General features: G+C 70.0%; 46 protein-coding genes, 8 tRNA genes, 1 other RNA gene and 1 pseudogene (1 of these 56 only partly in view). 28 read left to right on the top strand and 28 right to left on the bottom strand.

Annotated features, from left to right (window positions below):
• A protein-coding gene (locus tag ACZ5U5_RS26680) for a helix-turn-helix domain-containing protein (protein ID WP_469026287.1) crosses the window boundary here: on the bottom strand, positions 1 to 1,907 show its 5' portion. It extends 802 nt beyond the left edge of the window; 1,907 of the gene's 2,709 nt are visible here — the first part of the coding sequence; it begins with the start codon at positions 1,905 to 1,907; its stop codon lies off the left edge, out of view.
• 132 nt (positions 1,908 to 2,039) lie between these two features.
• On the opposite strand from ACZ5U5_RS26680, the gene ACZ5U5_RS26675 reads away from it, so the two are divergent.
• Together ACZ5U5_RS26675 and ACZ5U5_RS26670 are read left to right on the top strand one after the other, a co-directional pair.
• The gene (locus ACZ5U5_RS26675) at positions 2,040 to 2,438 is read left to right on the top strand and encodes a hypothetical protein (protein WP_469026284.1); all 399 of its coding nucleotides are present in this window, start codon (positions 2,040 to 2,042) and stop codon (positions 2,436 to 2,438) included.
• A gap of 73 nt (positions 2,439 to 2,511) precedes the next feature.
• Positions 2,512 to 2,916, top strand: coding sequence for a hypothetical protein (locus ACZ5U5_RS26670; RefSeq protein WP_469026282.1), 405 nt, complete (start codon positions 2,512 to 2,514; stop codon positions 2,914 to 2,916).
• 59 nt (positions 2,917 to 2,975) lie between these two features.
• Here ACZ5U5_RS26670 and ACZ5U5_RS26665 read toward each other — a convergent pair whose 3' ends face one another.
• From ACZ5U5_RS26665 to ACZ5U5_RS26650, 4 genes are all read right to left on the bottom strand, one after another.
• Positions 2,976 to 4,703 (bottom strand): relaxase/mobilization nuclease domain-containing protein, encoded by a 1,728-nt coding sequence (locus tag ACZ5U5_RS26665; protein WP_469026279.1) that lies wholly within the window; start codon positions 4,701 to 4,703, stop codon positions 2,976 to 2,978.
• Positions 4,700 to 5,041, bottom strand: a complete 342-nt coding sequence (locus tag ACZ5U5_RS26660) for a plasmid mobilization relaxosome protein MobC (RefSeq protein ID WP_469026276.1) — start codon at positions 5,039 to 5,041, stop codon at positions 4,700 to 4,702. The genes ACZ5U5_RS26665 and ACZ5U5_RS26660 overlap by 4 nt, the downstream gene beginning before the upstream one ends.
• A 309-nt stretch (positions 5,042 to 5,350) precedes the next feature.
• Positions 5,351 to 6,640, bottom strand: coding sequence for a hypothetical protein (locus ACZ5U5_RS26655; RefSeq protein WP_469027082.1), 1,290 nt, complete (start codon positions 6,638 to 6,640; stop codon positions 5,351 to 5,353).
• Positions 6,641 to 6,934: 294 nt separating this feature from the next.
• On the bottom strand, positions 6,935 to 8,449 hold the full coding sequence (locus ACZ5U5_RS26650) for a DnaB-like helicase N-terminal domain-containing protein (protein WP_469026274.1): 1,515 nt from the start codon (positions 8,447 to 8,449) through the stop codon (positions 6,935 to 6,937).
• 290 nt (positions 8,450 to 8,739) lie between these two features.
• On the opposite strand from ACZ5U5_RS26650, the gene ACZ5U5_RS26645 reads away from it, so the two are divergent.
• From ACZ5U5_RS26645 to ACZ5U5_RS26635, 3 genes are all read left to right on the top strand, one after another.
• Positions 8,740 to 9,306: a helix-turn-helix domain-containing protein gene (locus tag ACZ5U5_RS26645; RefSeq protein ID WP_469026271.1), complete on the top strand. Its 567-nt coding sequence runs from the start codon at positions 8,740 to 8,742 to the stop codon at positions 9,304 to 9,306.
• 153 nt (positions 9,307 to 9,459) lie between these two features.
• On the top strand, positions 9,460 to 9,759 hold the full coding sequence (locus ACZ5U5_RS26640; protein ID WP_469026269.1) for a helix-turn-helix domain-containing protein: 300 nt from the start codon (positions 9,460 to 9,462) through the stop codon (positions 9,757 to 9,759).
• Between the two features lie 11 nt (positions 9,760 to 9,770).
• Positions 9,771 to 11,528 (top strand): tyrosine-type recombinase/integrase, encoded by a 1,758-nt coding sequence (locus ACZ5U5_RS26635; RefSeq protein WP_469026267.1) that lies wholly within the window; start codon positions 9,771 to 9,773, stop codon positions 11,526 to 11,528.
• Between the two features lie 355 nt (positions 11,529 to 11,883).
• On the opposite strand, the gene ACZ5U5_RS26630 is transcribed toward ACZ5U5_RS26635, so the two are convergent.
• The 3 genes and pseudogenes from ACZ5U5_RS26630 to ACZ5U5_RS26620 all read right to left on the bottom strand — a co-directional run bounded on the left by ACZ5U5_RS26630 (position 11,884) and on the right by ACZ5U5_RS26620 (position 13,542).
• Positions 11,884 to 12,486: a hypothetical protein gene (locus ACZ5U5_RS26630; RefSeq protein WP_469027138.1), complete on the bottom strand. Its 603-nt coding sequence runs from the start codon at positions 12,484 to 12,486 to the stop codon at positions 11,884 to 11,886.
• 409 nt (positions 12,487 to 12,895) lie between these two features.
• A pseudogene (locus ACZ5U5_RS26625) lies at positions 12,896 to 13,267 on the bottom strand (AlbA family DNA-binding domain-containing protein); the annotation flags it as partial.
• Positions 13,268 to 13,454: 187 nt separating this feature from the next.
• Positions 13,455 to 13,542 (bottom strand) — tRNA-Ser (locus tag ACZ5U5_RS26620).
• A gap of 141 nt (positions 13,543 to 13,683) precedes the next feature.
• Between ACZ5U5_RS26620 and ffs the strand changes: the two genes are divergently transcribed.
• The 6 genes from ffs to ACZ5U5_RS26590 all read left to right on the top strand — a co-directional run bounded on the left by ffs (position 13,684) and on the right by ACZ5U5_RS26590 (position 22,852).
• Positions 13,684 to 13,782: signal recognition particle sRNA small type (gene ffs, locus ACZ5U5_RS26615), an RNA gene on the top strand.
• 44 nt (positions 13,783 to 13,826) lie between these two features.
• Positions 13,827 to 16,163, top strand: a complete 2,337-nt coding sequence (locus ACZ5U5_RS26610) for a DNA polymerase III subunit gamma and tau (RefSeq protein WP_469026264.1) — start codon at positions 13,827 to 13,829, stop codon at positions 16,161 to 16,163.
• A 122-nt stretch (positions 16,164 to 16,285) separates the two neighbouring features.
• Entirely contained in the window at positions 16,286 to 17,584 is a 1,299-nt protein-coding gene (gene purD / locus ACZ5U5_RS26605; protein WP_469026262.1) for a phosphoribosylamine--glycine ligase, read from the top strand.
• A 326-nt stretch (positions 17,585 to 17,910) separates the two neighbouring features.
• Positions 17,911 to 19,710, top strand: a complete 1,800-nt coding sequence (locus ACZ5U5_RS26600) for a hypothetical protein (RefSeq protein WP_469026259.1) — start codon at positions 17,911 to 17,913, stop codon at positions 19,708 to 19,710.
• A gap of 667 nt (positions 19,711 to 20,377) precedes the next feature.
• On the top strand, positions 20,378 to 21,871 hold the full coding sequence (locus tag ACZ5U5_RS26595) for a N,N-dimethylformamidase beta subunit family domain-containing protein (protein WP_469026257.1): 1,494 nt from the start codon (positions 20,378 to 20,380) through the stop codon (positions 21,869 to 21,871).
• A gap of 84 nt (positions 21,872 to 21,955) precedes the next feature.
• On the top strand, positions 21,956 to 22,852 hold the full coding sequence (locus ACZ5U5_RS26590) for a phosphoribosylaminoimidazolesuccinocarboxamide synthase (protein WP_469026254.1): 897 nt from the start codon (positions 21,956 to 21,958) through the stop codon (positions 22,850 to 22,852).
• 88 nt (positions 22,853 to 22,940) lie between these two features.
• Here ACZ5U5_RS26590 and ACZ5U5_RS26585 read toward each other — a convergent pair.
• From ACZ5U5_RS26585 to ACZ5U5_RS26550, 8 genes are all read right to left on the bottom strand, one after another.
• A tRNA-Gly gene (locus ACZ5U5_RS26585) sits at positions 22,941 to 23,016 on the bottom strand.
• A gap of 23 nt (positions 23,017 to 23,039) precedes the next feature.
• Positions 23,040 to 23,648 (bottom strand): response regulator transcription factor, encoded by a 609-nt coding sequence (locus tag ACZ5U5_RS26580; protein ID WP_160505955.1) that lies wholly within the window; start codon positions 23,646 to 23,648, stop codon positions 23,040 to 23,042.
• On the bottom strand, positions 23,645 to 24,922 hold the full coding sequence (locus ACZ5U5_RS26575) for a sensor histidine kinase (protein ID WP_469026252.1): 1,278 nt from the start codon (positions 24,920 to 24,922) through the stop codon (positions 23,645 to 23,647). The genes ACZ5U5_RS26580 and ACZ5U5_RS26575 overlap by 4 nt, the downstream gene beginning before the upstream one ends.
• A gap of 14 nt (positions 24,923 to 24,936) precedes the next feature.
• A complete protein-coding gene (locus ACZ5U5_RS26570) occupies positions 24,937 to 25,731 on the bottom strand; it encodes an ABC transporter permease (protein WP_469026250.1) in 795 nt (264 codons plus the stop codon).
• Positions 25,728 to 26,681: an ABC transporter ATP-binding protein gene (locus ACZ5U5_RS26565; protein WP_469026247.1), complete on the bottom strand. Its 954-nt coding sequence runs from the start codon at positions 26,679 to 26,681 to the stop codon at positions 25,728 to 25,730. The genes ACZ5U5_RS26570 and ACZ5U5_RS26565 overlap by 4 nt, the downstream gene beginning before the upstream one ends.
• A 143-nt stretch (positions 26,682 to 26,824) precedes the next feature.
• A tRNA-Gly gene (locus ACZ5U5_RS26560) sits at positions 26,825 to 26,900 on the bottom strand.
• A 79-nt stretch (positions 26,901 to 26,979) separates the two neighbouring features.
• Positions 26,980 to 27,051 (bottom strand) — tRNA-Gly (locus tag ACZ5U5_RS26555).
• 166 nt (positions 27,052 to 27,217) lie between these two features.
• The gene (locus ACZ5U5_RS26550) at positions 27,218 to 27,535 is read right to left on the bottom strand and encodes an Lsr2 dimerization domain-containing protein (protein WP_160505952.1); all 318 of its coding nucleotides are present in this window, start codon (positions 27,533 to 27,535) and stop codon (positions 27,218 to 27,220) included.
• A gap of 345 nt (positions 27,536 to 27,880) precedes the next feature.
• Between ACZ5U5_RS26550 and purS the strand changes: the two genes are divergently transcribed.
• The 6 genes from purS to ACZ5U5_RS26520 all read left to right on the top strand — a co-directional run bounded on the left by purS (position 27,881) and on the right by ACZ5U5_RS26520 (position 33,489).
• A complete protein-coding gene (purS, locus tag ACZ5U5_RS26545; protein WP_135332092.1) occupies positions 27,881 to 28,132 on the top strand; it encodes a phosphoribosylformylglycinamidine synthase subunit PurS in 252 nt (83 codons plus the stop codon).
• Positions 28,129 to 28,809 (top strand): phosphoribosylformylglycinamidine synthase subunit PurQ, encoded by a 681-nt coding sequence (gene purQ / locus ACZ5U5_RS26540; protein ID WP_367043567.1) that lies wholly within the window; start codon positions 28,129 to 28,131, stop codon positions 28,807 to 28,809. Before purS ends, purQ begins: the two co-directional genes overlap by 4 nt.
• A complete protein-coding gene (gene purL / locus ACZ5U5_RS26535) occupies positions 28,806 to 31,070 on the top strand; it encodes a phosphoribosylformylglycinamidine synthase subunit PurL (RefSeq protein WP_469026244.1) in 2,265 nt (754 codons plus the stop codon). Before purQ ends, purL begins: the two co-directional genes overlap by 4 nt.
• Before the next feature lie 107 nt (positions 31,071 to 31,177).
• Positions 31,178 to 31,816 (top strand): TetR/AcrR family transcriptional regulator, encoded by a 639-nt coding sequence (locus ACZ5U5_RS26530; RefSeq protein ID WP_469026242.1) that lies wholly within the window; start codon positions 31,178 to 31,180, stop codon positions 31,814 to 31,816.
• 9 nt (positions 31,817 to 31,825) lie between these two features.
• Positions 31,826 to 32,620: a maleylpyruvate isomerase family mycothiol-dependent enzyme gene (locus ACZ5U5_RS26525; RefSeq protein ID WP_469026239.1), complete on the top strand. Its 795-nt coding sequence runs from the start codon at positions 31,826 to 31,828 to the stop codon at positions 32,618 to 32,620.
• 56 nt (positions 32,621 to 32,676) lie between these two features.
• Positions 32,677 to 33,489, top strand: a complete 813-nt coding sequence (locus ACZ5U5_RS26520; RefSeq protein WP_469026237.1) for an META domain-containing protein — start codon at positions 32,677 to 32,679, stop codon at positions 33,487 to 33,489.
• Here the strand turns inward: ACZ5U5_RS26520 and ACZ5U5_RS26515 are convergent.
• The 3 genes from ACZ5U5_RS26515 to ACZ5U5_RS26505 all read right to left on the bottom strand — a co-directional run bounded on the left by ACZ5U5_RS26515 (position 33,455) and on the right by ACZ5U5_RS26505 (position 36,495).
• Complete coding sequence (locus tag ACZ5U5_RS26515; RefSeq protein ID WP_469026234.1) at positions 33,455 to 34,795, bottom strand: metallopeptidase domain-containing protein; 1,341 nt, start codon at positions 34,793 to 34,795, stop codon at positions 33,455 to 33,457. The two genes, ACZ5U5_RS26520 and ACZ5U5_RS26515, sit on opposite strands and share 35 nt — an antisense overlap.
• Before the next feature lie 157 nt (positions 34,796 to 34,952).
• Positions 34,953 to 36,353, bottom strand: coding sequence for a sulfatase family protein (locus tag ACZ5U5_RS26510; RefSeq protein ID WP_469026231.1), 1,401 nt, complete (start codon positions 36,351 to 36,353; stop codon positions 34,953 to 34,955).
• Positions 36,354 to 36,393: 40 nt separating this feature from the next.
• Positions 36,394 to 36,495, bottom strand: a complete 102-nt coding sequence (locus tag ACZ5U5_RS26505) for a putative leader peptide (protein WP_469026228.1) — start codon at positions 36,493 to 36,495, stop codon at positions 36,394 to 36,396.
• 174 nt (positions 36,496 to 36,669) lie between these two features.
• Between ACZ5U5_RS26505 and purF the strand changes: the two genes are divergently transcribed.
• Positions 36,670 to 38,196, top strand: a complete 1,527-nt coding sequence (gene purF / locus ACZ5U5_RS26500) for an amidophosphoribosyltransferase (protein WP_469026226.1) — start codon at positions 36,670 to 36,672, stop codon at positions 38,194 to 38,196.
• Positions 38,197 to 38,233: 37 nt separating this feature from the next.
• Positions 38,234 to 39,301, top strand: a complete 1,068-nt coding sequence (purM, locus tag ACZ5U5_RS26495; RefSeq protein WP_469026223.1) for a phosphoribosylformylglycinamidine cyclo-ligase — start codon at positions 38,234 to 38,236, stop codon at positions 39,299 to 39,301.
• A gap of 114 nt (positions 39,302 to 39,415) precedes the next feature.
• Here purM and ACZ5U5_RS26490 read toward each other — a convergent pair whose 3' ends face one another.
• A complete protein-coding gene (locus ACZ5U5_RS26490; RefSeq protein WP_469026221.1) occupies positions 39,416 to 39,673 on the bottom strand; it encodes a DUF3073 domain-containing protein in 258 nt (85 codons plus the stop codon).
• A gap of 290 nt (positions 39,674 to 39,963) precedes the next feature.
• On the bottom strand, positions 39,964 to 41,046 hold the full coding sequence (locus ACZ5U5_RS26485; RefSeq protein ID WP_469026219.1) for a Leu/Phe/Val dehydrogenase: 1,083 nt from the start codon (positions 41,044 to 41,046) through the stop codon (positions 39,964 to 39,966).
• A gap of 208 nt (positions 41,047 to 41,254) precedes the next feature.
• On the opposite strand from ACZ5U5_RS26485, the gene ACZ5U5_RS26480 reads away from it, so the two are divergent.
• Positions 41,255 to 42,097: a DUF8083 family protein gene (locus tag ACZ5U5_RS26480; protein ID WP_469026217.1), complete on the top strand. Its 843-nt coding sequence runs from the start codon at positions 41,255 to 41,257 to the stop codon at positions 42,095 to 42,097.
• Positions 42,098 to 42,585: 488 nt separating this feature from the next.
• Complete coding sequence (gene bldC / locus ACZ5U5_RS26475; RefSeq protein WP_003949541.1) at positions 42,586 to 42,792, top strand: developmental transcriptional regulator BldC; 207 nt, start codon at positions 42,586 to 42,588, stop codon at positions 42,790 to 42,792.
• Between the two features lie 512 nt (positions 42,793 to 43,304).
• Here bldC and ACZ5U5_RS26470 read toward each other — a convergent pair.
• From ACZ5U5_RS26470 to hrpA, 3 genes are all read right to left on the bottom strand, one after another.
• On the bottom strand, positions 43,305 to 43,526 hold the full coding sequence (locus ACZ5U5_RS26470; protein WP_469026214.1) for a DUF6274 family protein: 222 nt from the start codon (positions 43,524 to 43,526) through the stop codon (positions 43,305 to 43,307).
• A gap of 630 nt (positions 43,527 to 44,156) precedes the next feature.
• Positions 44,157 to 44,231 (bottom strand) — tRNA-Asp (locus tag ACZ5U5_RS26465).
• Positions 44,232 to 44,326: 95 nt separating this feature from the next.
• On the bottom strand, positions 44,327 to 48,319 hold the full coding sequence (gene hrpA / locus ACZ5U5_RS26460) for an ATP-dependent RNA helicase HrpA (protein ID WP_469026212.1): 3,993 nt from the start codon (positions 48,317 to 48,319) through the stop codon (positions 44,327 to 44,329).
• An 83-nt stretch (positions 48,320 to 48,402) separates the two neighbouring features.
• Between hrpA and ACZ5U5_RS26455 the strand changes: the two genes are divergently transcribed.
• From ACZ5U5_RS26455 to ACZ5U5_RS26440, 4 genes are all read left to right on the top strand, one after another.
• A complete protein-coding gene (locus tag ACZ5U5_RS26455) occupies positions 48,403 to 48,765 on the top strand; it encodes a hypothetical protein (RefSeq protein WP_469026210.1) in 363 nt (120 codons plus the stop codon).
• 62 nt (positions 48,766 to 48,827) lie between these two features.
• Positions 48,828 to 49,616 carry a DsbA family protein gene (locus ACZ5U5_RS26450; protein WP_469026207.1) on the top strand — a complete coding sequence of 263 codons (789 nt, stop codon included), beginning with the start codon at positions 48,828 to 48,830 and terminating at the stop codon, positions 49,614 to 49,616.
• A complete protein-coding gene (locus ACZ5U5_RS26445) occupies positions 49,613 to 50,485 on the top strand; it encodes a cytochrome c biogenesis CcdA family protein (protein WP_469026205.1) in 873 nt (290 codons plus the stop codon). The genes ACZ5U5_RS26450 and ACZ5U5_RS26445 overlap by 4 nt, the downstream gene beginning before the upstream one ends.
• A gap of 30 nt (positions 50,486 to 50,515) precedes the next feature.
• A complete protein-coding gene (locus ACZ5U5_RS26440; protein WP_469026203.1) occupies positions 50,516 to 51,631 on the top strand; it encodes an ABC-2 transporter permease in 1,116 nt (371 codons plus the stop codon).
• 59 nt (positions 51,632 to 51,690) lie between these two features.
• Here the strand turns inward: ACZ5U5_RS26440 and ACZ5U5_RS26435 are convergent.
• From ACZ5U5_RS26435 to ACZ5U5_RS26420, 4 genes are all read right to left on the bottom strand, one after another.
• Positions 51,691 to 51,764, bottom strand: a tRNA-Phe gene (locus ACZ5U5_RS26435).
• Between the two features lie 24 nt (positions 51,765 to 51,788).
• Positions 51,789 to 51,863, bottom strand: a tRNA-Asp gene (locus tag ACZ5U5_RS26430).
• Between the two features lie 39 nt (positions 51,864 to 51,902).
• A tRNA-Glu gene (locus ACZ5U5_RS26425) sits at positions 51,903 to 51,975 on the bottom strand.
• Positions 51,976 to 52,054: 79 nt separating this feature from the next.
• Positions 52,055 to 53,611 (bottom strand): metallophosphoesterase family protein, encoded by a 1,557-nt coding sequence (locus tag ACZ5U5_RS26420; protein WP_469026200.1) that lies wholly within the window; start codon positions 53,609 to 53,611, stop codon positions 52,055 to 52,057.
• A 59-nt stretch (positions 53,612 to 53,670) separates the two neighbouring features.
• Between ACZ5U5_RS26420 and ACZ5U5_RS26415 the strand changes: the two genes are divergently transcribed.
• From ACZ5U5_RS26415 to ACZ5U5_RS26405, 3 genes are all read left to right on the top strand, one after another.
• The gene (locus ACZ5U5_RS26415; protein ID WP_190082831.1) at positions 53,671 to 54,021 is read left to right on the top strand and encodes a metallopeptidase family protein; all 351 of its coding nucleotides are present in this window, start codon (positions 53,671 to 53,673) and stop codon (positions 54,019 to 54,021) included.
• Positions 54,022 to 54,120: 99 nt separating this feature from the next.
• On the top strand, positions 54,121 to 54,687 hold the full coding sequence (locus ACZ5U5_RS26410; RefSeq protein WP_469026197.1) for a hypothetical protein: 567 nt from the start codon (positions 54,121 to 54,123) through the stop codon (positions 54,685 to 54,687).
• A gap of 301 nt (positions 54,688 to 54,988) precedes the next feature.
• Positions 54,989 to 57,061: DEAD/DEAH box helicase (locus ACZ5U5_RS26405; protein WP_469026194.1), on the top strand; the 2,073-nt coding region annotated here is incomplete at its 3' end.

Here is a 57,061-nt window from a genome sequence, read left to right as displayed (position 1 = left end):
CGGTCCTCGGCTGCGTCAGCGAGACTTTCGAGGTCCTCCAGAGCCGTGAGGTGGGTATAGCCGGCGTGCCAGAAGGAAGCGGGCGGGCACAGGAACTGACGGGTTGTACGGCCGTATTCCTCTAGATAGTCCGCAAGCCGAAACGTGGCACCCGCTGACCGGACCGGTGCAGCCTTCAGCGTGGGAGCAGCGGGTGGCGGGCCTACCGGGCGTGGCCGCATACGTCGTAGGGGCCTCGAATCGCCGGCAACGGGCTGGGCCAGTTCAGCGAAAGCCTGCTCCGCCCAGTCATCTTTGAGTAGGTCGAACGCTGTGGCGCCGAGATAGTCGACAGCAGCGTCAGTGAGGAAAGACTGGGGGATGGGACCGCTAACGCCGAGGCGACAGGCGTCCATCGCTGCATGCACCAAAGCCCTGGCAGCTGGTGTCGCGATGGTGTAGCGGCTCACTAGCTGTGGGGCGCTGGCGAGATACTGAGTGAGCCGGCAGTCGGCACCGGACTGGGCGGCAGCTTCCACCAGGCGCGGATCGCCGAGAGCAGCCACGGCCTCGGCCGAGCGCAGCGTGTCCGGGGCGAAAGAGTCCGGGATAAAGATCGTCCGTCCGTTCAGTAGGTTTCTGGCCTTTACGTGCAGATCGGGCGTGCCGGGCGCTGGTTCGGCCGTCAATTGGTCGAGGTATGTCGGCCAGATGGTGCCCAGGACCAGGATCGGCCCGCGTTCGGGCCTGCTGAGCAAACGCTGCACGGCGTACGCGACTTGCTCGCCGAGGTCGGACGGAAGCAGGTAGTGCTGAGCCTCGTTAAGCCACACCACAGTGCGCGGCTCAACTCGGTCGATCCCCTCCAGCACCGCGTCGGCCCGACTGGGATTGAACGGGTGCCACAGTCGCCACCCTTGTTCCGAGAGCTGCTGGACTGCCTCCCAGCAGGCCCGCGTCTTGCCAGTGGCGGACCCGCCCACGATGAACACCATCTGGCTCTGGCCTGTAGCGGCGTTCTGTACTGCTTCGGCTAGCAGCGCGTCATGCGCTCGTGGAATGTAGGCAGGCAGTTCCGCCTCCGCGCTGGAGTCCGCCCCGATTTGCTGGGCTGCGGGGTGTACCTCCAGCTCCAAGGGGCTCCACTCGCTGATCGGTCTGCCAGGGATCCGGCTTCGCCCGGCGGCGGTCTCACGGAGAGCCGTCAGTTCGGAAAGCGGAAGGTCCAGCTTGCGCGCGAGGACGGCTACCGCCTCTTCGGACGGCGTAGGTCCGGCGGACCGAAGTGCCGACAGCAGTTCTGACTTGCCCGATCCGGTAGGGGCCGTCACGAGGTTGTAGCCCCGTGGCAGGGCCTCGGCGGCGCCGAGGGCGGAGCGGAACATCAGTGCAGCTGCCGGGCCGCGCTCGTTCTCGGGGAGAGCCTCGATGAGGATTATGGCCACCTGCAGCGCCAACAGAGGCGAGTGATCAGGGACGTTAAGGGTGCGCTCGACGGTGGACTTGGCAACAGGCGAGCCCGCCAGGGCAAGGCGGTGGGAGATCTCGCGCAGACTCAGGCCAGCGTCCTGACGGAGCTCGGCCAGTCGGTCGGCCAGATCTGAAGTGGTGCTCTCACGCTCATCCGGTTGTACCCCATGTGCTTCGCTCGTGGCCTGCTGGTGGAGGAAGACGAGGGTCGCCCGCTCACTGTCGTTCAGCTCGAGCGCCCGGACGAGGGCATCCACCTGACTCCGCAAGGGGCGGCGTTCGCCGTTCAGAATGCGCGAGATGGTGGGCAAACTCATGCCTCCCCGGACGGCCAGCTCGCGCTGTGTGTACAGGGATTCGTCGGCTAGCCGGCGCAGTTCGAGGATGAACCGTTTGAAAGCCGGGGGAAGGCCAGCGGGAAGAACCTTGCGAGGTCGCCCCGGGCGCTTCTCAGTCATGTCTCCTCACCTCCTCTGACGTGCATTGTTTCCATTGTCTCAGAAAGTCTGGGACAGTACGTGTGGGGAACGCCACTGGCCGCCCCGTTCACTCGCCGTGCCCACAATGCATCTCGCCCCAAGGGGGTCGCCGTGTCTATCGTCGTTGCCGTGCTCCTAGCGTGCACCGCACTGACCGCCGCGGTCGCGGCACGCATCTCCTTCCGCCTCGCCGTCAACGGCGGCGCCACCCACGCCCTGGCGTGGGGCGGAGCCGGAGCCGCCACGCTCGCCACGGTCGTGGACGTGTGCACCGTCGCCAACACCCTCGATCTTGCCCGCGGCACTCCCACTGGCCCGCGCGTGGCACTCTGCATCCTCACGGTCGCCGTCGCGCTCGGCCTCGCGTACGCGGCATACGACGTCACCGGTTCACGCACGGGCAGCACCCCCACAGCCGGCTTCAGTACGGCGAAGCGACTGGCCTGCGCCGCTGGCGCCTTCACCGGCACCTTCGTCGTCCTCGGGCAGATCCTGCCCCTGCTGGGCTGACACCTTCCACCCCTCAATCCTCGCCCAGAGAACCTGCTGCGACCGAAGGCCCTCACAGGGTCTTTCTCCAGGCATGGATCTCCAGGTAAACGATCTCGGCTTTGGGGTGTATACGGCCTGTGTCGGCGAGCCATCCTTTCACCGCGGCGGTGGCGTCGCTGCCGACCGCGTCGATCATCTGCTTGAACTCGTCGGCGTCCAAACCTTGTTCACCGGACTCGGGCCCACTCACGTTCGTGCCTTACGCGCGTTCCTCGGTCCCGTCGCGGCGCTGGACGACGTTGCGGCGCACCTCGGTCAGGATCTGCTGCCCCTGGGGCAGGGGCAGCTGCTCACCTACTTGATCCGCGGGCAGCGCAGCGTCGTCAAGCAGACGGCGATCCGTATCGCCAACGTCCTAGTGATCGTCTTCGGCTCGCTGGGTCTCGTGGACGCCAGCCTGGAGAAGGCACTCGCCAAGGCGCAGGCTGCCTCCTGACCACCCGCTTTGCCGGTGACCCTCTGCCAAGGAAGAGGGTCACCGGCCTATACCCCGGATTAGCGGGCGTTGCGCGGCCAGTCGTGTCGGCTCGGCGAGGGCCGGGCAGTACTTCCGCGCTTCGCCGCAGCGGTGGTGTGGTTGGGCATCAGGGTGGCGTCGGCGGGCAGGTCGGCCACGCGTCGCAGCCGCCACACGAGCACGTCGCTGATCGACCCGGCGGTGCCCAGCTCCCGCCGCCCGGCGGCCTCGGTCAGCAGCGCCGCCGGGTCGTGGCCGGCGCTCTCGGCGTCGGCGAGCGTGGCGGCCAGGGCGTGCCAGCCCGGTTCGGCGAGAACCTGATCCGCCAACTCCGGCACCGCCTGACGCAGGTGGACGGTCTGCCTATGACGCAGGGACTGCGACAGGCGCTGACCCCGCTGGTGCAGCACGCCCAGTGGGACGGTGGCAGCGGCCTGATAGGCGACGTGCAGGTGCTCGGTGGCCTCCCGGGCAGCGACTGCCTGCTGAGCGTGCCCCTTCTTCGCATGCCAGTGAGCGGCGGCGGTCACGAGAAAGAACGCCATGTCGATCACCATCGCCGTGGTCGCCCCGTCTTCCCCGCGGCCGAGCGCCGGCCCGCTGTAGACGAGATCGCGGGCGGCCTGGCGCAGGGCGCGGTCGTGCCCGCGCTCGGCCTTGACGTGGGAGCGGGTGGCCCGCTCGAACACGAAGGCCGCCTCGCGCAGTTCGGTGCGGGTGTGGGCGGCGGATGTTTTGGCGAGCGCACCCAGGACCTCCCCGGCCGCCGCGATGTGCGCGGCCACCGCCGCGTCCTCACCGTCGTCGACGACCAGCACCGCCTGCCACACCGCCGTGGCTGCCCGGCGCCGCGCAGTGGCCGGACTGCTTGGCGTGGGATCGGAGGCTCGGCCGGACGGTGCCCTGTCGCTTCGGTTGGCAGCGTCGCTGTCGCCGGAGAAGCGTTTGCGAATGCGGGGCAGGGACAGGTCGGGCGAGAGGGTGGAGCCCGCGTAGAACACCGGCTCCTTCTCGCCGTTGCGGTTGTCCGGGAGGGCGACCTTGTAGCCGAGCAGGTCGCCGGAGGGCGCGACGCGCTTGCGGATCAGCAGGCCGGCAGCAGCCAGTCGGTCGAAGAACTCCTCCTCGCTCGCCGCGCCCGCCACTGCCCGCCGTACGGTCTCCCGCAGTTCCTCGCGCGCCGGTTGTTCCCTGCCCTCGCGTTCGGCCTTGTGGAGTTCGGCGCTGGTGGGGCGTTTGGCGGCGGTGCCGTCCCCGGGCGGGACGCGGCGCAGCCCGTAGTCGGCTTCGACGCGACGGGCTTCGGCCTGGGCGCGACGGGCCTCGTTGTGCAGGCGGGGCCGGCGGCCGTCGTCGCGGACGAGGGTGGCGATGATGTGGATGTGGTCGTCGGCATGGCGGACGGCGGCCCACCGGCAGGCTTGCTCGTCGCCGTCGGGGGCTATGCCAGTGGCGGCGACCATGCGGCGGGCGATGGCCGCCCAGTCCTCGTCGGACAGGATCGGATCCTCCGGGGCAGCCCGCACAGACAGGTGCCACACGTGCTTCTCGGGGCGCTTGCTGGCGGGCAGGGCGTTGACGGGCTGGTCGAGCAGGTGCTCAAGCTGCTCGTAGGTGGTCTTCGGGTCGCGGCCGGGGTCGGGGGTGAGCGGGTCGAAGGCGGCCACCAGGTGGGGGTCGATGTGCTCCTCTTCGGTGCCGGGGCCGTAGAGGTAGCGGATCAGCCCGATGGTCTCGCTGCCGCGCTTGTGGATGCTGGGGATCACGCAGGGGCACTACCGTCGCGGTGGGCGAGCAGGGCATCAGCGGCGTCCTCCATGCGGCGGGCGGCGTTGCGCACGGCCTCAGCCGCGGCGTCCAGGTGGGGTGCGGCAGCGCCGGAGTTGAGGGCCTTGGCGACCTGGTTGAACAGGCCGTGGATGCGGCCCAGGTGCCGGCGGGCGGCGAACAACTCGTCGATGACCTCTCGTTCGGTGGCGATCTCGGCGGCGGTGCGGGTCAGGTCCCGGGCGGCTTTGTTGACGGCGTAGGCGAGGAAAGCGGCGTTGGACATCTGGCAGTGGGCGGCGGCGTCAGTGAAGCGCTTGAACTCGGCATCGTTCATGCGGCAGCTGGGCTGGTGCAGGCGCTTGTGCGACTTTGGCTGACGCGGGCGCTGACGTCTCTTCGCAAGGAACTCGGCCTGCCGTTCCCTTCCCTGCTGCGGTCCGCCCTCGGTCGCAGCCTGACGCTCCGGTGCCCCCTGGCGCCGGGCTGTTCCCGCCACCCCAGGGGAGGGAATCCCGGGAGCATTGCTCCCGGTACAACTTGCTGGGCTTGTGGTTGGGGTGGTCATCTCCTTTTGGCTGGTGGGCAGTTCGTGGTGCGAGTCGTGCATTCGACGGTCTTCCTTGGGTGTTGTGGGGGAGCGGGTTCAGCGGGGGTGACCGGCGCGAGCGGCCTTCAGCTCGGCCTTGATGGTGCGGACGACCTCTCCGGCGGTGTCGCTGGCGACGCTGTAGCCGTCCTCGCGCACGGTGTCCTCCAGCAGATCGCGGGAGAGACGTCCGGTCTCCCCGTGGATGCGGTGGGCGTAGGACGTGAGAACTTCCCGTGTCGCGCGCGGTTTGGGGCCCGGGCGATTCGGCCTCGCCCGGGCGGCCTTGCCCGGATCGGCATCCGACGGTTCCTCGCCCGGATTCGGCTCCGGGCTCGTGGTGGTGCGGGCGGGCCGGTGCGGGCGTTTTTCGGGCTCCGGGCGGGCAGCCCGGTGGGCCATGTCATCTCCCGCATCGCTCTCGGACGGGCGGCCCCGATTGTCTGCCCGCCTCGTCGCTGTGGCGCGCGGGCGGGCAGGCGTGGAGCCGCTCGGCGTGCCCGCGGTAAGGGCGGGCCAGCGCCGAGGCAGGGGAATCGAGGCCAGAGCGAGGGCCTGTTGCCGGGTGGCGAGCTTGCGCAGCAGCAGCTCGTCTTGGCGCTTGTCGCGGTCGACGTCGGCCTGCTCCAGGGCCTGGTGCAGGCGGCGGGTGAGGCGCCGGCCTCGCCCCTTGGCACGCCGTTCGGGCGTCATGGCCTCTGCCCGGAGGATCAGGGTGACGGCCCGGTCGAGGGCGCGCTCGCGGATGATCCGGGTGGCGTCCGCGTCCCGGTCGGCGATCCCCAGGCGGGCCAGCAACCGTTCCCGTATCTGCCGGGCGAGGACGGCGGTCAGGCTGTGGGAGTCGGCGTGCGGGCTGCGGTTGCGCAGTTCGATGCCCATCGCCAGGTGCCACAGCATCGCCGCCAGGACAGGGCCGACGAAGGCCCGCACGGTGCCGCCCACTGGGCCGGACTCGGCGTAGGCGGGCACGATCTGCACGGCGGTGATCACCCAGGTGAGGGTGCCGGGCAGGCCGGGCGCCTGCTTCGGGCCGTTGAGGTTCTGCCGGGCCATCAGCGCGGTGGCGAACAGGGCGAGCTCGGCGGCGGCGAACATCGCGGCGCGCTCGATGGCGCTGCCCATGTCGAGGTAATCGGCGGCGAAGCGCCAGCTGGTGTCCGCGCTGTAGGCGGTGCAGCCGATGGCGGCGACGGCGGCGACCGGGATGGCAGCGGCGCCACGGCGCTCCCCGACACCGGGCGTCCGGTTGCGTCGGCGCAGCAGCCATCCAGCGAGCAGGGCCACGACGAGGGGCAGGACTGCGCCGGCCGCCGACGAGGTGGTCCAGTGAGGCAGGAGCGACATAGTGCCGCTGTCGGCGCTTACGTGTGCGGTGTTGCCGAGGGTCATGCAGACGGTCTCCAAGGGGAGGAAAGCGAGGGAATGAGGGGCGTTCACGGAGGGGGCGTACACGCGGGCCCCCTTCTAAAGGGGGCCCCGCGCGTGATCGCTTGGGCGCGTGTACGGCGTGGACGCCCGCGTGATCGCTTGACCTGCGGTTTTGTGATTCGCGTGCGCGCTGTGAGCGCTTCACGGCGGCATCGGAGCGAGTGGGCCGCGTGAACGGTCGCGTGATCGCTTCGCGCGGGCCGGTGGGGCTCAGCCGACGGCGGTGAGGTGGCGTGCGGAGGCGTAGTAGCGGGTCTGCTGCCCGCCTCCGGCTCCTCCGGCGATCCCGTCGGCCTTGGTGGCCAGGCCGCTGTCGACGAGGCGGCCGAGGTGGCGTCGTGCCTTCTCCACGTCGGCGCGGTCGGGGTCGCCCCCGCCGAGCAGGGCGACTGCCAGGTCTCGGGCGGTCATTCCGTTCGGGGCGTTGCGGATCAGGACGGCGGGGTCCTTGGTGGGGTCGACCGTGGTGGTGCCGCGCACGTGATCGTGGGTGACGTCCAGCGGGCCGACCTCCCCGGTGGGGGTCTTGAGGTGGTGCAGGGTGACGGCGGGGTCGCCGGCCTTGCCGGTGACGAACAGGACGCTGCCTGCGCCGGAGACGTACCAGGTGGAACCGTAGACCTGGTCCAGGCTGGGGCGTTGACCGCGCGGGGCATCGGCGGTGGCCTTGCGCTGGTGGTGCAGCTCCAGGATCTCCATGCCGCCTCGCAGGGCGCGATTGCGGGCATTGTGGAAGGCGACCGCGAGGCTGTCGTCGACCATCGTGCTCACCGCGTCCTTGAGGCTGTCGATCACGATGGTGTCGGCCCGGTGGGCGGCGGCGAGATCGGCGAGGAGGTCGGGCTCCTTGTCGAGGGTGGCGGGCAGCGGTCCCTCCCAGACCACGAGCCGCTCGCGCAGGATCTTCTCGTCGGTGTCGAAGACCCGGCGGGCCATGGCCTTGGCGATCTGCTTCGGGCGGTCCATAGCCAGGTAGAGCACCCGCCTGCTGGGCGCGACCGGCATCTCCAGGACCGTCTCCTGCAGGCCGAGGCGGGCGAAGACCACCTGGTGGGCCAGGGTGGTCTTGCCGACCCCGGGTGCGCCGACGATCATCAGGCTCTCGCCCGGTGCCCAGACCGTCTTATCGCGCGTTCCCCACAGAGGTTCGGCGTGCGCGCCGGTCTCCTTGAGGAAGGTCCATCCGTCTTTGGCGAAGCGGGACAGGCGGCCGTGGCCCGAGGCGAGCGCGCGCTCGCGTTCGGCGCGTACCTCCGCTTCGATCTCGCTGCGGATCTCGTCAGGGTCGGCCCCCGGCTCCTGGGCGCGCTGGACGGTCCGTATGGCCGAGGCGTGCAGGCGGCGCAGGTCGGCTTTCTTGCGGATGATTTCCGCGTGGTGCTCCGCGTTGCCGGTGCCGTAGAGCGCACCGGCGAGCTGGTGCAGGTAGACGGCTCCGCCGACACGCTTCAAGTCCCCCTGCTCCTGGAGCAGCTCGCTGAGGACGATCGGGTCGGTCGGCCTGCCCTCGCGATGCAGGGCGAGCAGCGCACGCCAGACCGTCTCGTGCGCGGGCCGATAGAAGGCGTCGTCGCCCAGGATCGGCCGGACCGCGTCGATGACGTCGCAGTCGTGCATACAGGCGCCGAGCACCGCGCTCTCGGCCTCCAGGTTGAAAGGAGCCTGCGCAGACTCGTCCGGAGACGGCGTGGGGCCGTATCCGAAGTGGGATGGCGTCTCGTGCATGTGACCCGTACTCTGGGTCAATAGGACTCCTCTCCCGGTAGGCCACATGGAGCGCCAACTCCGGCCACCGGTCCAGATCGTCATGGTTGGGCGGTTGTCAGGGTTTCCGCTTCGCCCCCGGTGTTCCAGCACCGGGGGTTTTTGCTTGTCCAGCCGCGTTCACCGCCGGGCGCCATAAGTCTACCCTGAGCATTCGGGAGACGTCTAGTTGCATTCTGTTTCCAAATGATGTTAACTGGTTCACCCTAGGCCGCAGCTGTACGGCAGGCCCGCACGACGAGGAGGTGAAGATGGCCAGCGGCAAGGGCGAAGACGACGCGAGCGTCACGAACGCGCGGCCACCGGTCGAGGACAACATCGCCGAGCGCGTGAAGCTGGAGCGCGAGGCACGCGGCTGGAGCACGGTCACCCTGGCCGACAAGATGGCCGAGCTGGGCCACCCCATCGGCCAGTCCGCGATCTGGCGCATCGAAAGCGGCAAGCCGCGCCGCCGGGTCAACACCGACGAGGCCCTCGGCTTCTGCAAGGTCTTCGACATGACCCTCGACGAACTGGCCAGCCCACCAGGACAGATGGCCAACCCGATCATCCGTCGGCTGGTCGGCGAGTACGTCGAGCTGTGGAAGGAATGGCGTTCCCTCGGCAAGTCCATGGACGCGATCCAGGACCAACTCCGGGAGTACAGCAAGGCCAACCCAGACCAGGACACCATGGTCCGCAACCTGCTCGCCCACGAACTGGACGCGGCCTCCAACGGCGACTTCCACCGCCACAAGGGAGCCCGCTCCCGCCTGATCCGCTGGCTCGGCGACGCCTTCAACCCGCAGGCCCCCGCCGACGCTGACGTCGACGAGTAACCCACCCGCCGCCAGGCCCTCGGTGCTGGAACACCCAGGGCTTTTCTCTGCGGCACCTTCGCGCGTCTGCGCAACCGCCCAACCATCACCCACATCACCACGACCGGTCCGACCGGAGTTGGCGCTCCGTACGTGACCAGGTGAGGAGCCCTCTTGCCCGAGATCCCCCTGCCCGTAACCCAGATCGCCCAGCTGCTCGGCATCCCCGAGGGCGCCCTGCGCGCCCTGATGCCCGAGAGGGACGACGTACCCGGCGACCCCACCCTCGTCGGCCTCACCGTCGAGGAGGCCGCCCGCCGCCTCGGCATCGGCCGGACGAAGATGTACGAGTACGTCACGTCCGGCGAGATCCTCTCCGTCAAGATCGGCAGCCTGCGCCGCATACCCGCCGAGGCGGTCGGAGAATTCCTAGCCCGCCGCTACCGGACCACGGACTTCGGAACCGCGGCCTGAGCGGGGCGCACATGGCACAGCCGAAGAAGCCCCGTACGTCCCGCCAGCCCAACGGCGCCTCCACCATCTACCTCGGCAAAGACGGCCGTTGGCACGGCCGCGTCACCGTCGGCGTCAAGGACGACGGCAGCCCGGACCGCCGCCACGCCAGCCGCAAGACACGCGCCGAGATCACCAAGGTCGTACGCGAGCTGGAACGCCAGCGCGACGCCGGAAGCGTCCGCAAGGCCGGCCAGCACTGGACGGTGGAAACCTGGCTCACGCACTGGGTGGAGAACATCGCCGCGCCGAGCGTCGGCGAGTACACGATCGACGGCTACCGAGTCGCCGTCTACCGCCACCTCATCCCCGGCCTGGGCGCCCATCGTCTGGAGAAACTCGAACCCGAGCACATCGAGCGGCTCTACAAGAAGATGCAGGAGGCCGGCAGTGCCGCCGGCACCGCGCACCAGGCTCACCGCACCCTGAACACCTCCCTCAACGAGGCTGTGCGGCGGCGGCACATCACCCTTAACCCCGTCTCGATCGCCAAGGCGCCGAAGCTGGAGGAAGAGGAGGTCGAGCCGTACACGATCGAGGAGGTCCAGCGCCTCCTGTTGGAAGCCCAGAAGCACCGCAACACCGCCCGGTGGGTCATCGCCCTCGCGCTCGGCCTGCGTCAGGGCGAGGTCCTCGGCCTGGCGTGGGAGGACGTCCACTTCGATGCCGGTGTGATCCGTGTACGGCAGAGCCGCCTGCGCCCCCGCTACAAGCACGGCTGCGGCAACCGGTGCGGCCGTAAGCCCGGTTACTGCCCGCAGAAGATCAACACCCGCAAGGAGACCAAGGGAACGAAGTCCAAGGCGGGCAAGCGTCCGATCGGTGTCCCCGAGGAACTCCTGAAGCTGCTCCAGCAACACAAGGAGGAGCAGGCCCGCGAGCGCGCCCTCGCTCGCGACCTGTGGGTGGAGAAGGGGTACGTGTTCACCTCGCCGACCGGCGAGCCGCTCAATCCCAACACCGATTACCACCGGTGGAAGGATTTGCTGAAGGCCGCCGGCGTACGCGACGGCCGCCTTCACGACGCCCGGCACACCGCGGCGACCGTGCTGCTCATCCTCGGCGTCCCCGATGCCGTGGTCGACAGGATCATGGGCTGGGAGCCCGGCAACTCGGCCCGGATGCGCCGTCGTTACCAGCACCTGACCGGCCGCGTTCTGAGGGATACGGCTGCCAAGATCGGCGGACTGCTGTGGCCCATGGCCGCTGACGGAGGAGAGGAGGCCACCGGTACGGCGCAGGCTCCCGCCGGGGTGTTGATGTACGTCGCTCGCATCGGCGAGTACCTCGTCCCTTTCCGCGATCATGGGCACGCCGACTTCCTCGTGGAGCGCTGGCGCTCCGAACGGCCCGGGCAGATCGCCGAGGTTGAGGAGTGGGACCGGTTGAAGTGGGAGAGGGAAGGGCTTGGTGGCCCGAGTGCCGTCCGCGATCGCCTTCCCGATCGCCGCGTCGTCCACCACGCCCACGCAGCGTTCCTGCCCGGCGGGGTGCGTGAGCTGGCTACTCGTCTCGATCCCTGGTCGGTGGATGCCTGGGAGTTCGAGACGGATCTCCACACCGACCAAGTGGTGCGCTGGAGCACCCTTCGCCGGGTGGGAGGAGTGATCGACGTTCGGGCGAGCGGCACGGACGAAGGAGCCGTGACGGCGGCCTTTGCGGCGGCTTGCGCACAGGCTGCGGATCGCGCGAAGGATCCGGGGAAGTACGGCGACAGCGACGAGCGGTAGCCGTAGACGAAGTGGGTGGGCTGTACCGGGAACGGTGCAGCCCACCGCCCGTTACAGACTCGTAGGCGCCTTCTGTTGTGTTGTCGTGCATGGCAGTTCCCTTCGGCAGCGAAGGGGGCTTCTGTGGCGGAGTTCAGCGCGAGTACGGCGAACGGGCGTGCGTCGTGCTGCTGGCCGCCCACCGAGCGACCGTTCTCCGCCGAGGAGGTCGAGACGGCCGCGCGGATGCTCAAGCCCTGGGCGATCCGGTCAGACTGCGCCTTCTCGCTGCGGCGAGAAGGCGGCCTGTCCAGGCGACGCCAGATCGGTCCGCCCTCGACCTCACAGACCGATCGCCGCCACACCGGTCGACTTTCTAGTCGGTCACCACGATGGACTGTTGGTCTGCCCAGGTACTGATACCGGTACGCCGCGTCAACTGCCATGCGGCAGCACGGATTTCCCCAGCCGCCGTGATGCAGTGCGCCTCCGGGATGCCGAAAGTGTGGAAGAGATGGTCAGCAAGCAGGGACGCGGCCTGCACTAGGCCGGTGCTGCCGTCCGCCAGATCGTCGACCAACGCTGTGACCTCGGCCTGTGCCGCAGTGGTGCAAAACGTTCCCGATGGGAAGGGCGGCACTTGGTCGACCGCCAGAGGGTATGGCTCTCTACGCGCGGGCCGCCCGGGGAGAGACGTCGGCAGCGGCGGGGCATAGGGGTGGGCGTACATGCCGTCGACGAGGTCGACTTCGACGGCCACTGTTCCGGCGACTCCGCACCGGTCCCGTGCATGGCTGGCAAGGAAGATCAACGCTGACATCAGCCTGTGGGCCAGGAAGTCTCCTGCGAGGGAGCGGACCCGGTCCGTCGGATCCTCGTCGTTGTCCACTGAGGTTTGGAGGGACTGCGCCCAGATGCCGGATCCGTCGTCGTAGAGGTGCGCCAGGTCGCTGTCGGCGCGATCGGAACGCTGCTCCACGATCAGTCTGTGGGAACCCACGCTGACATGGCGGAACAGCCGTGTCTCCGTAGCGATCAGCGGCTGTGAGGCCAGGAGCTGCTCCTTGTAATCGATGAAGGAGCGCTGGTTTCAGTCGCATCTCGCCAGGTACGTCGGGAACCAGCGTGACCAGCAAGTGGGTTCGAGCGCGCGCCAGTTCACTCGTCACGAGCCGGGTCTCGATGTCGCGCATACGCTCGGCCCGGTCTGCGGCGGACCTAAAGCGTTGCTGGTAGGCGCTGGCCACGTATGTCTCCGTCAGCCAGTCCGTCTTGCTGCCGGCGCGACGCGGGTAGCGCAGAGCCGCAGAGGTCGGTTTCGTCGGCGGCGCGATGATGGCGTGCGGCGCCTCCGGGCTGCGGGGAACGGTGAGAAGGAGTAACCCATGCCCAGGATTGGCGGGGTTCTCCTTGAGAAGCGGTTCCCATCGCACGGACGGAGCCGTGGATGCGGCGATCCGCTGCTGCAGGTCCCGGACGTGTCGATCGTCAAGGTCCACGTCGAATGCGCGAGAGGGAACGCCTCGGCTTTCCGCCATCCCGATGACGAGGATTCCACCGATGTGGTTGGCGAGAGCGGCGACATCTTTGGCCAGCTCTTCTCTGCTCTTGGCGTCACTGCCGTAGTGCTGCTGCTTGTAGTCGAGGTCCTCGGCTTCTACCGCCTCCTGTCGCCCGATGAGGGCAGCGATGTCGCCGTACCCGACCTTGTCGAGGCGACCGCCGAGGAGATCCTCCAGGCGACGGGAGCGAAAAACCATGGTTCTACGGTAAGCCGCGTACCGGGCCAGCCGTGGCGCTGTTCAGGTCCTGGGGGGAAGGGATTCGGTGTCCACCGAGGTCCGCCCCAGTCCAGGCAGGGCAACTGAGACCAAAACTGAGACCACGCACGACGAAGGGCCCTACCGCGAACGGTGGGGCCCTTCGACATCGTGCCCGGTGAGGCACTGGCGGAGGATACGAGATTCGAACTCGTGAGGGGTTGCCCCCAACACGCTTTCCAAGCGTGCGCCCTAGGCCACTAGGCGAATCCTCCGCGGCAAACAATACAAGACGTTGAGGAGTGCTCGCGAACCAGATCCTCCCCGGTCCCAAGATCGCTCCCGAGATCGTCCTGAGGGGGATACCGGAGTGGGTCCGGCGTCGCTTCCGGCCCCCGGGATCCGCTAGGGTGGGTGTCAGCCCCTCACGTGGCGCTATCTGACTGAACTCCCCCAGGGCCGGAAGGCAGCAAGGGTAGGTTGGCTCTGGCGGGTGCGTGGGGGGCGCTTTGCGTTGGGGCGGTCCTGGTTGTCAGTGGTCGCCATTAACCTCGTGTGTGTGTCGTCTCTCGCGTTGTACCGCCGTTATCGCCCGGAGTCGTTCGCCGAGGTCATCGGGCAGGAGCATGTAACCGACCCGCTGCAGCAGGCGCTGCGCAACAACCGGGTCAACCACGCCTACCTGTTCAGTGGCCCGCGCGGCTGCGGCAAGACGACGAGCGCGCGCATCCTGGCCCGCTGTCTCAACTGTGAGCAAGGTCCCACCCCGACGCCCTGCGGCGAGTGCCAGTCCTGCCGTGACCTGGCGAGGAACGGCCCGGGATCGATCGACGTCATCGAGATCGACGCCGCCTCGCACGGAGGCGTGGACGACGCCCGTGATCTGCGCGAGAAGGCCTTCTTCGGCCCGGCGAGCAGCCGGTACAAGATCTACATCATCGACGAGGCGCACATGGTCACCTCGGCGGGCTTCAACGCCCTGCTGAAGGTGGTCGAGGAGCCGCCGGAGCACCTTAAGTTCATCTTCGCGACGACGGAGCCCGAGAAGGTCATCGGGACGATCCGGTCGCGTACGCATCACTATCCGTTCCGTCTCGTGCCGCCGGGGACCCTCCGTGAGTACTTGGCCGAGGTGTGCGGCCGGGAGCAGATGGCCGTGGAGGAGGGTGTGTTCCCGCTGGTCGTGCGGGCCGGTGCCGGGTCCGTGCGTGACTCGATGTCCGTCATGGACCAGCTCCTCGCGTCCGCGGCGGACGACGGCGTGACGTATGCCATGGCCACGTCCCTTCTCGGTTATACGGACGGGTCGTTGCTCGACTCCGTGGTGGAGGCCTTCGCCTCGGGGGACGGCGCCGCCGCCTTCGAGATCGTCGACACCGTCATCGAGGGCGGCAACGACCCGCGGCGCTTCGTCGCCGACCTCCTTGAGCGGCTGCGGGACCTGGTGATCCTCGCCGCGGTTCCGGACGCGGCGGAGAAGGGGCTCATCGACGCCCCGTCGGACGTCGTGGAGCGGATGCAGGCGCAGGCGGGCGTCTTCGGCGGCGCGGAGCTCAGCCGCGCGGCCGACCTCGTGAACGAAGGCCTCACCGAGATGCGGGGGGCGACTTCGCCCCGGCTGCAGCTCGAGCTGATCTGCGCCCGCGTGCTGCTTCCGGCCGCGTACGACGACGAGCGCTCGCTCATGGCCCGCCTCGACCGGCTGGAGCGTGGCGGCAACTTCATGGCGGGGGCGCAGGGCGGGGGGCCCGGACCGGCCATGGGGTACGCGCCGGGGCCCGAGGCTCATGCGGGCGGGCAGCAGGGGGCGGCCATGCAGCCGGGTCCTGCCGCGCCGCAGGTTCCGCCGGGGGGCGGGGTCGCGGCGGCGCGGGCTGCGGTGCGGGGTGGGGGGCAGGCTGCTCCTGCTCCTACGCCGGCTCCCGCTTCTACGCCGACTCCTTCGCCAGCCTCTGCGCCTGCTGCTCCTCCCGCCCCTGAGCCCGCGGCTCCGGTTCAGGAGAGCCCTCCGGTGGCTCCTCCGGAGCCGGCTGCCGCCCCGCCGTCCGGCGAGCGGCGCCCCGGCGGGTGGCCCACGGCTTCGGCGCCCGGCAGCGGCCCGGCGAAGTCCGCTCCTCCGGCTTCCGCTCCGTCTGCCCCTGCTCCGGAGGCGGCCCCCCGGCCGGGCGGCTGGCCCACGGCCGCGGCGGCGGGGGGCGGCGCCCCGGCTCCGCAGCAGCCCGCGCCCGCGCAGGCGACGCCCGCTCCGGCGGCCTCCCCGGCTCCGGCGCAGGCCCCGGCCCAGGCGGCTCCGGTGGGCGGACCCGACCCGCGGACCCTGTGGCCGAACATCCTTGAGGCGGTGAAGGGCCGCCGCCGCTTCACCTGGATCCTGCTGAGCCAGAACGCCCAGGTGGCGGGCTTCGACGGGACGACACTGCAGATCGGCTTCGTGAACGCGGGGGCGCGGGACAACTTCGCCAGCAGCGGCAGTGAGGACGTACTGCGGCAGGCGCTGTCCGAGCAGTTCGGTGTGCAGTGGAAGGTCGAGGCGATCGTCGACCCCTCGGGGGGCTCGGCGCCGCCGCCCGCCGCGGGCAACTTCGGGGGAAGCGCACCGGCGTCCGCGGGTGGGTACGGGGGCGGTGCGCCCTCGGCTCCTCCGCAGCAGCAGCACCAGCAGCGGCAGTCGCCGCCATCCGCGCAGCCCACCGCAGGCCCGGCACCGGCCGCTCCCGCGCCTGCCCCGGCTCCCGCTCCGGCCCCGGAGCGACGCGTCGTGGACCATGTCTCGCCGGAGGACGACACCTGGGCGGACGACGACCCGGACCTGGTCGAGTCGGCACTCTCCGGCCATGACCTGATCGTCCGCGAGCTGGGCGCGACGATCGTCGAGGAATACAACAACGAACCCTGAGCCCATCACGCAGCGGTGGGCCCGGAGCCGCCCCATCTCTGGAGGAACGTACGAACGAGGCAGCCCCCGGGACTGGGGCGGCCGTACGAAGGCACGGGCCGCGCCAAGCTAGGCTGGCGCCCGTGAAGGTCCTCGTCATCGGCAGTGGTGCCCGCGAACACGCCCTGTGCCGCTCTCTGTCCCTCGACCCCGACGTCTCCGCCCTGTACTGCGCCCCCGGCAACGCCGGCATCGCGGACGTGGCCGAGCTGCACCCGGTCGACGCCCTCGACGGCAGCGCGGTGGCCGCCCTCGCCACCCGGCTCGGTGCCGAACTGGTGATCGTGGGCCCGGAGGCGCCCCTGGTCGCCGGAGTCGCCGACGCCGTGCGCGACGCCGGGATCCCCTGCTTCGGGCCCTCCGAGGAGGCCGCCCAGCTGGAAGGCTCCAAGGCCTTCGCCAAGGACGTGATGGCGGGCGCCCAGGTGCCCACCGCGCGGTCCTACGTCTGCACGACCCCGGAAGAGATCGACGAGGCGCTCGACGCCTTCGGGGCGCCGTACGTCGTCAAGGACGACGGCCTCGCCGCCGGCAAGGGCGTCGTCGTCACCGACGACATCGAGGCGGCCCGCGCCCACGCCCTGGCCTGCGACCGCGTCGTCATCGAGGAGTTCCTCGACGGCCCCGAGGTCTCCCTCTTCGCCGTCACGGACGGCGTCACCGTCGTCCCGCTGCAGCCCGCGCAGGACTTCAAGCGCGCGCTCGACGGGGACGAAGGGCCGAACACCGGCGGCATGGGCGCGTACTCGCCCCTCCCGTGGGCCGATCCGAAGCTGGTCGACGAGGTCATGCAGAGCGTTCTGCAGCCGACCGTGGACGAGCTGCGCCGCCGCGGCACCCCGTTCGCGGGGCTGCTGTACGCGGGGCTCGCGATCACCAGCCGCGGCGTACGCGTCATCGAGTTCAACGCCCGCTTCGGCGACCCCGAGACCCAGGTCGTCCTCGCCCGCCTGAAGACCCCGCTCGCCGGAGTCCTCCTTGCCGCCGCGAACGGCACCCTCGTGGACCTGCCCCCGCTGCGCTGGAGCGACGACGCCGCGGTGACCGTGGTCATCGCCTCGCACAACTACCCGGAGACCCCGCGCACCGGTGACCCCATCGAGGGCCTCGGCGATGTCGCGGCACAGGATGCCCCGGACGCGTACGTCCTGCACGCGGGGACGAAGCGCGACGGCGACGCCGTGGTCAGCGCGGGCGGCCGTGTGCTCTCCGTGACGGCGACCGGCACGGATCTGACCGCGGCACGCGAGCGCGCGTACGCGGCGCTGTCCCGAATCCGCCTCGACGGCTCCCAGCACCGTACGGACATCGCGGCGAAGGCCGCCTCGGACGCGGCATCGGACGCGATCGCGAAGGCGGCCTCGGAGGCGGCGCAGGCGTAACGCACGTCACTCGCGCGCCACCCGCGAACGGCTCACAGGCCCCGGATCTGACAGTGGATCCGGGGCCTGACCGTCATCCACCTTTACCCAAAGCCATTCCATCGAGTGACCGCTGGCCCATCCGGCTGACGATGCCCGGCACCCCAACTAGGGTGCGGCGCAAGCGGTTCAGGTGCCCAGAGCCAAACAGACCACCGGCATTGCGATGTCAGTGGCGGGTGCCACAGTGGGGGAGTGAGCAAATCCATCGGCGGCTGCCGTCCGCCCGTCGTCCCGGCCCCCGGCCGGGAGACAGGCGGCGCAGGCAGCAGGGGGTGACATCGGTCGTGTCAGGTACGGGTGTGGAGGTGGGCGTGCAGTCCGCGCGTTCCCAGGCGCTCGCCGTGCTGCGCATCCGCAGCAGGGCGCTCGCCGTCGCGCTGCTGCCCGCCGCCGTCGCCGTCGTGCTCGTCGCGGGCGGCGTCACGGGCCATATGACCGGCGGGAGTTGGGACGTCGCGCGCGGTGTCGTGACGGTTGTCGCCGTAGTCGTCCTGATCGCCGCCGCGGGCATCGCGCTCGTGGTCGCGCGCTCCAGGCCGGCCGTCAGCCCGACCGTCCCCATCACCGAGGGCTCGGCCCCCGATCTGTACCGCCTGGTGCGGGACCTCGCCGACCGCCTCGACGTGCCGGCCCCCTCGGCGATAGCCCTCACCCCGGACTGCGACAGCTGGCTGGAGGACCGCACGCATCCCGCGCACGGCCCGCCCGCGGAGGGTTCCGCCCCGCAGCCCCCGAAGGAAGAGGGCAATGGCGTACGGGACGGCCGCCCCGCCCCGCGCCGCCCGGCACCCGTGGCTCCGGTGCTCGTCATCGGCTCCCCGTTCCTGTGGTGGATGCGGGTCGGCGAGCTGCGCGCGGTGCTCGCCCCGGTCGTGGCCGGTACGGGACCCTCGGCGCACCCCGACATAGCCGCGGCCCGGCGCTTCATCCGCGGGCTCGACGCCGCGGTCGCGGTCACGTCCGCGCCGGGACGCGGTCCGCTCGTGCGTACGGTGCTCGGCGGTGCCGGCTGGGTGACGCGGCTGCTCCTGCGCAGTGTCCGGGGGCATGCGGGCGAGATGGAGCGCGGGGTCGCGGCGGCCGCCGCCGAGCGCGCCCAGGCCGTGGACTACGGGGTGCGGATCGTCGCCCAGGAGCAGGTGGGCCTGGCGTATGCCGGGTGGGACCGGCTCCTGACCAAGGTCGCGCTGCCCGCCTGGCGGATGGGCCGCTGGCCCTCCCGGCTCGACGCGGGCGTCGTGTCCGCCCTCACCGAGCTCTCCCGCAGGGACCGTCTGGCGGAGGGCTTCACGTCCCGCCTGGGCGAGCGCCCCGCCTGTGACCTTCTGGAGGAGCCGGGCTCGGTGGACCAGGCGGCTTCGCTGCTGGCCGCCCGCCTCTTCCACGGCGGCCCCGCCGAGCAGGGCCCGGACTGGGCGCCGGTGGCGTGGCAGGAGTATCCGGACGAGGTCGTCGACCGCAGGTGGCGCATGGACGCCGCGCGCCTGCACCGCGTACTGGACTCGCTGGGCGTCACCCACTGCACCGACGCGACGACAACCGACTCCAAGGGCCCGACGCTGGGCCGCGTACTGGACCACCTGACGGCGGAGACCACGGAGACCACGGAGGCCGCGCCGGAAGCAACCGCCGCCGCCGAAGAGCCCCTGTTCGGCGAGGAGTCGGAGGACGGCGAAGAGTCCACCGACGGCCCCGGCGGTCTCCTGGCCGCGGGCCTCACCGCGGAGATCGCCCGCGAGGAAGCCGCTGCCCCGCCCCGCCCCGCGCCCACGGGGCAGGGCCCGGACGACGCGCTCTGGGACGACGGAACGCTGCCGCTGTTCCCGCTCCAGCCGCCGCGTACGGGACGGGAGTTGCTGGCCGATCACGTCACGGCGCTGGTCTGCTGCGCGGCGGTGGACACGGCGGGCGCGGCCCCCGGTCTCGACTGGCTGGACGGCCCGTCCCTCCTGGTCGACGGGGAGCGCGCGGCGGATCTCGCGCCGGTCGTCCTGAGCCTCGTGGAGGACGGCGACCCCATCCCCCTGCGCGGCTGGCTGGCCCGCCTGGGCGTCCGCCCGGAAAAACCAATCCGCCTGGTCTAACCACCCCTCGACCGGTCGGCCCCCAGCACCGCCCAGCCCGCCCCATGCGCCGACAGCCCGTCCCCAACCTCACCGGCCTGCCTCCGGGAGCCGACCAGCCCCCCAGCGCCGACCGGCCTGCCCGATCGCCCGTCCCCAGCCCCGACATACCTGCCTCTGGGAGCCGACCGGCCGCCCCAGCCCCGACCAACCTGCCCCGGTGTCGACGCCTGCCCGCCCGCCGACCGGCCTGCCCACCCCCAGCCCCGACCCGCCTGTCCCAAAGGCCGACCAACCTGCCCCGGTGTCGACGCCTGCCCCAACGCCAACCGGCCTGGCCGAACGGCCTGCCCCCGGCCCCGACCGGCCCTCCCCCGGAGCCACGCACACCAGTGGGCACCCACGCGCACCCCGTTCACCCACCGCCCCGCACGAACCACCCCGCGCCCGCCCCCGCCCCCACTCCCCGGAACGCTCCCTTCCGTTCTCGTCTATTCGCGACGAACGGTGACGGAGTGCGTGCGTAATGTGATGTGCTGGGATCGGTCGCTGGTGTGGCATGCAAACCGTCAGGCAAGCAGCAGGCAAGCGGCAGGCAAACGGCACCGCGCAGGGGTCGGGCACAGCGCAGCGCTCCGCACCGCGGTGCGGAGCGATCTCGGGGGAGCAGCGAGGGAGGGGTACACACATGGGGTCGGAGCAGATCCGCAGGTGGGAATCGGGCGCGCTGGCGCACGCCGTGACCGACCCCTTCGGCCAAGGGCCCCTGCCCTGGCTCCGAGGCGCCGAGCACTACTTCGACGACACGGGCCAGGTCGTCCCCTGGTACATCGACCACGCCCCGTCCCCAGGCGCGCAGAACATCCCCGCGCCCCGCCACCGCACCAGTACGAACGGGCCGCGTACCGCCGACGACGTGCACGGTCAGATCAAGGGATTCGCCTCCACCGGCGCCGCGGCCCCCGGCGGCGCAATCGACTTCCACGTCACGGTGGACCCGCCCCAGCAGTTCTTCGTCGACATCTACCGCATCGGGCACTACGGCGGGGACGGAGCCTCGAAGATCACCACGAGCCCGCGCCTCTCCGGCATCGTCCAGCCGCCCCCGCTCGCCGCCGACCGCACGGTCTCCTGCCACCACTGGTGGCTCTCCTGGCGTCTGCAGATCCCGAGTTACTGGAGCGTCGGCGCGTATGTGGCGGTCCTCACCACGGTCGGCGGCTACCGCTCACACGTCCCGTTCACGGTCCGTGACGACCACCGCGCCGATCTGCTCCTGCTCCTGCCGGACATCACCTGGCAGGCGTACAACCTCTACCCCGAAGACGGCCGCACGGGCGCGAGCCTCTACCACGCGTGGGACGAGAAGGGGCGCCTGCTCGGCGAGAGCGAGGCCGCCCACACCGTCTCCTTCGACCGTCCGTACGCGGGCGCGGGCCTGCCCCTGCACGTGGGCCACGCCTACGACTTCATCCGCTGGGCCGAGCGGTACGGCTACGACCTCGCGTACGCCGACACCCGCGACCTGCACGCGGGCCGCATCGATCCGACCCGGTACCGCGGCCTGGTCTTCCCGGGCCACGACGAGTACTGGTCGGCGAACATGCGCCGCGCCACGGAACAGGCCCGCGAGCACGGCACGTCCCTCGTCTTCCTCTCCGCCAACACCATGTACTGGCAGGTGGAGTTGAGCCCCTCCCCGTCCGGCGTGGAAGACCGCCTGCTGACCTGCCGCAAGCGCCACGGCCCCGGCAGACCGGCCCTCTGGCGGGAGCAGGACAAGGCCGAACAACAGCTCCTGGGCATCCAGTACGCGGGCCGGGTCCCCGAACCCGCCCCCCTCGTCGTGCGCAACGCCGACCACTGGCTGTGGGATGCGACGGGCGCGCACGAGGGGGACGAGATCGAGGGCCTGGTCGCGGGCGAGGCCGACCGCTATTTCCCGCGCACCGCGCTGCCGGAGCATCAAGGCCGCATCCTCCTCGCCCACTCGCCGTACGAGGACTCCGAGGGCGCCATGCGCCACCAGGAGTCGTCCCTCTACCGCGCCCCCTCCGGCGCCCTGGTCTTCGCATCGGGCACCTTCGCCTGGTCCCCTGCGCTCGACCGTCCCGGCCATGTGGACACGCGTGTCCAGCGCGCCACCGCCAACCTCCTGGACCGCATCTGCAAACGGGACTGACGCTCGTCGGCATCCCCCTGGCCGCGAGCCCTCTCCCCATGCGGGAGAATCAGCAGCATTCAGTCATAACCACGGGGAGGAACCGTGTCCGGATTCGTAGAAAAGCCCGAGCCGCTTCAGGTGCCGGGCCTGGTGCATGTGCACACGGGCAAGGTGCGCGACCTGTACCGGAACGAGGCGGGCGACCTCGTGATGGTCGCGAGCGACCGCATGTCCGCCTACGACTGGGTGCTGCCCACGGAGATCCCTGACAAGGGCAGGGTCCTCACGCAGCTCTCCCTGTGGTGGTTCGACCAGCTCGCCGACCTCGTGCCGAACCACGTCATCTCCACCGACGTCCCGCCCGGCGCCCCCGCCGACTGGGAGGGCCGCACCACGGTCTGCAAGTCCCTGGCGATGGTCCCGGTCGAGTGCGTCGCCCGCGGCTACCTCACGGGCTCGGGCCTGGTCGAGTACAACGAAACGCGCACCGTCTGCGGCCTCGCGCTGCCGGACGGCCTGAGCGACGGCTCGGAACTGCCCGCACCGATCTTCACGCCCGCCACGAAGGCGGAGGTCGGCGAGCACGACGAGAACGTGAGCTACGAGGAAGTCGCTCGCCAGGTCGGCGCCGAGACGGCGGCCCAGCTCCGCCAGGCGACCCTCGCGGTCTACGGCCGGGCCCGTGACATCGCCCGCGACCGCGGCGTGATCCTCGCCGACACGAAGTTCGAGTTCGGCTTCGAGGGTGAGGACCTCGTCATCGCCGACGAGGTCCTCACCCCGGACTCGTCCCGCTTCTGGCCCGCGGACAGCTGGCAGCCGGGCCGCGCCCAGCCGTCGTTCGACAAGCAGTTCGTCCGCGACTGGCTCACCTCGCCGGCCTCCGGCTGGGACCGCAAGAGCGAGCAGCCGCCGCCCCCGCTCCCGCAGGACGTGGTGGACGCCACGCGCGCCAAGTACATCGAGGCGTACGAGCGTCTGACGGGCATGTCCTGGTAGCCGTACACCGGCCGCACCCCGCGGAACACGAAGAAACGGAACACGAAGAAACCCCCGGAGCCGAGAGGCACCGGGGGTTTCTTCTCTGTGGAGCGGACGACCAGGTTCGAACTGGCGACCTCAACCTTGGCAAGGTTGCGCTCTACCAACTGAGCTACGTCCGCGCTGCGCCGTAGCGCGAGGCCAACTATACCCAACCTCGCTCGCGTGCGAGACGCACCGCGGCATGACGATTCTCGGCCCCGATCTTGGTGGCGGCCGAGGAGAGGTAGTTGCGGACCGTCCCCTGCGACAGCGCGGCCCGCTCGGCGATCTCCGCGACGGGCGCCCCGTCGGCGGCGAGTTCGAGCACCTCGGCCTCGCGGACGGTCAGCGGTGAGTCCCCGGCGGAGATCGCGTCGGCGGCCAACTCCGGGTCCACATAGCGATTACCGGCATGAACGGTACGGATGATCTCCGCGAGGCGCTGCGCGCTCACCGTCTTCGGCACGAAGCCCCGTACGCCCACCGCGAGCGCCCGCTTGAGATGCCCCGGTCTGCCATGGCTCGTCACGATCATGGTGCGGCAGTGCGGCAGTTCGTCCCGCAGCGATGTGGCCACACTCACACCGTCCGCGCCCGGCATCTCCAGGTCGAGCACGGCCACGTCGGGCCGGTGGGCGAGGGCCATGGCGAGCGCCTCGGGCCCCGACGCGGCCTCGGCGACCACGACGAGATCGTCCTCGAGGGCGAGGAGCGCGGCGAGGGCGCCGCGGATGAGGTGCTCGTCATCGGCGAGCAGCACACGCAGGCTCATGGCGAGGCCCTTTCGATTTCCTGTCGGCTGACCTGCGGGGGTTCGTCCTGCCGGGAGCGGTCCAGCGGCACCTGTGCGGCGAGGCGGAAGCGTCCGTCGCCGGAGGCGAGGTCCAGCGTCCCGCCCACCGCGGCGAGCCGCTCCCGTAGCCCGGCGAGACCGGAGCCCTTCCTGCCTTCGGGGGCGGCCTCGGGCACCCCGTCGTTCTCGACGACCAGCGACGTACGTTCATCGCTGATCGTCAGGGTGATGTCACACCGCTGCGCGTCCCCGTGCCGCAGCACATTGGTGGTCGCCTCGCGCACGACCCATCCCAGCGCCGACTGCACCGACACCGGCAGCCCCGCGGACGACCCGCTCACCCGGCAGTCGATGCCGGCCGCCTCAAGTACCCCTTGCGCACCCGCGAGTTCGACCGCGAGGTCGGCCTCCCGGTACCCCCGCACCACTTCCCGTACCTCCCGCTGGGACTCCTGCGCGATCCGCTGCACCTCGACCATCTGGTCGACCGCCTCGGGCCGCCCCCGCTTGGCCAGCTGCACGGCAAGCTCGCTCTTCAGCGCGATGACGGCGAGGTTGCGCCCCATGACGTCGTGCAGGTCACGCCCGAACCGCAGCCGCTCCTCGGCCACCGCGAGCCGTGCCTCGACCTCGCGGGCCCGGTCGGCCTCCCACATCACGGAGAGCGTCCAGGCGCCGCAGCGCGAGGACAGCAGGGCGACCAGCGTGCCGAAGGCGATCACCAGAGCCGTGGCCACGAGCCGCCCGCCGTGGACGCCGACCGCGGCGAACCCGGCCACTGTGGCGGCGTCGATCACGGCGAACCGGATGAAGAAGGTTCGTATCGGCACGGAGAAGGCCAGCGACTGTCCGTAGGGCATCACCACGAACATCGTGCCGAGGGTGAGCACCTCGGCCTTGACCCCGTCCGCAGCCTGCAGGGCGAGCATGAGGCCCAGCGTCAGAACCAGGAGTGCGAGCGCCACGACCAGGTCGCGGCGCGGTGGCTCCGCGCGCTGCAAGAAGTGATCGAGGGAGCGGCGCAGCGTGCGGTTGACGTGGACGCACTGCAGGACGGCCACCACGGTCAGCGCGCAGCCGAGGACCAGCGGGAGGGGCTCGTGCCGCAGGGCCACACCCAGCGGCACCGAGCACCAGCTGAAGAAGAAGAGCCACGGCATGGCGTGCCACATGGCCATGCTCTGGAACTCGACCTTCTCGATCTTGCTCCGCTCATGCCAGCCGCGCTTCAGCCCCCTGATTCGGCCGACCACGTCTTGCCCCTTCCTCAGCGCCGGGGTTCCCAGCGGAACCACCGTCGTACAGCAAACACCGAGACCACGGTCCAGGCCACAGCGGTGGCGAGCGCGCCCAGGGTGTCGGCCCCGGAGAGTTCCCCGGTCCAGCCGCCGCGCACCAGGGTGATCACCGGCGAGAGCGGAAGCAGCTCACAGACCGAGGCGAGCTTGTCGGGCATGACCTCGAAGGGGATGAAGAGGCCCGAGCCGAACATCGAGCCGAATGCCAGCGGCATGGCCATGACCTGTGCGGACTCCACGGACCTGCTGAGACTGGCCGTCACCGCGCCGAGGGCGCCGAACATCACCAGGCCGAGCAGTACTCCGAGAACGGCGAGGTGCGGCGCGCTCGGCGCCCCCGCGTCGAGCAGGACGACACAGCCGACCGCGAGGACCACGGTCTGGATCACACCGATGGCGACCGAGGGCAGCGCCGCCCCGGCAAGGATCTCCGGGTCCCGCAGCTCACCGGTGCGCAGCCGCTTGAGCACCAGTTCCTCGCGGCGCGCGGCGTAGACAGCGGTCAGCGTGGAGTAGACGGCGAAGAGCAGGGAGAAACCGATGGCGCCGGGCACCACCACGGACCCGACCGAGAGCCCGGTGCCCTTGAGGTCCATGCCGTCCGCGACCTGGCTCAGGCTGAACGGCATCACGAGCGGCACGAACAGCGCCGCGACCAACGTCCCCTTGCTGCGTCCGAGCAGCGTCAGTTCGGCCCGGGCGAGGGCGGCCATCCGCCGGGCGGGGGTCGTCACCGCCTGCGGGGTCAGTGTCAGCGCGCTCATGCCACCTTCTCCTTCTCCGCGACACCGGCCGCACTCTCGGCATCCCGCGCGATGCGCAGGAACGCCTCCTCCAGCGACGCGGCCCGTACGTCGAGCCTGCCGAGCTCGACATTCGCGTCCCGCGCCCACAGCAGCAGCCCCGTGGCCGCCCGCTGCAACTCGTGCGTACGGAGCCTGACCCGCCCGCCGACGATCTCGTGCTCGCTCACCCCGAGCTCGCCGAGCGGCGGCAGATCCCCGACGAAGTACCCGGTGGGCAGTTCGAAGGAGACGTGCGAGGGCTGCTCGGCCACCACGTCGGCGACCCGGCCCGCGGCCGCGATCCGCCCCTCGTGCAGGATCGCGAGCCGTTCGGCGAGGTTCTCGGCCTCTTCGAGGTAGTGCGTGGTGAGCAGCACGGTCGTGCCGCCGTCGCGCAGGGCGCGCACCAACTCCCAGGTCTCGCGGCGGCCTTCGGCGTCGAGCCCGGTGGTGGGTTCGTCGAGGAAGAGCACCTCGGGCCGCCCGATGAGAGCCGTCGCCAGGTCGAGCCGTCGCTTCTCGCCGCCGGAGAGCATCTTCACGCGTACGCCGGCCCGCTTGCCGAGGCCCACCATGTCCAGGGCTTCGGCGGTGGGGCGCGCGCCGCTGGTGCACGCCGCCCACATCCGTACGGTCTCCGCGACCGTCAGCTCGGAGGGGAAGCCGCCCTCCTGGAGCATCACACCGATGCGATGGCGCACGGCGCCCCGCTCGGCGTACGGATCGTGCCCGAGCACCCGCACCCGCCCCCCGGCGGGTGGGGCGAGCCCTTCGAGGAGTTCGACGGTGGAGGTCTTGCCTGCGCCGTTGGTCCCGAGCAGCGCGAAGAGCTCGCCGCGGCCCACGGAGAACGAGACTCCCCGGACCGCCTCGAAACCGCCCCCGTACACGCGCCGCAGATCGGTCACGTCGATCACTTGGTCAGTCATGAGTAGAGCGTCCCCCGGCCACGGGCGTCGGAGCAGTGCGCGCTGTCACCTGCTCGCATGACAAATGTCAGACGCGGGGGCACGGGCTCAAGGAGGTCGCACACGAAGAAGGCCCCGGTCGCGATGACCGGGGCCTTCTTCTCTGGAGCGAACGACGAGGTTCGAACTCGCGACCTCAACCTTGGCAAGGTTGCGCTCTACCAACTGAGCTACGTTCGCATTGCCTCCGACCAGCTCTCACTGATCGGCGCGAGCACCAGCCTACCGCACTCGAAAGAGTGCTCGGTGAGCGATGCAGAGCGGGTGACAGGAATTGCACACTGCGCCTTCCCCCTGGAAGGGGGATGTTCTACTACTGAACTACACCCGCAAGACTCCGTGAGGTTCGGGCCTTTCGGCCTTGCCCCTCGGCGTGCTCCAGACTTTAGCCGACCGGCGGGGGTGCAGGTCAAGTCGGTTGCCGAGGGGCCCTCCTGGCAGGCCATCGGCCGAGGTCGGCGGGGGTGGGTCCAGGTGGGGCGGGGCGGGCCGGAACGTCAGTTGGCCGCCTCGAAGGCCTCGTAGACCTTCTTCGGGATGCGGCCGCGCGGCGGCACGTCCATCTGGTGCGAGCGGGCCCAGGCGCGGACGGCGGCGGGGTTCGCCGCCACTGTCGTGTGCTTGAAGGCCTTGCCGGACTTCGACTGCTTGCGGGCCGCGTCCAGGTACGGGGCAAGTACCTTGCGCAGTTTCTTGGCATTGGTTTGATTGAGGTCGATCTCGTACGACTTGCCGTCAAGACCGAAGGCGATCGTCTCCGCCGCTTCCCCGCCGTCGATGTCGTCAAAGAGAGTGACTACGACACGCTGCGCCACGAATATCGGTCCCTTCGTGCGGCTCCGCCGACGTTGACGTGCGGCGATGCCGGCTGTCCGGCTGTTATGGGCACTGTTATGCGCAAAGGATCGGCCAATGCCTTTTCCTTTGTACAGTGCCCGGCATTGCATTGTGAAGCCCGACTAAATCCGCCCGCGTGTCCGGGTGCAATGGCGATGCGTGATCTTTTCCAGGATTTTTCGCGAAGGTGCCCCGTTCGATACGTGAGTATGAGCAGGAACGTGACCGTCCTCACGTAGGTTTCTACGAATCTACGCGAGTAGAATTTTTGTACGGGTAGTCTGAAGGGACCGCTCAGCCAGCACCACACACCGGGAGTGCCAGTGGCACGCGTCGTAGTCGACGTCATGCTCAAGCCGGAGATCCTCGACCCCCAGGGCCAGGCGGTGCAGCGTGCACTGCCGCGGCTGGGATTCAAGGGGATCGCCGACGTACGTCAGGGAAAGCGCTTCGAACTCGAGGTGGACGGGCCCGTCGATGACGCGGCCCTCGCCCGTATCCACGAGATGGCGGAAACCTTCCTCGCCAACACCGTGATCGAGGACTTCTTCGTAAAGGTGGAGGAAGAGAAGTGACTGCTCGAATCGGAGTCGTCACTTTCCCCGGAACGCTCGACGACCGCGACACCCAGCGCGCCGTCCGCGTCGCCGGCGCCGAAGCAGTGCCGCTCTGGCACCGGGACAAGGACCTGAAGCAGGTCGACGCCGTGGTGCTCCCCGGCGGATTCTCGTACGGCGACTATCTCCGGGCCGGGGCCATTTCGCGGTTTTCGCCCGTGATGGAGTCGGTCATCGCGCAGGCGAAGGCGGGCATGCCGGTTCTCGGTATCTGCAACGGCTTCCAGGTGCTCACCGAGTCGCACCTGCTGCCGGGCGCGATGCTGCGGAACAACCACCTGCACTTCATCTGCCGCGAGCAGAAGCTGCGCGTGGAGTCGGACCGGACCGCCTGGACCGCCGACTACACGGCCGGCCAGGAGATCCGGATCCCGCTCAAGAACATCGACGGCCAGTACACGGCCGACGAGCGGACCCTGGACATGCTGGAGGCCGAGGGCCGCGTCGCCTTCCGCTATCTGGACGGCAACCCCAACGGCTCGCTCCGTGACATCGCCGGCATCACGAACGAGGCGGGCAACGTCGTCGGCCTCATGCCGCACCCCGAGCACGCCGTGGAGCCGCTGGTCGGGACCGGCCGCACCGACGGCCTCGGATTCTTCACCTCGATCCTGAAGAAGCTGGTCAACGCATGACTCTGGACACCGTCAAGCACGCAGCCGAGACTCCCGACGTCAAGCTGCCCTGGGCCGAACTGGGCCTGAAGGAAGACGAGTACGCGCGCGTACGCGAGATCCTGGGCCGCCGTCCCACCGGCGCCGAACTCGCCATGTACTCCGTCATGTGGTCCGAGCACTGCTCGTACAAGAGCAGCAAGGTCCACCTGCGCCAGTTCGGCGAGAAGGCCCCCGAGGCTGATACACCGGGTGGGGGCGCCATGCTCGTCGGGATCGGCGAGAACGCCGGTGTCGTCGACGTCGGCAACGGCTACGCGGTCACCTTCAAGGTCGAGTCGCACAACCACCCCTCGTACGTCGAGCCCTACCAGGGCGCGGCCACCGGTGTCGGCGGCATCGTCCGCGACATCATCGCGATGGGCGCACGGCCGGTCGCGGTCGTGGACCCGCTGCGGATGGGCGCCGCCGACCACCCCGACACGAAGCGTGTCCTGCCGGGTGTCGTCGCGGGCATCGGCGGCTACGGCAACTGCCTGGGCCTGCCGAACATCGGCGGCGAGCTCGTCTTCGACGCCTGCTACCAGGGCAACCCGCTGGTCAACGCCGGTGCCATCGGCGTGATGCGGCACGAGGACATCCACCTCGCGAAGGCGAGTGGTCCCGGCAACAAGGTCATCCTCTACGGGGCCCGCACGGGCGGCGACGGCATCGGCGGCGCCTCGATCCTGGCGAGTGAGACCTTCGACGACACGAAGCCGTCGAAGCGTCCGGCGGTCCAGGTCGGCGACCCCTTCCAGGAGAAGCTCCTCATCGAGTGCACCCTGGAGGCCTTCGCCGAGAAGCTGGTCGTGGGTATTCAGGACCTCGGTGCCGCCGGTCTCTCCTGCGCGACCTCCGAGCTCGCGTCCAACGGCTCCGGCGGCATGCGCGTCGAGCTGGACGACGTACCCCTTCGCGACTCCACGCTCACTCCCGAGGAGATCCTCATGAGTGAGTCGCAGGAGCGCATGTGCGCGGTCGTCGAGCCCGAGAAGGTCGAGCGTTTCCTCGCGATCTGCGAGAAGTGGGACGTCATCGCCACCGTCGTCGGTGAGGTGACGGACGGCGACCGCCTGGAGATCTTCTGGCACGGCGAGAAGATCGTCGACCTCGACCCGCGCACCGTCGCCCACGACGGCCCGGTCTACGAGCGCCCCTACGCACGGCCGAAGTGGCAGGACGCCCTCCAGGCCGATGACGCCAACAAGCTGGCGCGTCCGGCGAGTTCGAAGGAACTGCGCGAGCAGGTCCTCGCGGTCGTCGCGTCGCCGAACCAGGCGTCCAAGGCGTGGGTGACGGATCAGTACGACCGTTTCGTGCAGGGCAACACGGTGCTCGCACAGCCCGAGGACTCCGGCATGGTCCGCATCGACGAGGAGACCGGCCTCGGTGTCGCCCTCGCCAATGACGGCAACGGCCGCTACTCCAAGCTCGACCCGTACGCCGGCGCGCAGCTCGCCCTGTCGGAGGCGTACCGCAACGTCGCCGCGACCGGTGCCAAGCCGCTCGCCGTCTCGGACTGCCTGAACTTCGGTTCGCCCGAGGACCCGGACGTGATGTGGCAGTTCGCCGAGACCACCCGTGGCCTCGCCGACGCCTGCCAGATCCTGGGCACCCCGGTGACCGGCGGCAACGTCTCGCTCTACAACCAGACGGGCGAGGCGGCGATCCACCCGACGCCGGTCGTCTCCGTACTCGGTGTGATCGACGACGTGGCGCGGCGCACGCCGATCGCCTTCGCCGAAGAGGGCCAGCTCCTCTACCTGCTCGGTGACACCACCGAGGAGTTCGGCGGCTCGGCCTGGTCGCAGGTCGTCCACGACCACCTCGGCGGCCTGCCCCCGAAGGTGGACCTGGAGCGCGAGCGGCTGCTCGCCGACATCCTCATCTCGGGCTCGCGCGACGGCATGATCGACGCGGCGCACGACCTCTCGGACGGTGGCCTCGCGCAGGCAGTCGCCGAATCCTGCCTCCGCGGCGGGAAGGGCGCGCGCCTGGTCGTCCCGGACGGCCTGGACGCGTTCACCCTGCTGTTCAGCGAGTCGGCGGGGCGCGCGGTCGTGTCCGTTCCCCGCTCCGAGGAGCTGCGCTTCACCGACATGTGCGGGGCGCGGGGCCTGCCCGCGACGCGCATCGGTGTGGTCGACGGCGACGCGGTGGAACTCCAGGGCGAGTTCACGCTCACGCTGGCCGAGATCCGCGAGGCGCACGAGGGGACCCTGCCGGGGCTCTTCGCCTGATCCGCCTCTGATCCACCTTCGAAGCCCCCGTCCGGGCCTGCTGATCCGGGCGGGGGCTTCGTCACGCTCGCGGGTCGCGCGGAGGCCGCCCCGGTACCGTGACCTGCATGACTGAGGAGCTGGGGCTGCGCGCGCGCAAGAAGAAGCAGACCGCGTCGCGGATCTGGCGGGTCGCCGTGGACCTCTGCTCCGAGCGGGGCTTCGACCATGTCTCCGTGGCGGAGATCGCCGAGGCCGCCGACGTGTCGAAGATGACCGTCTTCAACTACTTCGGCACCAAGGAAGGCGCGATCGTCAGCCCCATGGAGGAGCACGTCGGCGACCCGGCCCGCGCGGTGCGCGAGCGGCGGCCAGGGGAGTCCGCGGTCGCCGCGATGCGCGGTCAGTTCCTGGGGCAGATCGCCGGACGCGACCCGTCGATCGGCCTCAGCGGCGACCCGCGCGCCCTCAAGGTGCGCCAGCTCATCAGCGAGACCCCGACCCTCGCGCACCGCATGGTGATCTTCCACATGCGCAGCGTCCAGCTCCTCGCGGACGCCCTCGCCGAGGAGACGGACGACCTGCTCCTCGCGCGCGTGGCCGCCGCCCAGCTGATCGGCGCCCGGAACGCACTCATCGTCGAGAACCACGAGCGCACCCTCGCCGGTGACCCCCTCGACGAGATCGCCAAGGGCTGCGCCGAGTCCGCCGAGCGCGTCTTCGGCCAGGTGGAAAAGGGTCTCCGGGGCTACCCCGGGAAGAATTAGGCTCGGCCCATGCCACCGGCCAAGAAGCGCACGCGTATCTACGACGCCGCCAAGATCCGCACCGCCGTCCTCGCCCAGTTCGGGAACGTACGGGAAGCGGTCGGCACCCTGGAGCCCGAGCAGCTCGCCCTGCCGACCCGGCTCGGCAGCTGGACCGTCCGCGAACTCGCCGCCCACCTCACGATGGCACTCGGCGGCGCCACCCGCTTCCTCGCCATGCCGGAGCCCCCGGCGCGCGAAGTGGCCCTGCTCGACTGGCCGTTCGCGACCGCTTCGGCCGCCGCGCAGGTCGACGAGGCATCGCGGGCCTTCGCCGCGCAGGAGGATCTGACCGATCTGTACGCGCGCACCCTCGCCGGCTTCGAGGATGCGCTGCCCGAGGTCACGGCGGGCCGGCTCATGCCGACGCGGTTCGGCGCGATGACCCTCGACGACTTCCTGGTCACCCGTACCGTCGAACTCGTCGTCCACACCGACGACCTGAACGACGCGGTGCCGGGCCTGGACGTTCCGTACGACCGTCAGGCCCTGGCAGCCTGCACCCGGCTGCTCGCCGACGCCCTCGCGGTGAAGGCCCCCGGCGGTGCCGTCGAGGTCAGGGTCCCGCCGTTCGCCGTGGTCCAGTGCGTCCAAGGGCCCCGGCACACCCGCGGAACCCCGCCGAACGTCGTCGAGACCGACCCGCTCACCTGGATCCGCCTCGCGACCGGGCGTACGGACTGGAAGACCGCTCTCGACGCGGCGAAGGTCGGGGCGAGCGGGGAGCGGGCGGATCTGGCGGATTTGCTGCCGGTCATGAGCTGATCCGCCGTTCGGGGACCCAGGGGAACCAGAACCCCCACTTGTTCCGTCACACCGGCATGCAGAAGCAACGACTGACTCCGACCGTCATGGCCCTGGCCGCCGCGGGCATGCTCACCGCGTGCGGCACCGAGACCGGCTCAGGCAGCGGGTCCGTCGGGTCTCAGCCGAGGCTCTCCGGCGTGCACTGGAGCGTCGAGAGTGTCACGGTGGACGGCAAGAAACAGCAGGCCCCGGGCGACGCGTACGTCAAGATCGGCGACAAGGGCAAGGCCGAGGGCAACTACGGCTGCAACGGATTCACCGCGGACGTGAAGGCGGACGGCGACACCGTCGGCTTCGCCAACGCCATCTCGACCAAGAGGGCCTGCGAGAAGCAGGACTTCGAGAACGCTTTCAAGGGCGCCCTCGCCAAGGGGGAGCTGAAGGCCGCCGTCGACGGCGAGAAGCTGACGCTCACCACCGACAAGGGAGACCGCGTGGCCCTCACCTCGAAGCCGGAAGCGGACACCCCGCTCACGGGCACGAAGTGGAACGTGAACGCGATCGGCGACGGCAAGGTCTCGGCGTCCCTGCCGAAGGAAGTGGCAGGCAAGGCCCATCTGACCTTCGGCAAGGACGGCACGGTCCGCGGCAACCTCGGCTGCAACAGCGTGACCGCCAAGGCCGAGGTGAAGGACGGGCAGATCACGCTCGGCGCTCCCCGGACCACCCGGATGATGTGCCAGGGAGCCGCCGGGGAGACCGAGAAGAAGCTCCTCAAGCTGTTCGGCGGCAAGGTGAGCTACGAGCTGACCCACGGCGGGCTCTCCCTCACCGCCACAGACGGCACGGTCGTCAGCGCGAACGCCGCCGACCCGAAGGAGAAGTGACGGCGACGCGGCGGGCGCGGGACTTCAGCAGGAACGCGCCGCCGAGGGCGAGCATGAGGCCGCCGCCGAGGGAGTAGGCGAGCGTGGTGTCCGCGTCGCCGCCGGTCTCCGCGAGTTCGGTGGAATCACCGGCGGGGCGGGCCGCGTTGGGGGTTTCCGCCTGGTCACCAGCGGGGGCCGCAGCGGGGGTCTCCGCAGGTCCGTCCTCCACGGGCCGGGTGGTGGCAGCAGCCTCCTTCGGTGCGGCCACGCCGTCCAGGCTGACCCGCACCGTCGCCGCCTCGGCCCCCGCCTTCACGACCCTGACCTCGACCTTCCGTGCCGTGTCCGTCAGCGTCTCGCCCGCCTTGAGCGCGTCCGCGTCGGCCGGGGCGCCGCTGTCGGAGCCGTCGGTGTCCGGCGTCGGGTCGATGAGCGCGGACTTCGCGTAGTCCTTGGCCGGGACCCGGTAGGCGTGCACGCCCTGGATGCCGCCGTCTACGGTGCCGGACTCGTGCCGCAGCTCCACGACGAGACGGTCGTCGCCCAGCGGAATGTCGAGCGCGCGTACCCCGCCGCCGCTCCCGTACAGCGGACGCAGGTCGTACGTGCCGGACTTGCCGACCTTCGCGACCTCGCCGCCCGTCAGCCACTTGTTGTGCAGGAGCTCGGGAGAGGTGAGCCCGGCCTCCCAACCGCCGCCGCCCATCGGGGTCTTGTGGCTGGTGCCGTCCTCCTCGCAGCCCTCGCCGAGATCGCCCTCGGGGCAGCGAAGGCGCATGTGGTGGCTGTAGCCGAAGTTGTGGCCGAACTCGTGGACCAGGGCCGTCATCGACATCTTGCCGTCGGCGCCGATCGGCATCCAGGTGGTGCCGCCGCCGACGGTCCCGAGGGCGAGCCAGTCGCAGCCGGCCTTCTCCGAGGGGAAGACGAGCGACAGGTGGTCGTAGCTCTCCTCGGGTACGCCCTTCGCGGCGAGGGCCTTGCGGGTCAGGTCATTGATCTTGCCGGTGTCGCAGCCGGTGGCCGCGAGGTCGATGTCGACGGGCCCGGTGATGCCGTCGCCCTCGGCGGCCCTGAAGGTGGTCGCGCCTCCGGTGACCTCGTTGTAGTACGAGGTGAGGGAGCCTTCGGCGCCGAAGTAGTTGTCCTTCAGGGCGGTCTGGAGCTTCCCCGCGTCCGGGATCCGGCTGTCGGTGAAGTTCACCATGGCGACCTGGACGCGCCGCTCAGGTGCGTCGGCGGCGGGCGCGGGCGCCGCCGCGGCGGCGGTCAGGGCGGCGGCCACGGCGGCCGGTATGAGGCAGAGGCGCGGGGACGGTTTCATGGGGACCTTCCGAGTGGGGGTGCGCGCGGGCCGAAGATCAACTCGGGTGCGTGCCAGGCACGCTAGCGATCACTCGGGCCCCCGCGAACCCCCGGGAAGACTTCTTGAGCCGCGCTTAAGGCTCAGTTCAGCCAGCGGCTCGTCCCGGACAGCGGTGTCAGGCGGCCGGGTACGGCAGCAGCCCCTTGTCCGTCTTCTCCCAGGCCGCCTTCAACTCGGCAAGCAGCCGCGGCTCGCGTGCCGCCAGGTCTGCCTGCTCGCGCTGATCCGCCGCGAGGTCGAAGAGCTGGTCCTCGCCGCCCTTGCCCCGGTAGTACTTCCAGTCCCCACGCCGCAGGGCCCGCTCCCCGCGCACGCGCCAGAACAGCTCCCGCTCCGCGAGCTCCTCGCCCTTCAGGAGGTAGGGCGCGAGGCTGGTCCCGTCCAGCGGGTACGCCCGGTCAGGCCTGGCCCCGCCGATCTCCAGGAGCGTGGCCGTCCAGTCCGGGGTGAACACCGGCTCGTGGCTGACCTGCCCGCCGTCGAGCCGCGCCGGCCAGCGCACGATGGTCGGCACCCGGATGCCGCCCTCCTGCAGCGAGGCCTTGTTGCCCGACAGGGGCCAGTTGTACGAGAAGCGCTCGCCGCCGTTGTCGGAGGCGAAGAAGACCAGGGTGTCCCGCTCCTGGCCGGACTTCTTCAGGGCCTTCAGGACCTCGCCGACCGACCGGTCCAGGTCCTGCACCATCTCCGTGTACTTCTCGACGGACCCGCCGTCCTGATGCCAGAGCGCACCCTTCTCGCCCGCCTTGATCCTCCGTACGATCTCGGCGCTCGTCCCGGTGTCGCCGTCGGCTATCCACGGCCAGTGCGGGGTGGTGAAGTTCAGATTGAGCAGCCAGGGCTTGTCGCCGTGGTCCCGCCGGATGTACTCGCTCGCGCGCTCGGTAAGGATGCGCGTGTAATAACGCAGGTCCTTGTACTCGGCGTCGCCTTCGTAGAGGTCGTACTCACCGCCGAGTCCCAGCTTCGAGTAGTACTCCAGGGCCCCGCCGAAGTTCCCGAAGAACTCGTCCCAGCCCGATCTGGTCGGCGAGTAGTCCGGCAGGTAGCCCGCGTGCCACTTGCCGATGAGCGCGGTCGCGTACCCGGCGTCCCGCAGCAGCGACGCCAGCGTGGGATGCGTCGGCTCCAGGCCCACGGACTTGTCCGCGATCGGCTCCGCGAGTCCGCCCTCCGTACGGCCGGGGAAGCGCCCGGTGTAGAGGCTGAAGCGGGTCGGCGAGCAGGTCGCGGACCCGGCGTAGGCATCGGTGAACCGCACGCCCTGGCGTGCGAGGCGGTCCAGGTTCGGGGTCTTGATGTGCGGCGACCCGTAGGAGGAGAGGTCGGCCCAGCCCAGGTCGTCGCCCAGGATGAACAGGATGTTCGGCCGCCGGCCGCTCGGGCGCGGGGCGGCACGGAAGGGCCGTTCCCGGGCCTCAGCGGCGGCGGGCAGCCCCACCGCGGCGGCGGCACCGGCTCCCACCGCGCCGGTGAAGGCACGTCGGGACAGAGGGGACTTTTCGTACGAGGGCATGGCTGCGCTCCTGAACAGGCACGGACGACGGAGGGTGAGTTCAGACAGCGCTGCGACAGATCGCGCTCGCGACACGGACCAGGTCGACGTGGCGGCGCTCCACAAGGGTGACCGACGGGTCATCGAGGGGCTGCGGGGGCATGGACCAGGAGCTTCACGGGCTCCGGCCACCCCCGTCAACGCTCCGGCTCATCTGTTCACACGGGCTTCGTACTCCCCGTACGCACAGGGGGTGAGCCGGGGCCGCAATCACGCTCCGTACAGGCTCCGTATCCCCAATTCGGACCAGTGGTCGATCTCGCCTACACTCGATGTTGTGCCACGTGGTGACGGTCGACTCAATCATGATCTGCTCCCCGGTGAGAAAGGCCCCCAGGACGCTTGCGGCGTCTTCGGTGTCTGGGCTCCGGGTGAAGAGGTCGCCAAGCTCACTTACTTCGGGCTGTACGCCCTCCAGCATCGAGGCCAGGAGTCCGCGGGAATCGCGGTCAGCAACGGCTCCCAGATCCTTGTCTTCAAGGACATGGGGCTCGTTTCCCAGGTCTTTGACGAAACCTCTCTCAGCTCGCTCCAGGGTCATATCGCGGTCGGTCACGCCCGCTACTCGACCACCGGGGCCTCCGTATGGGAGAACGCCCAGCCGACGTTCCGTGCCACCGCGCACGGCTCCATCGCGCTCGGGCACAACGGCAACCTCGTCAACACGGCCCAGCTCGCCGAGCTCGTGGCCGCCCTGCCCAAGGAGAACGGCCGCGCGACCCAGGTCGCGGCGACCAACGACACCGACCTGGTGACGGCTCTCCTCGCGGGCCAGGTGGACGACGACGGCAAGCCGATGACCATCGAGGAAGCCGCCACCAAGGTCCTTCCGGACGTGCAGGGCGCCTTCTCCCTCGTCTTCATGAACGAGCACACGCTGTACGCGGCCCGTGACCCGCAGGGCATCCGTCCGCTGGTCCTCGGCCGCCTGGAGCGCGGCTGGGTCGTGGCGTCGGAGTCCGCGGCGCTCGACATCTGCGGCGCCAGCTTCGTCCGCGAGGTCGAGCCCGGCGAGTTCATCGCGATCGACGAGAACGGCCTGCGAACGTCCCGATTCGCGGAAGCGAAGCCCAAGGGCTGTGTCTTCGAGTACGTCTACCTGGCGCGCCCCGACACCGACATCGCCGGCCGGAACGTCTACCTCTCGCGTGTCGAGATGGGCCGGAAACTCGCCGAAGAAGCTCCCGTCGACGCCGACCTCGTCATAGCGACCCCGGAGTCCGGGACACCCGCCGCGGTCGGTTACGCGGAAGCCTCCGGCATCCCCTTCGGCGTCGGCCTCGTCAAGAACGCCTACGTCGGCCGGACCTTCATCCAGCCCTCGCAGACGATCCGCCAGCTCGGCATCCGTCTCAAGCTGAACCCCCTCAAGGAAGTCATCAAGGGCAAGCGCCTGGTCGTCGTCGACGACTCGATCGTGCGCGGCAACACCCAGCGCGCCCTGGTCAAGATGCTCCGCGAGGCCGGCGCCGCCGAGATCCACATCCGGATCTCCTCGCCGCCCGTGAAGTGGCCCTGCTTCTTCGGCATCGACTTCGCGACCCGCGCCGAGCTCATCGCCAACGGCATGACGATCGACGAGATCGCCAAGTCCATGGGCGCCGACTCGCTCTCGTACATCTCCATCGACGGCATGATCGAGGCCACGACCATCGACAAGCCGAACCTGTGCCGCGCCTGCTTCGACGGCGTGTACCCGATGGACCTCCCCGACCCCGAGCTGCTCGGCAAGCAGCTCCTGGAGACGGAGCTGGCCGCCGGTCCGGCGTCCACGGCAGCGGCCGACGCGATCCGTCGCCCGTAAGCCACCCGTAGTAACGACACGAAAGCTCTCATCCCCCATGCCTGAGACCACTGGTGCCAGCTACGCCTCCGCAGGCGTCGACATTGAAGCGGGCGACCGCGCAGTCGAGCTGATGAAGGAGTGGGTGAAGAAGACGAAGCGCCCCGAGGTCCTCGGCGGCATCGGCGGCTTCGCCGGACTCTTCGACGCCTCCGCCCTCAAGCGCTTCGAGCGCCCCCTGCTCGCCTCCGCCACCGACGGCGTCGGCACGAAGGTCGACCTGGCCCGCCAGCTCGGCGTGTACGACACCATCGGGCACGACCTGGTCGCCATGGTCATGGACGACATCGTGGTGTGCGGCGCGGAGCCGCTCTTCATGACCGACTACATCTGCGTCGGCAAGGTCCACCCCGAGCGTGTCGCGGCCATCGTGAAGGGCATCGCCGAGGGCTGTGTGCTCGCGGGCTGCGCCCTCATCGGCGGCGAGACCGCCGAGCACCCGGGCCTGCTCGGCCCCGACGACTTCGATGTGGCGGGCGCCGGCACGGGCGCGGTCGAGGCGGACCGTGTGCTCGGCCCCGATCGCATCCGTAAGGGTGACGCCGTCATCGCCATGGCGTCCTCCGGCCTTCACTCGAACGGGTACTCGCTCGTCCGGCATGTGGTCTTCGACCGCGCCGGCTGGTCCCTGGACCGCCAGGTCGAGGAGTTCGGCCGCACGCTCGGCGAGGAGCTCCTGGAGCCCACCAAGATCTACTCCCTGGACTGCCTGGCGCTCACCCGCACCACGGACGTCCACGCCTTCAGCCACATCACGGGCGGCGGCCTCGCGGCGAACCTGGGCCGGGTCATCCCGGACGGTCTGCACGCGATCGTCGACCGCGAGACCTGGACGCCCGGCGCGGTCTTCGACCTCGTCGGCAAGGCCGGTCAGGTCGAGCGCCTGGAGCTGGAGAAGACGCTGAACATGGGCGTCGGCATGATGGCGATCGTCCCCGAGGAGTCCGCCGACGCGGCCCTCGCGACCCTCGCGGACCGCGGTGTGGACGCCTGGATCGCCGGTGAGATCACTGAGCGCGGCGCGCACACCACGGGCGCCGAGCTCATCGGTGACTACGCGAAGTAGAAGTTCTGAGAGGGCAGCACAAAACCCGGTCCGGTGTGGTGACCACCCCGGACCGGGTGAGGTGCAGTTGCTATGAGAACTGCGAATACTTCAGGTGCTGCGAATGCAACGAGGTCAAGCGCCGCGGCGCTGCGACGAAGGACCTGACTCCTCGGAAGAGTCCTCGTCCTCGTCGTCGTTATACAGATCCGCGTACTGGGCGTACGGGTCGTCTTCCTCGTCGTCGTCCTCGAACGGCTCGCCATTCGGCGGCTGTTGCGAAGTCGAAGCGCCCAGCTCATTGGCCAGACGCGAGAGGTCAGTCCCGCCGCTGCTGTACTTCAGCTGGCGGGCGACCTTCGTCTGCTTGGCCTTTGCCCGGCCGCGCCCCATGGCTCGACCCCCTCGGATATGGGGCTTGGTGACCCCAGAGTCTTGACACGCGTTCATGATCAGGAACGGGCTCTCCGTGGAGAGGCCGGTCCGTAGGGCTTCCACGGTACCTGCTCCTGCGGCCATACGGTACGTCGCCCGCAGGACGCGCCTCGGCGCACAACCCACGAGGAGCCCTGTCCTCGCTGGTCAACTGCGATTTTAACCTCTTCTTGCCGGGCGACCCGCCGACGGGGGTGAGTCTTGTCTCTCGCGCACGTCGGCGGGGGCCTTCCACGGCGTCCTCAAGGTCAGCGGGAGCGGGCCTCCGCCATCCGCTGCTCGGCGATCCTGTCGGCCGCCGCGGCCGGCGGAATGCCGTCTTCCTTCGCACGAGCGAATATGGCAAGAGTGGTGTCGAAGATCTTCGACGCCTTTGCCTTGCAACGGTCGAAGTCGAAGCCGTGCAGCTCGTCGGCGACCTGGATCACGCCGCCCGCGTTCACCACGTAGTCGGGCGCGTAGAGGATCCCGCGGTCGGCGAGATCCTTCTCCACGCCGGGGTGCTCCAGCTGGTTGTTGGCCGCGCCGCAGACCACCGTCGCGGTGAGCACCGGCACGGACTCGTCGTTCAGGGCACCGCCCAGCGCGCACGGGGCGTACACGTCGAGGCCCTCGTGGCGGATCAGCGCGTCGGTGTCGGCGACCGCGGTCACCGACGGGTGCTTGTGGATGATCCGGTTCACGGACTCCTCGCGCACATCGGTGATCACGACCTCGGCGCCGTCCTCCAGGAGGTGCTCCACGAGGTGGTGGCCGACCTTGCCGACGCCCGCGACACCGACCGTGCGGCCGCGCAGCGTCGAGACGCCCCACAGGTGCATGGCCGAGGCGCGCATGCCCTGGAAGACGCCGTACGCGGTGAGCACGGAGGAGTCGCCGGCGCCGCCGTTCTCGGGGGAGCGGCCGGTCGTCCAGCGGCATTCACGGGCGACGACGTCCATGTCCTTGACGTACGTGCCGACGTCGCAGGCCGTGACGTAGCGACCGCCCAGGGAGGCCACGAAGCGGCCGTAGGCGAGGAGGAGCTCCTCGCTCTTGATCTGCTCCGGGTCACCGATGATCACGGCCTTGCCGCCGCCGTGGTCGAGACCGGCCATGGCGTTCTTGTACGACATGCCGCGCGCGAGGTTCAGCGCGTCGGCGACGGCCGCTTCCTCGCTCGCGTACGGATAGAAGCGGGTGCCGCCGAGGGCCGGGCCCAGGGCGGTGGAGTGGATGGCGATGACGGCTTTGAGGCCGCTGGCACGGTCCTGGCAGAGCACTACTTGCTCATGGCCGCCCTGGTCCGATTGGAACAGGGTGTGCAGGACGCCGTTGTCTGCTTCGGTCACTGTGGTGACTCCCGGTCAAGTGGCGGCGGTTGGGCGGGCGCCCGTGCGGGTGGCGGGGCCCGATGGGCATGAGACTAAAGCCTGTGAGAACCCGGTGGCCGCGCAGTGCCGAGGATCACCCTCTCTCGGCTCACTAGAACGACGGCTGAGTTCGGCCATGGCACGATTTGCAGTGTTTTCCAGCCGGTACGCGGGGGAGGGAGCAGCCGTGCCCAAGGTGTCTTCGTTGGTCGTCCCGTACGCGTCCTACTTGCGCGTCTATGAGCCCCTCGCCGCTTTCCCGGAGCCCGAGCGCGGCCACTGGTCCCGCTACGCGCGTCGCACCGACCGCCCCTCGTACCAGGACGAACTGAGGCGCTCCCTGGCGGACTTGCTGCCCACACCGCCGATGCCCGTGCCGGTGCACGAGAGCAGCGACGCGTTCGTGGTGGAGGCCGACGGGGTGGTGTGCGTCTGCCCCTGGCGCACCCGGCTGCGCGGCTGGCAGGCCCTGGGAGAGCTGCCGGGGGAGCTGCCGCCTTCGGTGCTCGACGCGGTCCTGCCGCCGGTGGTGCGCCGCCAGACGGCCGCGGACTACGAGCAGTGGCTTGTGCGGAACCCTGACGCGCGCCCCTGGATCCGTACGTCGACGTGGCAGGTGCCGCTGAACTGGTTCGTGCTCGTCGCGGACGAGGAGCGGGAGTACGAGAAGGGGACGGCGGATGCGGAGCCCGTCCTGCGCTACCGCACGCCGATGGTCCAGGCACGGCGGCGGGTGGCCCGCGGGCTCAGGACGCTGCGGGACACGCTCGACGACGGACCGCTCGTCGACGGGCTCACGGACGTGGGCCGGTGGCTCGAGGAGTTCCATCCGCGCTCCCTGGTCGAGCTCGACTACGGCGGGCTCGTGCACGCACTGACCGCGGAGCAGCTCGACGAGGACCACTCGGCGGCGGACATGGCGGAAGGAATCGAGGCGCTGCGCGACGGCGACGGCGAGGGTGCCGGCGCGGCGTATGCGAGGCTCATGGAGCGATGGAGGGCGGTCAGGGACCGCCAGTTCTCGAACTGAGCGTCGTTCGGGCGCCGGTGGGTGATCCCTACGTGGCGCCTACACGGGACGTAGGTCCCGATCCGGGCTTTTGTGTCAAGCGTGACGGACCGCACTTACGGGGCCCTTGCGCCCAACGCCCCCCCTCGTGCCAAAATAGGACAAGGAGTCCGGGGAGGGCTCCTTCCGTCCATGTATGGGCGGAATACTCAGCATTGCACGCTATGGGGGGTCTGTTGACTCCTGATCGCTCTGTGACTGATCGTCACTGTGGCGTGACTGTCCGCTATGGCATGGTCCATCGGCTTCCGTCGCTGATAGACACCTGGGAGGGCAATTCCATCGGTTTGGCCGACGTGGCTGGACGGATGGTGTAGTTGTAGTGCCGAGGACAAGCCGTTCGTCCTATAACCGACTCGACCCGCGTCCGCCATTTCGGGCAACGCGGGTCAAGGTGCAGAATTTAGAGGAATGAACCGAGAAGGTTCGGTTCTCCGAGGAGGCCGCTCATGACCGCTCGCACCCCTGATGCCGAGCCGCTGCTGACCCCGGCTGAGGTTGCCACGATGTTCCGCGTCGACCCGAAGACGGTGACGCGCTGGGCCAAGGCTGGCAAGCTCACGTCGATTCGCACGCTCGGCGGGCATCGCCGTTACCGCGAGGCCGAGGTCCGCGCACTGCTCGCGGGTATCCCGCAGCAGCGCAGCGAGGCCTGATCTACCGCAAAACCGCAGTACCAGGACGAAAAGTACGCCCGCTGCCGGGTCCCCCAACTCGGCCGCACCGTCCGACCCCTAGCTACACACGACGCGGGTCCCGCCCCAACGGGTCCCACGCCTGAGCCTCATGGGTGAGTCGTTTCGATCGCGCTGGACTCCGCCGGGTCCAGCGCGATCTTTTTTGTGCGCCCAGGAGGTGCTGGTGAGCGCCGCTGTGAGCGGGCTTGTTGGTCTCTGAGGAGTGCTGGGGCCGCGCCGCGGGGAGGCTGCGCGGGGTGGTGCAATTGCACATATTAAATTGACCGGTTGTAGGAGGGGTGTAAGTTCGGGGGTTTCAAAAACTACTTCGGTGACACCCGTCACATGCCGGGAACCTTGTTGTCCGCGACACCATTGGGCTAGAGGAGATCCCGGATGGCGCAAGGCAGTTGATGGGTGCTGGTTCAACGCACCCGAGGGCCCTACCCCTCACCCTCCCACCGCCGGGGTGGGCCGCGGGTCGGCTTTGGTCACGCGTTCGGGGGACTTTCGTCCTCCCCCGGCTCGCAGCCGCCCTCGCAGCCGCCCTCACAGCCGCTCTGGGCGGCGGAGGAGGTCTCCAGGGCCAGCCGTTCGAGCCGATGGCAGATCGGGCAGTGCCGGGTCAGATGGCGATAGCTCGTCGCCGCGGAGAGATGGGCCCGCAGGAGAGCGCGAGTCTCGTGCCGTGCGGACGCCGCTGAAGCCGTCATACGCCACCTCCAGATGAGGAACCGGTCCCGCCCCGTTCCCTGATGTCTGGGTACCGGCGGAATGTGACGCAGTCAAGATGCCGGAACGCGAGAAGGGCCCCATCCGGCATCCGGATGGGGCCCTTCTACCGCGGCGGTCCTGACGGGATTTGCTGTGTCTGATTGCGGCTGCGCCGCGGGCGCGGGCTCCACCTGGACTCCGTGGCGGCATGTGAGAGGGGCCGCGCCCGGCGTCCGGATGGGGCTCTTCTTCTGCGGCGGTCCTGACGGGATTTGCTGTGTCTGATTGCGGCTGCGCCGCGGGCGCGGCCTCCACCTCGACTCCATGGCGGCATGCGAGAGGGGCCGCACCCGGCATCGGGATGGGGCTCTTCTTCTGCTGCGGTCCTGACGGGATTTGCTGTGTCTGATTGCGGCTGCGCCGCGGGCGCGGCCTTCACCTCGGCTCCGTGGCGGCATGTGAGAGGGGCCGCGCCCGGCATCCGGTTGGGGCTCTTCTTCTGCGGCGGTCCTGACGGGGTTTGCTGTGTCTGATTGCGGCTGCGCCGCGGGCGCGGCCTCCACCTCGACTCCATAGCGGCACGCAAGAAGGGCCGCACCCGGCTGGCGGGTGCGGCCCTTCTCTTGCTGCGGTCCTGACGGGATTTGAACCCGCGGCCTCCACCTTGACAGGGTGGCGAGCACTCCAAACTGCTCCACAGGACCTTGCTTTGCGGCGCTTATTGGTGCGTTGCGCTGCGAGACAGGACTCTACAGCAGCGCAGGCCCGGCGGTCGAACTCACCCAGGGTGCGCGGGCGCTCACGGTGCGGCCGCGTCGATCGCCTTCACGATCCGCTTGTCCGAGACGGGGTACGCCGTACCGAGTGCGTGCGCGAAATAGCTGACCCGGAGCTCCTCCAGCATCCAGCGGATGTCCAGGACCTCCCGCGGTACGGGGCGGCCCTGCGGAAGTTGCTCCAGGAGCCAGGCGTATTCGTCCTGCATCTCGTGGACCTTCTCCATGCGCGAGGTGTCCCGCTGGACGTTCGTCGGCATCTGCTGGAGCCGGCGGTCGGCGGCCGTCATGTAGCGCATCAGGTCCGGCAGGCGGCGGATTCCCGTGGCCGTGACGAAGCCGGGGCCGATCAGGGCGTCCAACTGGGCCTGTACATCCGTGAGGTTGGCCAGGAGCGTCGGGCTCCTCGTCGACTTCAGACGGCGCTCGCAGGCCTGCCAGGCGGCGAGTACCTGCTGGACCTGGGAGACCGTGCGGACCGTCGTGTCGACGATCTCGGCACGCACCTTCTCGTACAGCTTGCGGTACGACTCCTCGTCCCAGGCGGGACCGCCGAAGTCGCCGATCAGCTTGTCCGCCGCAGCCATCGCGCAGTCCGCGAAGAGGGCCTGGATGGAGCCGTGCGGGTTCGCGGACAGGGCGATCTTCTGGGCGTTGGTCAGCTTGTCGGAGGCGAACTTGGCCGGATTCACCGGGATGTTGCGCAGAATCAGGCGGCGCGTGCCCTTCCACATCGCCTGCTGCTGCTCGGCCTCGGTGTCGAAGAGGCGTACGGAGACGGTGTTCGCCTCGGAGCCGTCGTCCACGAGCGCCGGGTACGCCTTCACCGGCTGGCCCGCGCGACGCGTTTCGAAGACGCGGCTGAGGGAGCCGATGCTCCAGTCCGTGAGGCCGGCGCGTTCGACCGCCGAGCCGCCCGTCCGCTCCGCGGTCGCCGCGGCCGCCTGGGAGAGCGCCTTGCGGGCCTTCGGGCGGAGCTGGAGCTTCAGCGCCTCCAGATCCTTGTCCTCGGCGAGCTTCTTGCGTCGCTCGTCGGTGATCCGGAAGGTGATCTTCAGGTGGTCCGGCACGCGGGTGAGGTCGAAGTCGTCCGGTGAGACGGGGACGCCAACCATCCGCTGGAGCTCCCGCGCAAGGGTTACGTGCAGCGGCTCCTGGAGGGGCACGGCACGGTCCAGGAACGCCTTCGCGTAGTTGGGCGCGGGGACGTAGTGCCGGCGGATCGGCTTCGGCAGGGAGCGGATCAACTCGATCACGACCTCCTCGCGCAGGCCCGGGATCTGCCAGTCGAAGCCGTCCGCGGTGACCTGGTTCAGGACCTGGAGCGGCACGTGGACGGTGACGCCGTCCGCATCCGCGCCCGGCTCGAACTGGTACGTCACCTTGAACTTGAGCGGCCCCTGGCGCCACGTGTCGGGGTAGTCGTCCTTGGAGACGTCGCCCGCACGCTCGTTGATGAGCATCGAGCGCTCGAAGTCGAGCAGTTCGGGCTCTTCCCGCTGCTTCTTCTTCCACCACGAGTCGAAGTGCGCGCCGGACACGATGTCCGCGGGCACCCGCTGGTCGTAGAAGTCGAAGAGCGTCTCGTCGTCCACGAGGATGTCGCGGCGCCTCGCGCGGTGCTCCAGTTCCTCCACCTCGGTCAGGAGGCGGCGGTTGGCGGCGAAGAACTTGTGGTGCGTGCGCCAGTCGCCCTCGACGAGCGCGTTGCGGATGAACAGGTCGCGGGAGACCTCGGGGTCGATGCGGCCGTAGTTCACCTTGCGGTCGGTGACGAGCGGGACGCCGTACAGCGTCACCTTCTCGACCGCCATCACCGCGGCCTGGTCCTTCTCCCAGTGCGGCTCGCTGTACGTGCGCTTCAGGAGGTGCTGGGCGAGCGGTTCGACCCACTCCGGCTCGATCCGCGCGTTGACGCGGGCCCAGAGGCGGGAGGTCTCCACCAGTTCCGCGGACATGATGAAGCGCGGGGGCTTCTTGAAGAGCGCGGAGCCGGGGAAGACCGCGAACTTGGCGCCACGGGCGCCCAAGTACTCACCCCGGCCGCCGCCACGCTGCTTGGGGTCCTTCTCCTTGCTCTCCTTCGACTCCTTCACGTCCTTCATCCCGATGTGGGAGAGCAGGCCGGCCAGGAGCGAGATGTGGACATGCTGCTCGGGCGCGTCGTCCTCGTTGAGATGGATGCCCATCTGCTTGGCGACCGTACGCAGCTGCGTGTAGATGTCCTGCCACTCGCGGATCCGCAGGAAGTTCAGGTACTCCGACTTGCACATACGCCGGAAGGAGGAGGAGCCGCGCTCCTTCTGCTGCTCGCGGACGTACCGCCACAGGTTGAGGAAGGCCAGGAAGTCGGACGTCTCGTCCTTGAAGCGCGCGTGCTGCTGGTCGGCCTGCGTCTGCTTCTCGGCGGGGCGTTCGCGCGGGTCCTGGATGGAGAGCGCGGCGGCGATCACCATGACCTCGCGTACGCAGCCGTTCTTGTCGGCCTCCAGGACCATCCGGGCCAGGCGCGGGTCGACGGGGAGCTGGCTGAGTTTGCGGCCCTGCTCGGTGAGGCGCTTCTTCGGGTCCTTCTGCGTCGGGTCCAGGGCGCCGAGTTCCTGGAGGAGCTGGACGCCGTCGCGGATGTTGCGGTGGTCCGGCGGGTCGATGAAGGGGAACTTCTCGATCTCGCCGAGCCCGGCCGCCGTCATCTGCAGGATGACCGAGGCGAGGTTGGTGCGCAGGATCTCCGCGTCGGTGAACTCGGGGCGCGACACGAAGTCGTCCTCCGAGTAGAGGCGGATGCAGATGCCGTCCGACGTACGCCCGCAGCGGCCCTTGCGCTGGTTGGCGCTTGCCTGGCTGATCGCCTCGATGGGCAGGCGCTGCACCTTCGTACGGTGGCTGTAGCGGGAGATGCGGGCCGTGCCGGGGTCGATGACGTACTTGATGCCCGGCACGGTCAGGGAGGTCTCGGCGACGTTCGTCGCGAGAACGATCCTGCGGCCCGTGTGCTGCTGGAACACGCGGTGCTGCTCGGCGTGCGAGAGGCGGGCGTAGAGGGGGAGGACTTCCGTGAAGCGGTAGTTCTTCTTGTTCAGGGCGTCCGCGGTGTCCCGGATCTCCCGCTCTCCGGAGAGGAAGACGAGGATGTCGCCCTTGCCCTCGGCCTGGAGCTCCTCGACGGCGTCCGTGATCGCCGTGATCTGATCGCGGTCGCTGTCGTCGGCGTCCTCTTCCAGGAGCGGGCGATAACGCACCTCGACGGGATACGTACGGCCGCTGACCTCGACGATCGGGGCTTCCCCGAAGTGCCGCGAGAACCGCTCCGGGTCGATCGTCGCCGAGGTGATGACGACCTTCAGGTCCGGGCGCCTGGGGAGGAGCTGTGCCAGATAGCCGAGCAGGAAGTCGATGTTGAGGGACCGCTCGTGGGCCTCGTCGATGATGATCGTGTCGTACGCGCGCAGCTCGCGGTCCGTCTGGATCTCGGCCAGCAGGATGCCGTCCGTCATCAGCTTCACGTACGTGGCGTCAGGGTTGACCTGGTCCGTGAAGCGGACCTTCCAGCCGACGGCCTCGCCGAGCGGGGTGTTCAGCTCGTCGGCCACGCGCTCGGCGACCGTGCGGGCGGCGATACGGCGCGGCTGCGTATGGCCGATCATGCCGCGGACGCCGCGCCCGAGCTCCATGCAGATCTTGGGGATCTGCGTGGTCTTGCCGGAGCCCGTCTCGCCCGCCACGATCACGACCTGGTGGTCGCGGATCGCCTCGGCGATGTCGTCCTTCTTCTGGCTGACCGGCAGCTCTTGCGGATACGTGATCTTGGGCAGACGGCTGCCCCGCTCGGTCATCCGGGCCGCGGCCTTGTCGACGTCCGCCGCGATCTCGGCGAGGACGGCGGCTCGGGCATCGGGCTTGCGGATCCGGCGCGCACCCTCGAGCCGGCGGCCGATCCGGTGCTCGTCGCGCAGCGACAGCTCGGACAGGCGCGGGGCGAGGGCGTCGAGGGTGAGGGCAGGCTGCGTAGACATAACGGCGTCCAGGATCTCACCCGCCGCTCGGAGGTGGCGAACCGATTTTCTCCGGCGGGGCGCCCCGCACGTACGATTCGGGCATGTTGTCCCGTGCGCGTGCGTCGTGGTGCCCCTTGCTGGGGGTACTGCTCGTCGTGTTCGGGGCGTTCTGCGGGCCTGCCGCCGCTTCGGCGCAGCACCCGCGAGCTGCGGCGACTGCCGTTGTCCACGAGACCGGCAGCGTGCCCGGCTGCGGCAAGGGCGAGCAGCGGGACGATGGGGGCCGTCCGGTGTCGCCGCCGCGCCCCAGTTCGGCACATGAACTGCTCCCCGCTCTGTATGAGGCCCACGCGGCGACCGGCTCCTGGGGCGCCGACCAAGCCGTGCTCTCCGTCGCGCCGGGCCGCGCGCCACCTGCGCTCGCGCCGCCCTCCCCGATAGAACTCTCCGTTCTGCGCGTGTAGGAGACCCCTGTCTCAGCAGGGGTCCCCTTGATCGACGTACGCAACAGGAGAAACGCACAGCCATGTCCAAGACGCCCAGCAAGTCCGGCAACTCCAGCGAGTCCAGCAAGTCCAGCAAGAAAAACATCGCCATCGGGGCCGGGGTGGCGCTCGCCGCCCTGCTGCTCGGTGCCGCCTCCTACAGCGCCACCAAGCCCGACGAGCCCTCCTCCGTCACCGCGAAGGAGGAGGCCCCCGCCGACGTCTCCGCCGACCCGCAGGCCGGGGTCTACCCGGAGCTGGCGAAGCTCGCCCGGCGCGACGGCAAGGACGCGCTCGCCCAGGGCCGCAAGGACGCGCCGGTCGTGCTCATCGAGTACGCCGACTTCAAGTGCGGCTACTGCGGCAAGTTCGCCCGCGACACCGAGCCGGGCCTCGTGAAGAAGTACGTCGAGGACGGCACCCTGCGCATCGAGTGGCGCAACTTCCCCATCTTCGGCGCGGACTCCGAGTCCGCCGCGCGGGGCGCGTGGGCCGCCGGACAGCAGGGGCGCTTCTGGCAGTTCCACGCGGCTGCCTACGCCGACGGCGCCAAGGAGAAGGGCTTCGGGGGCGAGCGCCTGAAGGAGCTCGCGAAGGAGGCCGGCGTCAAGGACATCGGCCGCTTCACGGACGACGCGGGCAGCGCCGCGGCCAAGGCGGCGGTGAAGAAGGACCAGGAGGAGGCGTACGGCCTGGGGGCCACGTCGACCCCGTCCTTCCTGGTCAACGGGCGGCCCATCTCCGGGGCGCAGCCGGACGAGGTCTTCGACCAGGCGATCGAGCAGGCGGCGAAGAGCGCGGGTGCCGGCTCCGGGGCGGGAGACAAGTGACCGCCGACGTCGGGTATTTCGCGGCGTTTCTGGGAGGTCTCCTCGCCCTGATCAGCCCCTGCAGCGCACTGCTCCTTCCCGCCTTCTTCGCGTACTCGATCGACTCGACCTCACGGCTGCTCGCGCGCACCGGCATCTTCTACGCCGGTCTCGCCACGACCCTCGTGCCGCTGGGAGCGGCGGGCTCGGTTGCCGGGCGGTTCTTCTTCGGGCACCGGGACCAGCTGGTGCTCGTCGCCGGATGGCTGATCATCGCGCTCGGCGTGCTCCAGGTGGTGGGCATGGGGTTCGCCTCGCGGAAGATGTCCGAGCTCTCGGGGCGCATCCGGCCGACGACGGCGGTCTCCGTGTACGCGCTGGGCGCGGTGTACGGGCTCGCGGGGTTCTGCGCGGGTCCGATCCTCGGCAGCGTCCTCACGGTGGCCGCGGTGAGCGGGAGCCCCGTCTACGGGGGGCTGCTGCTCGCCGTCTACGCCCTGGGGATGGCGGTGCCGCTGTTCGTGCTCGCCCTGCTCTGGGAGCGGTTCGACCTCGGGCGGCGGCGGTGGCTGCGGGGGCGCACCTTCCGCATCGGCCGCTTCGAACTGCACACGACCTCTCTCCTGTCGGGGCTGTTCTTCGTGGCGCTCGGCGCCCTCTTCCTGGCCTACGACGGGACCACCGCGCTGCCGGGTCTCCTCGACGTGGACGACTCGTTCGCCGTGGAGCGGTGGGCCGGGGGCGTGGGCCGGGCCGTGCCGGACTCGGTGCTGCTTGTGGGTGTGGTGGCGCTGGTGGGCGTGGGGTTCGCGGTGCGGGCGTGGCGGAAGCGGGCGCAGGCACAGATGCAGGCGCAGGCGAGTGGGCCGGTTGAGGTCGAGCAGGGGTGAGTCCGTTTCAGGTGTTTTAGCCTGATTCGTATGGCTGAACAGCTTGATCACGAACACCGGCACGGAGCCCAAGGCGCTCACGGCGCTCACGGCGCCCACGGAAGGGCTCCCACCGGCCGTGAACGGTGGTCGGCGTTCAAGGACTCGCCCTTCCTGCCCGCGGTCGTCCTCGTGTTCATCCTGGCGGCGGCCGCGGGGCTCTTCGCGGGCTCGTACACGTACTCCATGGCGAAACCGACCCCGCACCACATCCCCACCGCGGTGGTCGGCGCCCAGGAGGCCACCCGGGGCAAGGCCTTCCTCGACGGAATGGAGAAGGCCCTGAACGCCTCCCTGGAGGTACACGAGTACGACAGTGTCGCCGCGGCGCGCGACGCGGTGGCGGAGCAGAAGGTCTTCGCGATCCTCGCGGTGGCTCCGGGCGGCGGGGACAAGGTGACGTTCGACGTCTCGGGAGCGTCCGGGGCTTCGGTCGCCCAGGTGCTCGCGGAGGCAGCGCCGAAGGTGGGCAAGGAGGTGGGGGTGCCGGTCACGGTGAAGGACATCAGGCCCCTCCAGGAGGGCGACCCGCGAGGGCTCGCGATCTTCTACATCTCGCTGGCCGCGGTGATCATCGGCTTCGTCGGGGCGATCCAGCTGAGCGTGCACGCCCGCGGACTGAATCCGGCCGAGCGGATCGCCTTCACCATCCTCTACGCGCTGCTCGGCGGGTTCGTGATCGCGGCGGTGGTGGACTGGTGGCTGGGGGCGGTGGATCTGCCCTTCGTCGAGTCGTGGCTGATCCTGGCGCTGACGATGTTCGCGTCGGGGATGGTCTTCACGATGTTCAACACGATGTTCGGGCGCTGGGCGATGATCCCGACGTGGGGCCTGATGGTGCTCCTGGGCAACCCGTCGTCGGGCGGCGCGGTGTCCTGGCCGCTGCTGCCCTCGGTGCTCGGCCACATCGGACAGTGGCTGCCGCCGGGGGCGTCGGTGAACGCGCAGCACACGGCGGTGTACTTCGGTTCCCACCAGCACGCGTTCCCGTTCCTGGTGCTCGCGGGGTGGGCGGTGCTCGCGTCCGCGGTGTTCTGGGTCTGGCGGCACCGGCATCCGGGCGGACGGGAGAAGCCCGCGGCCCACGCGGCGGCCCCGGCGGGGTAACAGGTGCGGGCGGGGGAACGCGAAAGGCCCCGTCCACCGGACGGGGCCTTTCGAAGAGGTGGCTGGGGCCGGGATCGAACCGGCGACCTATCGCTTTTCAGGCGATCGCTCGTACCAACTGAGCTACCCAGCCACGCGATCCGCGTGGAATCGCAAGCGGTCCTGACGGGATTTGAACCCGCGGCCTCCACCTTGACAGGGTGGCGAGCACTCCAAACTGCTCCACAGGACCAAGCGTTGTGCGAGCACTAGTCTCGCACAAGGTGTTGCGTGCCCCCAACGGGATTCGAACCCGTGCTACCGCCTTGAAAGGGCGGCGTCCTGGGCCACTAGACGATGAGGGCTAAGGGCCCACCTGGGCGCTTTGCAGCGCGTCGGGGACGTGAGAAGCATATGGGATGCGGGGAGTTATCGCCAAAACGGTTATCGGGGGGCCGGGGAACCGCTGCCCGGGGAGCGCGCGGGAGGGGCCGGCGACGGGGTCGCCCCGGGCTGGTTCTCCTTGGGCAGATGGCGGCTGACCTCCGCCTTCGTCAGCCCCAGGCCGCCCAGTTTGATCTCGTCCCACGCCTGGAGCCGCCGGGTGTCCCGGTCCAGGTAGAGGACCGACGTCTCGACCGGGTCGGGGTACTTGCCCTCCACCGCACGGAGCCCGCTGCCACCCGTGGACCCCTCGATGCGCAACCGGGTCCCGTCGTCCATGACCTCCATCTCCGAGTGGTGGATGTGGCCCGCCAGGACGAGCGGCACCTCGCCGTCCGTCTTCCGCGCGGCATCGGGGTTGTGCGCGACGGCCACGTCCACGGGGGTGCCCGCCGTCTGCTGGTCGCGCAGGGCGGAGGCGAGGCGGATGCCCGCCATCTCCTCGGCGGCCTTGCCCTCCGACGCCACCGAGCGGTCCGGGGTGTGCTGCGGATCGCCCGTCCCGGCGAACCGCAGGCCCGCGACCGACACGGCCCTGCCCTCGTCCAGTACGTGGACGTTCTTCATGCCCTGGAGGTAGCGCTGGGTGGTGGCCGAGTCGTGGTTGCCGCGGACCCAGACGTACGGGGCGCCCAGATCCTCGATCGGGTCCAGGAAGGCGTTCTCGGCGGCGCTCCCGTGGTCCATCGTGTCGCCGGAGTCGACGATGACGTTGATGTCGTACTGCTCCACGAGGGAGGCGATGATCTTCCAGCTCGCCGGGTTGAGGTGGATGTCCGAGACGTGCAGGACGCGGATCGTGGACGGGTCCGGCTGGTACGCGGGGAGCGTCGACGTCGCGTCGTACAGCTTCGTCACGTTGGTGACCAGGCGGGCCAACTCCTGCTGGTAGACGTCGAACTCGCTCACGATGCTGCGCGCGTTGCCGACCACCGACGGCGCGCTGCTGAGGAGGCCGGAGAACTTCGGCTCCAGGACGGACTTCGGGTTCCACGTCGCGTACGCCGCCGCGCCGGACGCGGCGAGCAGGGCCAGGGCGAGACCGCCCGCCGCCAGGGCCCGGCGCGGGCGCCGGTAGACCGCGAGGCCCAGCGTCGTGGCGCCCGCGACGACAGCGGCGCAGGAACGTACGGCCAGGTCGAGTGCGCCGTGCCCGACGTCCTTGGCCACCTCGTCCTGGAGTCCCGCGATCCGCTCGGGGTGGTCGACCAGGGCCTGGGCGCGGACCGGGTCCAGACGGTCCACGTCCACGTCCAGGCGGATGGGCGCGACGTGCGAGCGCAGTTCGAGGGCGCCCAGCGGGGAGACGTCGATCTTCGTGCCGCCGGTGAGCGAGGGGCGCAGCGTCATCCGCGTGTCCATCGGGCCCACCGGCGCGTGCACGCTGCCGACGATCAGCAGGCCCAGCCAGGCGCCGAACAGGACGACCGCGACCAGGCCCAGTGCGCGGCCGTAGGGATGCGGAGGGTGGATGAGCTCGCCGACCGGGCGGGGGTGGCGGGATCGGTAGTGGCGTACGAGGGCGGCGGGCGCACGGAGGACGCGAAGCCGGACCATTGGGGCCGTATGCCCATGGGGAGGGGCGGCCATGCGGGGCGGTGCCCGACAATGGGGGTGTGCTGGAGATGACGCGGGAAGAGTTCGAGGAACTGGTCGCCGAGGCGCTCGACCGGATTCCTCCCGAGTTGACGCGGTTGATGGACAACGTGGCGGTGTTCGTGGAGGACGAACCACCGGCCGAGGACCCCGAGCTGCTCGGGCTCTACGAGGGAACGCCGCTGACGGACCGGGGCGAGTGGTACGCGGGTGTGCTGCCGGACCGGATCACCATCTACCGGGGGCCGACGCTGCGTATGTGCGAGTCGCGCGAGGACGTGGTCGCGGAGACCGAGATCACCGTCGTGCACGAAGTCGCACATCACTTCGGGATCGACGACGAGCGCCTGCACGCCCTGGGATACGGCTGACGGAAGGCGGCAGGTCCGTCCACCGGTCCGTGTCCTCTTGCGGGGCAAGGGAGTTGGGTAGGGCGTCCCCGCTTCTCAGCGCCTCGGAGGTGCTAGGCCGTGCGCCAGTTGTACGTTCCTGTCCGGTTGGCCGCGGCGGCGGTGGCCGTCATGGCGACCGCGGGCTGCATGAGCATCGGTGACGACGACGGCGGTGAGCCCGGACCCGCGCGGTCCGTCGGCGAGCGCAGCGCGGCGGCCGCCCCGGACGGCGGAGGTGGCACGCCGGGCGCGGATTCCGCCGGTGGCGGCGGGGGCCGCGACGACGCGAAGGGCGGCAAACGCGGCAAGGGCGGCAAGGGGAAGAGCAAGGGCAAGGGGGGTTCGGGCGCGCGCGGCGGGTCCGGTTCCGACGCCGCCCAGGCCTCGGCCTCCGCGTCCGGCGGCGGCGGCGACCCCGCCCCGCCGACGAGTGACGGGCGCCCCTCGCCCACCAGGACCAAGCCCGACGCGCCGCGCCCCACGCCGACGCCCGACCCCCCGAAGCCGACCCCTACGCCGACACCCGAGCCCACCCCGGAGCCCTCGTCGTCGGCGCATGAGCCTCCGAAGCAGGACGCTCAGCTGGGGGAGCGGTCGGCGGGGCTCAGGTCGCGCGAACCGTCACCGGAGGCGGGTCCCGCGTAGGTGGCTCGGGCAGCCGGGGCGGCTTGAGCCGGTTCGGCCCTGTCCGAAACCCGCTTCGTCGCAGGTGAGGCAGGCCATAAGGGGTGGAATCCAAGGTGCCCCGGAGGGTGCGGTTTGCCTTCTGGGGGGGTGGGTGCGTATGGTGGTAGATCGTTTGATCCCATTTGCCCGGCGCCGAAAAAGAAGAGCGCCGCGTGGCGCGTACTCTCCCTTGCCGTGGCTGACCGCATCGAGGCGGTCCATTGCGAAATCACGGAGTTGACGGGCGCGTGCCGAGACTCCGGAAGGTTTCGCATTTCGCATGTCCATTTCTCACTCTGACCACGCCGTCCTGCCCGAGAACGAGACGTCCGACGAGCTGACGGTCGAGGCCGTCGTCGAGGCCGTCGAGACGGTCCAGGCCACCGACGTCGCCGACGTCGTGGAGGCCGCCGAACAGGTCGTCGTGGAGACCGAGGTGGCCGCCGAGGCCGCTACCGAGGTCGAAGAAGCCGCCGAAGAGGCGGAGACCGGTCCCACCTTCGGCGACCTCGGACTGCCCGAGGGCATCGTCCGCAAGCTCGCCCAGAACGGCGTGACCTCCCCCTTCCCGATCCAGGCCGCGACCATCCCGGACGCCCTGGCCGGCAAGGACATCCTCGGCCGTGGCCGCACCGGCTCCGGCAAGACCCTCTCCTTCGGCCTGCCGATGCTGGCGACGCTGGCCTCCGAGGGCCGCACCGAGAAGAAGAAGCCCCGCGGCGTCATCCTCACGCCGACGCGTGAGCTGGCGATGCAGGTCGCGGACGCGCTCCAGCCGTACGGTGACGTGCTCGGCCTGAAGATGAAGGTCGTCTGCGGCGGTACGTCGATGGGCAACCAGATCTACGCCCTCGAGCGCGGCGTCGACATCCTCGTCGCAACCCCGGGCCGTCTGCGCGACATCATCAGCCGCGGCGCCTGCTCGCTCGAGAACACCCAGATCGCGGTGCTCGACGAGGCCGACCAGATGTCCGACCTGGGCTTCCTGCCCGAGGTCACCGAGCTGCTCGACCAGGTTCCGTCCGGCGGCCAGCGCATGCTGTTCTCGGCCACGATGGAGAACGAGATCTCCACGCTGGTCAAGCGCTACCTGAACAGCCCGGTCACGCACGAGGTCGACAGCGCCCAGGGCAACGTCACGACCATGACCCACCACATCCTGATCGTGAAGCCCCGCGACAAGGCGCCCGTCACGGCCGCCATCGCCTCGCGCAAGGGCCGCACGATCATCTTCGTCCGCACCCAGCTGGGCGCGGACCGTATCGCCGAGCAGCTCTGCGAGTCCGGCGTGAAGGCTGACGCGCTGCACGGCGGCATGACGCAGGGCGCTCGTACGCGCGTTCTTGAGGACTTCAAGAAGGGCTACGTCAACGCGCTCGTCGCCACCGACGTCGCCGCGCGCGGCATCCACGTCGACGGCATCGACCTGGTCCTGAACGTGGACCCGGCCGGCGACCACAAGGACTACCTGCACCGCTCCGGCCGTACCGCTCGCGCGGGCCGCTCCGGCACGGTCGTCTCCCTCTCGCTGCCGCACCAGCGCCGTCAGATCTTCCGTCTGATGGAGGACGCGGGCGTCGACGCCACGCGCCACATCATCAACGGCGGCGGCACCTTCGACCCGGAGGTCGCCGAGATCACCGGCGCCCGTTCGATGACCGAGGTGCAGGCCGACTCCGCGGGCAACGCGGCGACCCAGGCCGAGCGTGAGGTCAAGGACCTCACCAAGGAGCTGGAGCGCGCGACCCGTCGTGCGACGGAGCTGCGCGAGGAGGCCTCGCGTCTCACCGCGCGTGCCGCCCGCGAGCGTGGCGACGACCCGGAGACCGCGGTCGCCGAGGCCACCGCCGCCGCCGAGGCCGAGGTCGAGGCAGCTGTCTCCGTCCCGGAGCAGCCCGCGGCCGCGCCTCGCGAGGAGCGTCGTCCGCAGCGTGACGAGCGCGGCAACTACGAGCGTGAGCGCCGCGACGACCGCGGTGGCCGTTCCTTCGAGCGCCGTGACGACCGTGCGTCGGGTGACCGTGGTGGTTTCCGTGGCGGCGACCGTCGCGAGGGCGGCGACCGTGGTGGTTTCCGTGGCGGCGACCGTCGTGAGGGTGGCGGCGGCTTCAACCGTGACCGCAACGACCGTCCCTCGGGCGGCTTCCGTGGCGGTGACCGTCGTGAGGGCGGCGGCGGCTTCAACCGTGACCGCAACGACCGTGGTGGCTCCGGCTTCCGCCGCGACGACCGTCCTTCGGGCGGCGACCGTGGTGGCTTCCGTGGCGGCGACCGTCGTGAGGGTGGCGGCGGCTTCAACCGTGACCGCAACGACCGTCCCTCGGGCGGCTTCCGTGGCGGTGACCGTCGTGAG

The sequence above is a fragment of the Streptomyces sp. NPDC033177 genome, from assembly GCF_055577715.1.
Note: the sequence above shows the minus strand (reverse complement) of the source record. Positions and strands in the feature narration are given on the sequence as shown.

Excerpts from the sequence above, each read along its gene's own strand:
- ACZ5U5_RS26505 (WP_469026228.1), bottom strand. The coding sequence starts at position 36,495 with ATGCCCCCGCAGCCCCTCGATGACCCGTCGGTCACCCTTGTGGAGCGC.
- ACZ5U5_RS26515 (WP_469026234.1), bottom strand. The coding sequence starts at position 34,795 with ATGAAACCGTCCCCGCGCCTCTGCCTCATACCGGCCGCCGTGGCCGCC.
- ACZ5U5_RS26580 (WP_160505955.1), bottom strand. The coding sequence starts at position 23,648 with ATGAGCCTGCGTGTGCTGCTCGCCGATGACGAGCACCTCATCCGCGGC.
- ACZ5U5_RS26520 (WP_469026237.1), top strand. The coding sequence starts at position 32,677 with ATGCAGAAGCAACGACTGACTCCGACCGTCATGGCCCTGGCCGCCGCG.
- purL (WP_469026244.1), top strand. The coding sequence starts at position 28,806 with ATGACTCTGGACACCGTCAAGCACGCAGCCGAGACTCCCGACGTCAAG.
- ACZ5U5_RS26595 (WP_469026257.1), top strand. The coding sequence starts at position 20,378 with ATGGGGTCGGAGCAGATCCGCAGGTGGGAATCGGGCGCGCTGGCGCAC.
- ACZ5U5_RS26655 (WP_469027082.1), bottom strand. The coding sequence starts at position 6,640 with ATGTCGCTCCTGCCTCACTGGACCACCTCGTCGGCGGCCGGCGCAGTC.
- hrpA (WP_469026212.1), bottom strand. The coding sequence starts at position 48,319 with ATGTCTACGCAGCCTGCCCTCACCCTCGACGCCCTCGCCCCGCGCCTG.
- purM (WP_469026223.1), top strand. The coding sequence starts at position 38,234 with ATGCCTGAGACCACTGGTGCCAGCTACGCCTCCGCAGGCGTCGACATT.
- ACZ5U5_RS26420 (WP_469026200.1), bottom strand. The coding sequence starts at position 53,611 with ATGGTCCGGCTTCGCGTCCTCCGTGCGCCCGCCGCCCTCGTACGCCAC.
- ACZ5U5_RS26660 (WP_469026276.1), bottom strand. The coding sequence starts at position 5,041 with ATGAACGATGCCGAGTTCAAGCGCTTCACTGACGCCGCCGCCCACTGC.
- ACZ5U5_RS26670 (WP_469026282.1), top strand. The coding sequence starts at position 2,512 with ATGGATCTCCAGGTAAACGATCTCGGCTTTGGGGTGTATACGGCCTGT.
- ACZ5U5_RS26440 (WP_469026203.1), top strand. The coding sequence starts at position 50,516 with ATGGCTGAACAGCTTGATCACGAACACCGGCACGGAGCCCAAGGCGCT.
- ACZ5U5_RS26510 (WP_469026231.1), bottom strand. The coding sequence starts at position 36,353 with ATGCCCTCGTACGAAAAGTCCCCTCTGTCCCGACGTGCCTTCACCGGC.
- ACZ5U5_RS26490 (WP_469026221.1), bottom strand. The coding sequence starts at position 39,673 with ATGGGGCGCGGCCGGGCAAAGGCCAAGCAGACGAAGGTCGCCCGCCAG.
- ACZ5U5_RS26450 (WP_469026207.1), top strand. The coding sequence starts at position 48,828 with ATGTCCAAGACGCCCAGCAAGTCCGGCAACTCCAGCGAGTCCAGCAAG.
- ACZ5U5_RS26530 (WP_469026242.1), top strand. The coding sequence starts at position 31,178 with ATGACTGAGGAGCTGGGGCTGCGCGCGCGCAAGAAGAAGCAGACCGCG.
- ACZ5U5_RS26525 (WP_469026239.1), top strand. The coding sequence starts at position 31,826 with ATGCCACCGGCCAAGAAGCGCACGCGTATCTACGACGCCGCCAAGATC.
- ACZ5U5_RS26635 (WP_469026267.1), top strand. The coding sequence starts at position 9,771 with ATGGCACAGCCGAAGAAGCCCCGTACGTCCCGCCAGCCCAACGGCGCC.
- ACZ5U5_RS26570 (WP_469026250.1), bottom strand. The coding sequence starts at position 25,731 with ATGAGCGCGCTGACACTGACCCCGCAGGCGGTGACGACCCCCGCCCGG.
- ACZ5U5_RS26565 (WP_469026247.1), bottom strand. The coding sequence starts at position 26,681 with ATGACTGACCAAGTGATCGACGTGACCGATCTGCGGCGCGTGTACGGG.
- ACZ5U5_RS26650 (WP_469026274.1), bottom strand. The coding sequence starts at position 8,449 with ATGCACGAGACGCCATCCCACTTCGGATACGGCCCCACGCCGTCTCCG.
- bldC (WP_003949541.1), top strand. The coding sequence starts at position 42,586 with ATGACCGCTCGCACCCCTGATGCCGAGCCGCTGCTGACCCCGGCTGAG.
- ACZ5U5_RS26470 (WP_469026214.1), bottom strand. The coding sequence starts at position 43,526 with ATGACGGCTTCAGCGGCGTCCGCACGGCACGAGACTCGCGCTCTCCTG.
- ACZ5U5_RS26455 (WP_469026210.1), top strand. The coding sequence starts at position 48,403 with ATGTTGTCCCGTGCGCGTGCGTCGTGGTGCCCCTTGCTGGGGGTACTG.
- ACZ5U5_RS26645 (WP_469026271.1), top strand. The coding sequence starts at position 8,740 with ATGGCCAGCGGCAAGGGCGAAGACGACGCGAGCGTCACGAACGCGCGG.